Source organism: Ruegeria sp. ANG10, assembly GCF_040705255.1.
Classification (GTDB): domain Bacteria; phylum Pseudomonadota; class Alphaproteobacteria; order Rhodobacterales; family Rhodobacteraceae; genus Ruegeria.
The window spans coordinates 335,613-391,955 of record NZ_JBFCVU010000002.1 but is presented as its reverse complement, the minus strand read 5'-3'; the positions used below and the strand labels follow the sequence as shown (position 1 = coordinate 391,955).

Sequence of the window (56,343 nt, the reverse complement as noted above, 5' to 3'; positions counted from 1 at the left end):
AGGTTCTGGGTAACATTGTGGTCGGCCATTGCAGCCGTATCGCAGCGGGGTCTGTGGTTCTTCAAGAGGTCCCCGCCTGCAAGACCGTGGCAGGCATTCCTGCAAAGATCGTCGGAGAGGCCGGCTGCGATCAGCCCTCGATCTCGATGGATCATATGCTGGGCAAAGACCAGTAATACAGCCTTAGTTCGAGCGGTTTTTCTTTCTGTTCAATCGCTCGAGCCGTTTTTCCTCGCGGCGCTTTTTACGCGCCTCAATACGTTTGGCGCGCTCAGCTTTGCGCTTGGCGACTTCAGCAGGATCCGGGTTATAGGTCGAGTTCTCGCCCGGATAGCCGTTGGGTTTTGCGATCGCAGCAACGGGCAGCGACGTCGCCAACAATGAAACCACCAGAAAGCACTTGGCCGAGTTCACGAGGGTCATGGGGCACCTTTGCATCAGAACTATCAATGCAATCAAGGTGGTCTGTTGCGTGTGTCTGAGCAACTATCGCAGCGATCACGACTGCTCACAACATGGCAGTGATTTGGTAGGCCACGCCAGGGAATGATCCGGCGTGGCCTGTGTTTAAAAGGCTTTACGCCAGCATAACCATGGGGTTTTCAAGGTTATCGACGATGGCTTGCAGCAATTCCGCACCCAACGCGCCGTCAATGACCCGGTGATCCACCGACATGGTGACCGACATGACTGTGGCAACGGTAAGTTCGCCATCGTCGCCGACAACCGGTTTCTTGACGCCCGAGCCCACGGCCAGAATGCCGGCGTGAGGCGGGTTCACAATGGCGTCGAAATTGTCGATGCCGAACATGCCCAGGTTCGAGATGGCAAATGTGCCGCCTTGATATTCGTGCGGTGCCAGTTTGCGTTCGCGGGCACGACCTGCAAGGTCCTTCATCTCGGTCGACAGGGCCGACAGGGATTTGGTATCGGCATCCTGCAGAACCGGAGTGAACAAGCCACCTTCTATGGCGACCGCGACGGCCACATCGGATGGTTTCAGTTGTAAAACCCGATCTTCGGCCCAGACTGCATTACACGCCGGTACCTGTTGCAGCGCGTTGGCGACGGCCTTGATGATGAAGTCGTTCACGCTGAGCTTGACCCCACGGCCTTCCAACTGCTTGTTCAATTGGCTGCGGAACTTGAGCAGTGCGTCCAGCTTGATATCGCGGCGCAAGTAGAAATGCGGGATGGTCTGTTTGGCCTCGGACAGGCGCGCAGCGATGGTCTTGCGCATACCGTCCAGCTTGACCTCTTCGTACTCCCGACCTTCGTACATGCGCGCCACCGCGTCTGCCGAGGGGCCCGCAGGAGCTGCGGCGGGTGCTGCCGCCGCCGCTGCTGTGGGGGCGGCAGCAGACGCAGCAGCCGGAGCCGCCGAGGCGCCCTCGACATCTGCCTTGACGATACGACCATGCGGGCCAGACCCTGCGATCTGCGTCAGGTCCAGACCTTTTTGTGCGGCGATCCGGCGGGCGAGCGGAGACGCAAAGATACGTCCGCCATCCGATTTGGCCGGAGCCGCCGGGGCAGGGGCGGGCGCTTCAGACACCGCTGGCGCGGCGGCTTCGTTGCCCGCAGCGGCTGCGGGGGCAGCCGCGGGGGCTGTGGCAGGCGTGGCCGTGATATCATCGGCGCTTTCGCCATCTTCCAGCAATACAGCAATGGCGGTGTTTACCTTGACCCCTTCGGTGCCTTCGGGGATCAGGATCTTGCCGATGGTGCCTTCGTCGACGGCCTCAAACTCCATCGTGGCCTTGTCGGTTTCGATCTCGGCCAGCAGGTCACCGGACGAGACGGTGTCGCCTTCCTTGACCAGCCATTTGGCAAGCGTGCCTTCCTCCATGGTCGGCGAAAGGGCGGGCATCAGAATTTCTGTAGGCATCTGTGTCGCTCCTTACCGATATGTCACTTGCTTGACGGCGGCGATCACTTCATCGGTGGTCACAAGCGCCAGCTTTTCGAGGTTCGCGGCGTAGGGCATCGGAACGTCCTTGCCGGTGCAATTGATGACGGGCGCGTCGAGGTAGTCGAACGCCTCCTGCATCACCACGGAGGAGATGTAGCTGCCGACCGAACCTTGCGGCCAGCCTTCTTCGACCGTTACCAGTCGGTTGGTTTTCATCACTGAGTTGATGATCGCGCCGGTATCCATCGGGCGGATGGTACGCAGGTCGATCACTTCGGCGCTGATGCCTTCCTCGGCCAGCTTGTCGGCGGCTTCCAGTGCGAACTGCATGCCGATGCCAAAGCTGACGATGGTCACGTCCGAGCCTTCGCGCCAGATACGGGCTTTGCCCAGCGGGATAGCCAAGTCATCCACCTGCGGCATATCGAACGAGCGGCCATAGAGGATTTCGTTTTCCAGGAAGACCACCGGGTTGGGGTCCCGGATTGCCGATTTTAAAAGGCCCTTCGCGTCCGCCGCCGAATAGGGCATCACAACTTTCAGGCCAGGGACCTGCATGTACCAAGCCGCGTAGTCTTGAGAGTGCTGAGCAGCAACGCGCGCAGCGGCACCGTTCGGGCCCCGGAATACGATGGGACAGCCCATCTGGCCGCCTGACATATACAGCGTTTTGGCCGCCGAGTTGATGATCTGATCCATCGCCTGCATGGCGAAGTTGAACGTCATGAATTCAACGATCGGCTTCAGCCCAGCCATGGCGGACCCAACCGCAATACCGGTGAAGCCATGCTCGGTGATTGGCGTGTCGATCACCCGCTTGGAGCCGAATTCATCCAGCAGACCTTGGGAAATCTTGTAGGCACCCTGATACTCGGCAACTTCTTCGCCCATCAGGTAGACATCTTCGTCGCGGCGCATTTCTTCGGCCATGGCGTCGCGCAGGGCTTCGCGGACCGTTTCAGATTTCATTTCAGCGTCGGTTGGCCAATCAGGCGACAGATCGACGACCGGTGCTGCCGGGGCAGCAGATGGAGCGGGGGCCTCAACCGCCGCTGGGGCGGCCTCGGCCAACGCTGCGGCTGCTGGCGCAGCCGCGGGCAGGGCCGAGGCGTCTTCGCCTTCCTCGACCAGAACCGCGATAGGGGTGTTAACCTTGACCCCTTCGGTGCCTTCCGCGATCAGGATCTTGCCGACGATGCCTTCATCGACAGCTTCGAATTCCATTGTTGCCTTGTCGGTTTCAATTTCAGCCATGATGTCGCCGGAAGAAACGGTATCGCCTTCCTTGACCAGCCATTTGGCCAATGTGCCCTCTTCCATCGTGGGCGAGAGTGCGGGCATGAGAATTTCGGTTGCCATGTCTTAATCGTCCTCTCAGGCGTAGATATCTGTCCAGAGCTCATCCAACGACGGCTCGGGGCTTTCTTTCGAGAATTCGGCGGCCTGGTTGACGATCTCTTTGATCTCTTTGTCGATCGCCTTCAGATCATCCTCGGTCGCGTGTTTGCCGGTTAGCAGCAGCTCGCGCACATGTTCGATCGGGTCGCTTTGTTCGCGGACCTTCTGAACCTCTTCGCGGGTGCGGTACTTGGCCGGGTCGGACATCGAGTGGCCGCGGTAGCGGTAAGTCTTGATTTCCAGAATGTAGGGGCCTTTGCCTGCACGGCAGTGCGCGACGGCTTTTTCACCTGCGGCTTTAACCGCCAGAACATCCATGCCGTCGACCATTTCTCCGGGAATTCCGAAGGCTTGACCACGGTGGTAGATGTCAGCAGAAGACGTCGAACGCGCTTGAGCCGTGCCCATAGCGTATTGGTTGTTCTCAATCACGAACACCACTGGCAGTTCCCATAGGGCAGCCATGTTGAACGTCTCATAGACCTGACCTTGGTTCGCCGCGCCATCACCGAAATAGGTAAAGGTCACACCGCCGTTTCCTTTGTACTTGTCTGCAAAGGCCAGGCCTGCACCCAACGGCACCTGCGCACCGACGATACCGTGGCCGCCGTAGAAGTGTCTCTCTTTCGAGAACATGTGCATCGAGCCGCCCTTACCTTTGGACAACCCGCCTTCGCGCCCGGTCAGTTCGGCCATCACGCCGCCCGGTTCCATTCCACAGGCCAGCATGTGGCCGTGGTCGCGGTATGAGGTGATGCGTTTGTCACCTTCCTTGGCTGCGGCCTCAAGGCCCACAACGACGGCTTCCTGCCCGATATACAGGTGGCAGAACCCACCAATCAGACCCATGCCGTAAAGCTGGCCCGCTTTTTCTTCGAATCGGCGGATCAAAAGCATTTCACGGTAGTAGGTTTTAAGCTCTTCCGCAGAAACATTTGGTTTCTTTGTGGTTTTTCGCGCAGCCATCGTGGCGATCTCCCCCTTCCGGACAGATAGTTTAGCGTTAAACTATCTCATAAAGCATTTCCAGCAATCTGGCGAGGGTAAATATGACGCATCGTCATTTCGCGCGGCTTCAGGCCGGGGGAACCTTCGGGCAAGGTTGATTTTCTGAGGAAAATGTCTGTCCGGCTTAACGGATAACAATCTCATCCGAACGGATCATTCCCAGAACAGAACGGGCTTGCTGATCCAGCAGATCGAGGTCCAAATAAGTGTCGGACAAACGACGGGTCAGGTTATCCATCTCGGCGATCTCGGCCTTAAGCTTGGCCAGGTCTTGTGACAGGGCGTCCCGTTCCGCTGCAATCTCGACCCGTCTGAACAGGCCATAGTCGCCCTGCACGGCAGCAAAGGTGAAATACACACCCAGCATGAAAGCCACCATGAAGAATACAACTGCGCCCAAACCGGGCCGATGGGAACGGGACACTCTGTTTACCGCCGTATGAAGTCTGCCTCAAAAACGTGCCCTTTGCGGGCATCTGATCGCACTATGTCACAGGTGATTCGGCTTGTGAATCCCTTCATTCGCACTTTTTCGCGAATGGCTAGATTTCGTCCTTCAGCGCCAAGTTTCCAGCGCCTGATTGCGGGTTAAGGTTTGCTGTTCCATGCAAGCCCAATAGAACATGGGCGCTGCGCTGCCGTCACTTTCCAGTTCCGGGTCGCAGGTTGCGTCGCGCGCCTTCAGCCAGGCACGCTGTTCGTCCAATAAGGCCTGACCGTATCCACGCGCATCGGCCAATGGTTTGACCTCAGCCCAGATGCGGTTCAACTCGCGATCAGCGATTTCCCATTTTTCCTTGGCGCAGAAATTGGCGTCGAGTTGCGTTTGCCCACCACAGCTGGATTGTGCTGCAGAGTAGGTTGGGGTCAATGTTACGATCAGGCAGATTAAGAACCTCATGGCAAAATCTCCAGTTCAACAACGAGAGATTACCATGAGTTCCGAAATGCGACCAATTTTGACCTTACGCCTGACCTTCCAAGGCGGCGACGCCGGGCAGGGTTTTACCTTCCATCCATTCCAGGAACGCGCCGCCAGCAGTCGAGATATACGTGAAATCCTTGGCCGCACCGGACGCATTCAGCGCCGCGACCGTGTCACCACCGCCTGCGACCGAAACCAGCTGTCCCGACCGTGTCAGCGCCGCCGCTTTCAGGGCCGCTGCGTTGGTGGCGGCGTCAAAAGGCTCGATCTCGAATGCGCCCAATGGGCCGTTCCAGATCAAGGTCTGGCTTTTGGCGAAAATCTCCTTAATTGCAGCTACACTGTCAGGACCCGCGTCCAGGATCATGCCGTCCTCGGGGCATTGATCGGCTGGCAGCACCTGATGCGGGGCGTTGGCTTCGAATTTCTTGGCGACCACAACGTCCGAAGGCAGTACGATCTTACAGCCCGAGGTTTCAGCCTTGGTCAAGATCTCTGCTGCGGTGTCGTTCATCGCTGTTTCCGCCAATGATTTGCCAACGCTAACTCCCTCAGCGACCAAAAACGTATTCGCCATACCGCCACCGATCACCAGGTAATCAACCTTGTCGATCAAGTTGCCCAGCAGCTCTAGCTTGGTTGATACCTTTGCCCCCCCAACAACCGCTGTCACAGGGCGCTTGGGCGCACCCAGTGCGCCTTCCAGCGCCTCAAGCTCGGCCTGCATCAAGCGGCCAGCACAGGCAGGCAGTAGCCGGGCGATGGCCTCGGTCGAGCTGTGGGCGCGGTGAGCAGCCGAGAAGGCGTCGTTGCAATAGATGTCGCCCAGTTTGGCCATGCCGGCGGCCAGATCGGTATCGTTCTTGGTTTCAGCGGCGTGAAAGCGGGTATTCTCCAGCAGCAGCACCTGACCGGGCTTCAAGGCTTCGGCGGCTAGATCAGCCTCGGTGCCGACGCAATCTGCGGCGAACAGAACTTCGGTGCCAAAGGCGGCTTCAAGCGTGGGGATCAATTGTTTGAGCGACAGGTTCTCGCGCCGCTCGCCACCAGGGCGCCCGAAATGGGCCAGCAGGATGGGCTTGCCCCCGGCTGCGAGGATATCGCGAACGGTCGGGACGATACGCTGAATACGGGTCGCATCGGTCACAACCCCGTCAACGACCGGCACGTTGATATCGACGCGCACCAGCACGCGTTTGCCGTTCAGGTCCATATCGTCCAGAGTTTTCCAGCCCATCGCTCTATCCTTGCCATTACAACAGATTCAGGCGGTTCTTTTCCTGCATTTTGCCTTCAGGTCAATGCGTCACTTGGCATTCTCGCGCGTGGCGCATAGGTATTTGCGCAAGATAAACGACAGGAGGGCCTCATGGCCGAGATCAAGGATCCCGAAAACACGATCATCATGGAACTGAAAGACGGCAATGTCGTCATCGAACTGCTGCCGGACGTTGCCCCACAGCACAGTGCCCGGATGAAGGAACTGGCGCGTGGTGGTGAGTATGACAACGTGGCCTTTCACCGCGTGATCGACGGTTTCATGGCGCAAACCGGCGACGTACAGCACGGCGACATGGAAGACGGGTTCAACCTGCGTATGGCGGGTACTGGTGGTTCGTCTTTGCCGAACGTCCCGGCAGAGTTCTCAAAGCTACCGCATGACCGTGGCACCCTGGGTGCGGCCCGTTCGCAAAACCCGGACTCGGCCAACTCGCAGTTCTTCATCAACTTCAAAGACAACCATTTCCTGAATGGCCAATACACCGTTTACGGTCGCGTCATCGACGGGATGGAGCATGTAGACGCCATCGTGCGTGGCGAGCCGCCTGCAAGCCCCGACCGCATGATCAGCGTCAAGGTTGCGGCAGATGTATAAGCTGGCCGCCGCTTTTGCCCTGCTGACCAGCCCTGCGTTGGCCACGGGTTTGCAGATCGAGATCGAAGGTGAGGGCGCCAATGGCACCGTCACCGTCGACTTGTTCGATGATATCGCCCCCAAACATGTCGAGCAGATCAGTACCCTGGCTGCCGAAGGCAAGTATGACGGCGTGGTGTTCCACCGAGTCATCGACGGCTTCATGGCGCAGACCGGTGACGTTGAATTCGGCCGTATCGGTGGCGACATGCGTCGCGCCGGTACCGGTGGGTCGGATCGCCCCGATTTGCCTGCCGAGTTTTCGGACTTCAACTATGACCGCGGTGTTATTGGCATGGCGCGCGCACAGGACCCGGACAGCGCGAATTCGCAGTTCTTCATCATGTTCGAACCGGGCCCGTTTCTGAACGGACAGTACACGGTTGTGGGTCAGGTCACTGACGGCATGGACGTGGTGGACGCGATCAAGCGCGGCGAAGGCCCGAACGGCGCCGTGATCGGTCAGCCGGACGTGATGAAAAAAGTTACCGTCACCGAATAATGAAAAAAGCCCCGATGCGCATTAACATCGGGGCTTTTTTAGTCTCAGTCGTCACCCATCATTTGCCAGATCAGCGCCCCGATGGCTGCGCCGATAAGCGGGGCGACCCAGAACAGCCAGAGCTGCGCCAGCGCCGGGCCATCAGCAAACAGGGCCACACCGGTAGAACGCGCCGGGTTGACCGACGTGTTGGTGACTGGAATCGAAATCAGGTGGATCAGGGTCAGGCATAGGCCAATCGCGATCGGAGCGAACCCGTCGGGTGCAAAGTTGGATGTTGCGCCCAGGATAACCACAATGAAGAACGCGGTCATCACGATCTCAATCACCAATGCGGACATCATTGAATAGCCTTCGGGTGACGCTTCGCCGTACCCGTTCGAGGCGAACCCGCCAACACCTTCGAACCCCGGTGCGCCGCTGACGATCAGGTACAAAACGGCCGCAGCGGCAATGGCGCCGATCACCTGCGCGATCCAATAGGGGATCAGTTCTTGCGCCGGGAACCTGCCACCTATCATAAGGCCAAGGCTGACCGCCGGGTTAAAATGCCCGCCCGAGATATGTCCAACCGCGTAGGCCATGGTCAGAACCGTCAGGCCGAAGGCAAAGGAAACGCCCAACCAGCCGATGCCTACGTCAGCAACGCCAGCCGCCAGAACGGCGCTGCCGCACCCGCCCAGTACCAGCCAGAATGTGCCGAAGAACTCGGCCATGAGTTTAGGTGCCATAAAAATCCCTCCTGAAAACACTGGTTTAAGCGTAATTCAAAAATCACAATTTGTGAAATGTCAGGATAAGGGGAAAATTCTCCGACTGTGTTCAGGGATGACTTTTCACGTCCCTGCTGGCTTCATGTCTTTGCGTTGTCCCAACTGGCTGGATCCAGACGAAACAGTTTTGACAGCTGTTTGTAAACATCGGGAACAGCGGCCTTCAGCTGCCGGGGCTGTTCAAAAAACACCTCGACCGAGACGGCAAAGAACTCTTCATGACCCACGGCACCATAGGGATCGATAACCGTATGTTGGCCATGCTCGACAGCGCGAACGTGGGCGTCATAGGCTGTCAGGAACACACGTTCCCATTCCGCAAAGCTCTGACCGTCGCTCAGGATCGGAACGCCGTTGGTGCCCCCAGACAGGTCATCGACCTGATGCGCAAACTCGTGCAGGACGACGTTCTGCCCATCGTGGTCGTTCGCTGCGCCTTGCTTGCTGTGCGACCACGACAGAATGACCGGCCCGCGATCCCAGCTTTCGCCGGTGCGTACGATCTCTTTTTCACTGACGACATAGCCATCTTGCCGCCGCTGACGTGATTTGAAGGCGCTAGGATAGATCAGGATGGTTGTCAGGTGATCGTACCAAAGGTCGCTGTTAACCAACAAAAGGCTGGCTTGCGCAGCAATGGCCAGCTCCATCTCTTCGGTGACTTCAAGCTCGTCGCAGCCGTGGAACTCCACCTGGTCCAGAAAAAGGTTCACCTTGCCGTCCAGCTTGGCTCGCAGATCGGCGGGAAGGCGGCGGATCAGGGGCACCTGCTGTTCGATCAGCCTGCGCTGGTGGTCGGTCAAGGGCGTGGCCAGCAGGGCCTGCCGCGCTTGGGACTTTGACCAGTGGCGGTACAGAAAGAAGCCCGCAATCAACAGAAGGATAGAGAAAAAGATCAACATGTCAGAACCCTATATCGACCACAGCAACCGGCAAGGGCAAAAGAAAAACGCCGCAGGCTGACCCGCGGCGTTTGCTTATTCATATTTAGGGGCAGTGTTACTGCTTGACCTCGGCCGCCGGGTTGGCGCCCGACTTGCCGCTGCGGCCAGGATTCAGCGGGTCGTCCTGACGCTGCACTGAACCTTCGAAATGCGCGCCGCTTTCGATGGCGATGGTCTTGTGGATGATGTCGCCTTCGACACGGGCAGACGAGGTCAGGCGCACCTTCAGGCCACGCACGCGACCTACGATGCGGCCGTTGATCACGACGTCATCGGCGGTGACTTCGCCCTTGATGGTCGCGGTTTCGCCGATGGTCAGCAGGTGTGCGCGGATGTCGCCTTCTACTGTGCCTTCGACCTGGATGTCGCCCGTGGTTTTCAGATTGCCTGTGATGTGCAGATCCGAGGACAGAACCGATGCCGGCGGCTTGGGCTTGGGCGCGGTGCTGGCCTTGGTTTCCGCCGGTGCAGGGGCAGCCGGTGTCGCCGGAGCAGCAGGTTTTGCTGTCTCAGTGGCGTCGGATGCGGGCTCGTTGATTTTGCTCTTAGAAAACATTTCTCGCAGCCTTAATGTAAGTCATTGGATTTCTTGGCACACCGTCGACGCGAACCTCATAGTGCAGATGCGTGCCGGTAGACCGTCCAGTGCTACCCATATCAGCAATATGATCCCCGCGCGAGACCCTTTGGCCAACCTTGACCCGGATCTTGGTATTATGAGCGTAAAGAGTCTCAACCCCGAACGCGTGCTTGATTTTCACCAGCCTGCCGAACCCGGATTGCCAGCCGGCATGGGTGACGATTCCGTCGGCGGTGGCAAAGATGTCGGTTCCGTGGGCACCGGCAAAATCCGCCCCATTGTGCATGCGCCGCCCCCCGGTTTTTGGATCCCGTCGCGTGCCAAAGCCGCTGGTAAAGCGCACCACATCATGCACCGGGCTGGCAAAGGGGGCTTTTTCGGCGGCAATGCGATACAGGTTCAGCTGGTCCATCTGTTGCAGCAACACATTCGCGCGGATTTCGTCGGGGGTCAGGTCCTCTCCGCGCGTGCTAAATGAGATGGGGGTGAGGGGGCCACCCATGCCGCTATAGCCGCGGCGGACTTCTTCGATAATACGGTCGGTGGGCATGCCGGCCTGGCGGAACATTTTGTCCAGAGGCTCAACCGAGATAATCATCGCCTCTTCCAGCTGGCGGAAAATCTCGTCGCTGCGTTCCTGCATCAGACGGATTTCCAACTCAAGATCGTCGCGCTGTGCCAGAGCATCCTGTGCATCGGCGGCGATTTGGTCGCGCTCTTGTGCTGTCCGGACCAGAGCGTCGGTCATGAAATTCATTTGTTCCGGGTCGCCTGCGGCGGTCATATATATGTCGCCGTCATCGGTCTCGACCTGCATGCTGGCCAGCTCGGTGCGGGCCTCTTCGCGCTGTTTCATCGTGGCGCGCAGGGTGGTCTGGATGACCTCGATCCCGGTCTCAAGCTCGCGGCGGCGGTTTTCCGACGCCAGCAGCTCCGATTGCATCGCCGAGATCTGTTCCAGCGCCGCGTTGAACCGGTCTTGCGCGGCCAGCGCTTCTTGCGCGCGGGCATCCCGTTCCGTCGACAGGATGTTCAGACGGTCTTGATAGGTCGCCTGATCCCGCTTGGCTTGCTCGCGGAAGTTACCCGATCCGATGCTGTCCATCAGCAAAATCGCCGTGGCGACTGCGGTCCAGCCAACAAACACCGCAACGCCGGCGACGGCGAATATCTGCGTTTCCGAGCTGAGCCGGATAAACCGCGTGTCGTTGTCAGATTTCAGAAAGACTCGGCGTTCGGGAAAATGCCGCTCGAGCAGTGAGTGTAACTTAATTGCCAGACGTGTTCGCACGCGTCTTCACCTCTCATCCCCAAGATTCGGGACCGGTCGTGAGTGATAGCCGTCCCTTTGGCGAAGTGCATAGAGGGCACGCGTGCTTTGGGCAAGTTTGTAAACTAGTTCACACATGAAACCACGTTATTCCCGCCAATTCTCGGCGAGAAATTGCCGATAACGTCAAGTTGAGTGCGTTTATTGCGCCGAACCGGGCGCGGGTAGGTCCTCGGTCAGGGGCCAGTAAAAATCGGGCGGCAACCCGGCCTCGGCGCGTTTTTCTTCGTTGAAAGGTGGTTTCAACACGCCATGAAAGTACTGTCGAACCAATTGGTGAAACACATCCTTGGGATCGGCATTCTCGCGCCCGCACAGGAAATGAAACCATTTCGAGCCATAAGCCACATGCCCGACTTCTTCGGCATAAATGACTTCCAGCGCAGCGATGGCCTTTTCGTCCTTGGCCTTGCGGAATATGTCGATCATGCCGGGGGTCACGTCCAGCCCGCGTGCCTCAAGCACCATGGGAACCACGGCCAATCGGCCCATCAAATCTTCGGAGGTGTCCTCGGCCGCGCGCCACATCCCGGCATGGGCGGGCAGGGCGCCGTAATGGCTGCCCATGGCCTCAAGGCAATCGCACACCATCTCGAAATGACGCGATTCCTCTTCGGCGCATTTGACCCAGTCGTCATAGAACCCGATCGGCATCGGAACATGACCAAAGCGGGCGATGAGGTCCCAATGTAGATCAACGGCGTTCAACTCGATATGCGCGACAGCGTGCAGCAGGGCGATACGGCCCGCCTCGGTGCCAGGCTTCCGCTTTGGCACCTCACGCGGGGACAGCAGTTCAGGCTGATCCGGGCGCGCGGGTTGCAGCGGTGGCGTGGCGGTGCCGATCTCGATCTCTGGCGCGTCGTCGCTACGCGATGCGAACCACGCGGCGGCATGGCTTTTGGACAGGGCGGTCTTTTTCCGACCATCCGCCGTTGTCAGAACCTCAGTCGCCATCTGGGTCAGCGTTTTGGGCACCGTGTTTCTCCGCTTGATTGCACGCGCGGCTCTTAGACCGGATGGCGCGCGTGGTCGAGGGGCGTTACATCGCCCGTACGGCTTCCAGCACCTCATCCACGTGACCGGGGACTTTGACCTTGCGCCAAACATTGGCGATCTTGCCATCGGCGTCGATGATGAAGGTCGAGCGCTGAATGCCCATCGATTTCTTGCCGTACATATTCTTTTCAATCCATACGCCATAGTCCTCGCAGACCGACGAGCCCTCATCCGACAACAGCGGAGTGGTCAGATTATGCTTGGCAACAAACTTGTCGTGCTTGGCGACACTGTCCCGCGAGATGCCGAAAACGTGAGCGCCCGCATCACCAAAGGCTTGAAGTTGTTCCGAGAAACCGATGGATTCCTTGGTGCAGCCCGGCGTATCATCACGAGGATAGAAGAACAGAACGACGGTGCCGCCGCGCAGGGCTGACAATGTGACCTCGCCGCCTCCGTCGCGGGGTAAAGTGAAATCAGGGGCGATGTCTGAAACGTCGGGCATTGGAAACTCCGCTAAAGTTTTTTAAGGGCTGCCCGACATCATAGGGCGGCGCGGGCGGGTTGGAAGACGTGGATAGAAAATTGGTGCAGCACGAAGATAAAAGTGCGTCGCAGCCCAAGAAAAACCGGCGTCGCCGGTCCCGTCGTCGTATTGCCGCGCATTTTTCCGGTTGGACGGTCCTGTCGCTGGGGTTGTTGGTCTTTGCGGGCTGGTTTTTTCTGATCGGCCAGAATCTTCATGCGCCCGAATGGTTGCGAAAGCAGGTTGAACAGCGCCTTGAACACAGCCTCGGGGGGCTGAAAATCCGGTTTGGCGACGTCAGCTTTATCGTGAACGAGGAATGGCGTCCCCGCCTGCAGCTGAGCGACGTGACGATCAGCGACGCAGCAGGGCAGCAGATTGCGCAGGTTTCGGACCTGCGCACCCGATTGTCCATGCGCGGGCTTTTACGGGGTCAAATCCGCCCGCGCCGCATCATCCTTCGCGATGCACAGATCGCGCTGACCAGGGGCCTGGACGGGGCATTGTCGCTGACCGTCGGCTCGGGCAGCGCCCCTGTGCAGCAAGCACCGGACCTGGCCCAACTGATCGAGCAATCGGACGATGTATTCCTGTCGCCTATCCTGTCCGGGTTGCGTTCAGTCGACTTGGAATCGCTGACGCTGGATTATCAGGATCTGCGTCTTGGGCGGGCCTGGGTGTTCGACGGGGGGCATATCACTGTGACCCGCACCGGGGATGAGATGCATCTGGCCACTGGGTTTTCCGTACTGACCGGGCGCGACTATGCAAGCTCGATCGAGGCGAACTATACCAGTGTTCTGGGTACACCACAGGCGCGGTTCGGCATTTCGATCACCGACCTGCCAGCCGAAGATATCGCCAGCCAAAGTCTTGCCCTGTCGTGGTTACAGGTTCTCAAGGCACCGATCTCTGGGGCGTTGCGCGGCAGCATTGACGACAAGGCGGCGTTGGGGCCGCTGTTTGCAACGCTGAACCTTGGGGCAGGGGCAGTGCAGCCCACGCAGGAAACGCGCCCCATTCCGTTCGAGTCTGCCAGAACCTACTTCACCTACAATCCCACGCGGCAGGAGCTGGACTTCAACGAAGTCTCGGTGGTGTCCGCGTGGGGCGCTTTTCACGCCGAGGGGAAGGCGTTTCTGCGCGGTATCGAAAACGGTGCGCTGGAAAGCCTGACCTCGCAGCTGAGCCTAAGCAACATCAACATCAACCCGGCTAACCTGTTTCCGGAATCGCTGAATCTGGCGCGTGCCGAACTTGATATGAAGATGAAGCTGGCCCCTTTCGAATTGCAGCTGGGCCAGATCATGATCGAAGACTCAAACTATCGGTTGTTTAGCTCAGGCAAACTGATCGGCGAACCGCAGGGCTGGGCGGCGCAGCTGGATGCGCATCTGGACAGCATGAACGGGGATGAGCTGTTGAACTATTGGCCCGAACGTCTTGCGTCAAAGCCGCGGCTTTGGGTCGAGGAAAACCTGTACGAGGGGCAGTTCTCGGACGTTGATTTCGCCTTACGGCTGCGGCCCGGAAACAAGCCCGATATCTTTCTGGATTTCGGGTTCGACGAGGCAAAGATCAGGTTCGCCAAGACCCTGCCGCCGCTTGAGAACGCGCAGGGACAGGCCAGTCTGATCAACCACCGTTTCACCGCCACGGCGGAATCGGGCGTTGTCATCGCGGATGAGGGAGGCGCAGTTGATGCCACGGGCACGTCCTTCATCATCCCTGATACCGAGATCAAGGGGATTTCCCCGTCGATCACCCGCATCACGGCCAAAGGGAGTGCGACGGCTGCGTTATCGCTGCTTGATCGCCCGCCGCTCAGCTTGCTGACCAAAGCGAACCTGCCGGTCGATCTGGTTGAAGGTACTGTAAATCTTGCAGGAACATTGTCCCTGCCGATGAAGAAGGGGTTGAAATTCGAAGACACCGAATTCCACTTTCTTGGTGATATCGACAATGTCAAAAGTGACAAATTGGTTCCTGGCTTTTCGGTCAGCGCCGACCAGCTTGCGCTTGAAGGCAACCAAACCGGAGTTGAGATTTCCGGCGAGGGTTTGTTTGGCGACGTTCCCATCCAAGCTGCGTGGCGACAACCGATCGGTGGAACCGAAGCGCAGCGCAGCGAGTTGACGGGCAAGATCGAATTGTCCCCCCGATTGATGACCGAGCTGAATGCCGGGTTGCCTCAGGGGATGCTGACTGGGCAGGGCACGGCGGATATTGCGCTGGGTATTGGCGCAGGGACACCGCCAAAGCTGACCGCATCGTCCGATTTGAAAGGCGTCGCGCTGGCTATTCCCGAACTGGGCTGGCGCAAGGGGACGGGCACAACCGGCACGATGACACTTGAGGCCACGCTGGGGGACAACCTGCGAGTGGATGAACTCAAGCTGGATGCAGCCGGCTTGCGCACCACCGTGTCGATCTCGTTCAACGACGGAGATTTCGACCGGGTTCAGTTCAGTTCCTTTGATCTGGGCAATTGGCTGGCGGTTCCGGCCGAGTTGGTCAATCGAGGTGGGGCGGTGCCGGATATTCGGGTGCTGGGCGGCGTGATGAACCTGGGCAGCGCAACCTTTGGCAGCAGCAGCAGCGGCGGCGGCTCGGGGACGGGACCCCGGATGGACGTGACATTGGACCGTCTGCAAGTGACCGAGACCATTGCCCTGACCGGGTTCAAGGGCGCGTTTCAAACCACTGGCGGCGTCAACGGCGCCTTCACCGCCAACGTGAACGGGGGCGCGTCTGTGCGCGGGCAGGTCTCTCCACGTGCGGATCGCAGCGCGGTGACGCTGACCTCGGATGATGCGGGGGCGGTTTTGCGATCTGCAGGCATGATCACACAGGCGCGAAGCGGATCCCTGAACGTGCAACTGGAACCGGTTGCGGGGCCCGGAAACTATGACGTGATTGCGAAAATCACCAATACATACATCAAGGATGCCCCGGCCATGGCCGCGCTGCTGAATGCCATCAGCCTTGTTGGTCTGGTCAATGAAATGGCCGGGCAGGGCATCTTTTTCTCGTCCATCGAAAGCCGGATGCGCATCACCCCGACCGAGGTCAAAGTTCTCAGCGGCAGTGCGGTCGGGCCGTCGATGGGATTGTCCTTTGACGGCACCATCAACACGGTTGCTGGAACGCTGAACCTGCGCGGAGCGATCTCTCCGATCTATCTGGTGAATGCCATTGGAAGCGTTTTCACCAAGAAAGGCGAGGGCATCATTGGTTTCAATTATACCCTGACCGGGCCGTTGCGAGATCCGAAAGTGTCGGTCAATCCGCTGTCCGGGTTGGCACCACTGTTCCTGCGCAATCTGTTTAGGACTCCGGCGCCTACTGTATCCGACGGGCCCAACGCACAGCCGATAAAACCGGATGAACCGAAACGAACATTCGGGGCACCCTCATCAGACCGTTGAACTGGGATGTGGGGCACTGTATGGCGCGGCCATGAAACTCAGCGATTTTGATTTCCACCTGCCCGAAGACCTGATTGCCACGCGCCCGGCCAGCCCGCGTTCGTCCGCGCGGTTGTTGGTTGCCAATGGCGATACGGTTTCGGATGCTCATGTGTTCGATCTACCGGATTGGCTGCAACCTGGCGACCGTCTGGTGCTGAATGACACACGCGTCATCCCTGCGCGCCTGAATGGTCGCCGACATCGCAACAGCGCACAGGGGCCGGTTTCGGCGGCAATTGAGGCGACCTTGCTGGACCCGCAGGCCGACGGCACCTGGGCGGCACTGATCAAACCGTTGAAAAAGGTCAAGCTGGGCGAAGAGATCACGTTTTCCGATGACCTCAGCGCCACGCTGGACCGAGTCGAGGACGGGCAGGCATATCTGCGGTTCAACCTGACGGGTGAAGATTTCGACGCCGCACTGGAACAGGCCGGTGCAATGCCACTGCCACCGTACATCGCCGCCAAGCGCCCGGCGGACGAACAGGACAAGACCGATTACCAGACGATCTGGGCGCGCAATTCGGGTGCCGTCGCAGCCCCCACGGCGTCGCTGCATTTCGATCAGGCACTGATGCGGGCGCTTGAAGCCCGCGGCGTCACCATCAGCCATGTCACCTTGCATGTGGGGGCGGGGACCTTCCTGCCGGTCAAAGTCGAAGACGTGACCACACACAAGATGCACGCCGAATGGGGCAAAGTGAGCGCCTCGGTCGTCGAAGAAATCCGCGCCACCAAAGCCGCCGGAGGGCGGGTGATCCCCGTGGGCACCACAGCCCTGCGCCTAATCGAAAGCGCTGCGCGGTCTGGTCAGATCGAGCCGTGGGAGGGCGATACCGATATCTTCATCTATCCCGGATTTGAATTCCACGTCACTGATGCGTTGATGACCAACTTCCATCTGCCGAAATCCACGCTGCTGATGCTGGTTTCGGCACTGATGGGGCAAGACCGGATGCGCGACGTCTATGCGCATGCGATCGATAAGAAATATCGTTTCTTTTCATACGGGGACGCGTCGCTTTTGATCCCATAAGGGGCGCGTTGTCGGGATCGTCTACCTGCAATGTCGTAGACAAGCGCGATCAGAGCCGTTTTTCATATAAAAGCGAATCCATAACTCAGGTCGGCATATTTCGGAGGCCCCAATGATTCAGGTCCTGTCCAGCGCGTGGGCGCTTCTACTTGGTATGGGCTTGCTAATGGTCGGCAACGGCCTGCAAGGCACGATCCTGGGGGTTCGGGGCGAGATCGAGGGGTTTTCGACCCTTGAGATGTCGTTCGTAATGTCGGCCTATTTTATGGGTTTCCTTGGCGGATCACGCCTTGCACCCGAGATGATCCGAAGAGTCGGGCATGTTCGGGTGTTTGCTGCACTGGCCTCCTTCATCTCGGCCGTCATGATCCTTTACCCATTGATGACCAACCCGTTTGTCTGGATTCTGGGGCGCTTCGTAATTGGGTTCTGCTTTTCCGGCGTGTATGTCACCGCCGAAAGCTGGCTAAACAATGCGGCCAGCAATGAAAATCGTGGTCAGGCATTGTCGCTGTATATGATTTTCCAAATGACTGGCATCATCACTGCCCAGGGTCTGGTTGTGCTGGGTGACCCGGCAGGTTTCGATACGTTTGTTGTCGCGTCCATTCTCGTTTCGATATCTTTCGCCCCCATTCTTTTGTCAATTTCGCCAACGCCAGCATTCGATACAACCAAACCGATGACTCTGCGCGAACTTTTCAAAAGCTCGCCGCTGGGCTGTGTTGGTATGTTTCTGCTGGGCGGGGTGTTTTCGGCTCAGTTCGGTATGGCCTCGGTCTATGGTGCCCGCGCGGGCTTGTCGTTGGTTGAAATCTCGACCTTTATCGCTGCGTTCTATATCGGTGCCCTGGTGCTGCAATATCCGTTGGGCTGGATGTCGGACCGCATGGATCGCCGTTTCCTGATTATGCTAGTCGCAGGGGTAGGGGCATGTGCGGCCACGGCAGGCATGTTGTTTGGAGTTACCTTTCCGATCCTGCTGGGCGCGGCTTTTGTGATCGGCGGCATGTCGAACCCGCTGTATTCGCTTTTGATTGCCCATGCGAACGATTTTCTGGATCACGAAGACATGGCCGCTGCATCGGGTGGTTTGCTGTTCATCAACGGTCTTGGCGCGATCGCGGGTCCGTTGATAACGGGTTGGCTGATGGGCGACCGCGTCTTTGGCCCGCAGGGGTTTTTCCTGTTCATCGCCGCATTGCTTGCGACGATGGCTGTTTATGCGCTGTTTCGTATGACACAGCGTGCGGCGATCCCGGTGGATGAGACAGGCACCATGTCCCCGGTCTATCCGACGGCCTCGCCAGTTGCGCTTGAAGTGGCGCAAGAGGTTGCCATTGAAGCCGCCGAAGCCGAGGCCGAAACGCAAGATGTTGCCTAAGACACAAGAATATGTCGCCAATGTTGCAATTTTTTACTGTTACAATCCTGAAAAACATCCTTAAATGACCTTACGTCCCTGGGGAGGGCAACACGACGGAGTTAGGGCAATGGTAGGGCCTGAAGAAGTATTGAGTTATTGGTTAGATGAGATTGGTCCCAAGGGTTGGTATCTACAGGACGATGCCTTGGACGCAGACATTCGCGAACGGTTTTTGACCACCTGGGAAGCCGCGAATGAAGGCAAATTCTCTCTTTGGTTGACGTATCCTAGTGGGTCACTGGCCTACATCATCCTGATGGACCAGTTCCCGCGCAACATGTTCCGCGGCAGCGCAAAAGCATTCGCGTCAGATCGCGCTGCTCTGTCAGCCGCGAAATGTGCAGTGGACAAGGGGTGGGATCTGAAGATCGACGAACCAGCACGGCAGTTCTTTTACCTGCCGATGATGCATTCGGAAAATCTGTGTGATCAGGAACGCTGTGTCCGTTTGATGTGCCAGAATATGAGTGACAGCGATAAAAGCAATCTGCTGCACGCACGGGCACATCGTGAGGTGATCCGCAAGTTTGGGCGTTTCCCTTACCGAAACGAAGCATTGGATCGCCCGATGACCGAACACGAAGCCGCCTATGTTGACATGGGCGGGTATGGTTCGACGGTGCGCGAATTGCAGGCGTCCCTCTAGGATTGCGGCACGCAGCCTCGAATGGCAATAACTCGGTCGGCGACCACGTCGGCCGATTTCTCTATGGCGGAATTGATCAGCTTGTCCGGAGAGTCGGTCAACTCGGCAATGCTGGCTTGCGCGCCTTGCATTCTTTGTTCCAGATTATCCAGCTTTACCAGCGCCGTGGAAATCCGCAGTTTTTCGGCAATATCGGTGACTGAGCCGCTTGATTGCACCTCGGCAAGATCATTACGCAACGCCGCAAGTTCTCCCCGAACGCCGAGAATTTCGTCCTTTAGGGGCGCGATTACCTGGACTTTTTCCGAGAAGACCGTGGTGATGCCCTCTACTGTCGATGCCAGTTTCCAACCCAGAAATAAGCAAAGAGCCACGAGGATGAGCGTCGCGTTGAGCAATGCAAGCAGTAGATCTTTAAGTGTTTTGGCCATGATAAGCCTCTCGAATGATTTACGTTTATGAAATGGCGGGCGAACCCGACATCTATGTTCTAGCCATTGAACGATGCCCGGTATAGGCTGAAATCCGCATAAACTGATACCGGTGATCCCACGTCGTATTTGTCGCGGGAATGGTGTGTTGATGCGTTTCAAAAATTAGTTTAATGGTAAACTAATTTTTCAACCATCCTGCGCCGAGAGGGAAACATGGCTGCACAATCTTTTGATCTGATCGTAATCGGCGCTGGTCCGGGCGGCTATGTGGCTGCCATTCGCGCGGCGCAGCTGGGCCTGAAAACAGCTGTGGTTGAGCGCGAGCATCTGGGCGGCATCTGCCTGAACTGGGGGTGTATACCGACCAAGGCGCTGCTGCGTTCGTCCGAAGTGTTCCATCTGATGGAACGTGCCAAGGATTTTGGCCTGAGCGCTGATAAGGTTGGATATGATCTGGACGCGGTGGTGAAACGGTCCCGTGCTGTGGCAAAGCAACTGACAGGCGGCGTAGGGCATCTGTTGAAAAAGAACAAAGTTACCGTGGTGATGGGCCAGGCGACGATCCCCGCCAAGGGCAAGGTCTCGGTCAAAACCGACAAGGGTACAGAAGAGCTGACCGCCAATAACATCGTACTGGCCACCGGGGCGCGAGCGCGTGAATTGCCGGGACTTGAGGCTGATGGCGATCTGGTCTGGACTTACAAACACGCGCTGCAGCCGCCGCGGATGCCAAAGACACTGCTGGTCATCGGCTCGGGTGCGATTGGCATCGAATTTGCCAGCTTCTACAACACATTGGGCGCTGACACGACCGTTGTCGAAGTGATGGACCGCGTGCTGCCGGTGGAAGATGCCGAGATCAGCGGCCTGGCCAAGAAAGCCTTTACCAAGCAAGGCATGACCATCATGGAAAAAGCGATGGTCAAGCAGCTGGATCGGGCCAAGGGCAAGGTCACCGCGCATATCGAGGTGAATGGTAAGGTCGAAAAGCACGATTTCGATACCGTGATCTCGGCCGTGGGGATCGTCGGGAATGTCGAAGACCTCGGGCTTGAAGCCTTAGGTGTGAAAATCGACCGCACCCATGTTGTAACGGATGAGTTCTGCCGCACCGGAGTTGACGGTCTCTATGCGATTGGTGACATCGCGGGCGCACCGTGGCTGGCGCACAAGGCAAGCCACGAAGGTGTGATGGTCGCCGAACTGATCGCGGGCAAACACGCGCATCCGGTAAAGCCCGAAAGCATCGCCGGCTGCACCTATTGCCAGCCGCAAGTGGCTTCGGTCGGATACTCCGAGGCAAAAGCCAAAGAGCTGGGTTACGACATCAAAGTTGGCCGTTTCCCCTTTATCGGCAACGGCAAGGCCATTGCACTGGGTGAACCCGAAGGTCTGATCAAAACGGTATTTGACGCCAAAACCGGCGAATTACTGGGGGCCCACATGATCGGTGCCGAGGTGACCGAGCTGATTCAGGGCTACGTGGTTGGTCGTCAGTTGGAAACTACGGAAGAAGACCTGATGAACACGGTCTTCCCGCATCCGACATTGTCCGAGATGATGCATGAAAGCGTTCTCGACGCTTATGGAAAGGTCATCCACATGTAATCTGCGGTGGGTGGGGGCTCTGCCCCAGCCGCCCGTGCCGGGCGACTCCCCCGAGATATTTCTAGCCAGATGAAGCGAGGGATCCTTAACTTCATCTGGCCGAAAATACCTCGGAGCGCGAGGCAGAGCCTCGCTTGGAATCATCAGCGCGTCAGCGCGTCCAGAATGCGAGCCCAGGACCGGATGCCTTTGTGAAAGCTTTTCACGTCGTATTTTTCGTTCGGCGAGTGAATTGCATCGTCATCGTTGGCAAAGCCAACCAGCATCGAATCCAGCCCAAGTTCAGTATTGAAGTAACCAACGACGGGGATCGAACCGCCCATCCCGGTGAACACAGCCTCGCGCCCCCATTCATCCGACAGGGCGCTACGGGCGGCTTCGAATTCTGGACGGTCCAGATTCATGACCGAAGCGGGGGACCCTTCCAGATCATTGTCCCAGTCGACCTTGGCGTCGAGTGACAGGCGCTCTTGCACATGTTTGCGGATTTTGGTGCGCAAAGCGTCGGGGTCCATGTCACCGACCAGACGGCAGGTGATCTTGCAGTGCGCCTGTGAGGGGATCACGGTTTTCGAGCCTGCACCATTGTAGCCGCCCCACAGGCCGTTAACCTCAAGCGTAGGGCGCGCCCATTGCTGTTCCAGCGTCGAATACCTCTTTTCGCCATGGGGTTGCGAATAGCCGACCGAACTCAGGTACTCGACCTCGTCAAACCCACAGTTTTGCCACTGGCGTAGTTGCTCGGCGGGCACTTCGTGGACGCCTTCATAGAACCCCTCGACCGCAACACGGCCGGTTTCGTCGTCATAGAACGAGGCGATGATCTTGGACAATTCCCGCAGCGGGTTCAGGCCTGGGCCGCCGTAGTGGCCCGAATGCAGGTCGATACGCGGGCCGGTGATGGTGAATTCATCCTTGAGCATGCCGCGCAGTTGCGACGAGATCGACGGCACGCCCCGAGATACCATTGAGGTGTCGCACACCAGTGCCAGATCAGCTTTCAGCTCGGCCGCGTTTTCCCGCAGGAATGGCACCAGGGACGGCGACCCTGATTCTTCTTCGCCCTCGAAGAAAAAGGTGATGCGGCAGGGTAGGGAGCCATTGACGGCTTTCCAGGCGCGGCAGGCTTCGACAAAGGTCATCAACTGGCCTTTGTCATCCGACGACCCGCGGCCGCGAATGACGGGGCCGTTGTCGGTGTCTTCAATGGCGGGATCGAACGGGTCGCGTTTCCACAGTTCAAGCGGATCAACGGGTTGCACGTCATAGTGCCCGTAAAACAGCACATGCGGTGCGTTGCTGTCTTCGCCGACATGGCCAACGACCATGGGGTGGCCGGTGGTTTCACGTTTTTCCGCTGCGATGCCAATGCTTTGTAGGTCAGCGACCAGCCAGTCGGCGGCCTGATCCACTTGAGCATTGTAGGCCGGGTCGGTTGAGATGGATGGAATGCGCAGCAGCTCCATCAGCCGGTCGATTGAGGTTTGCAGATCAGCGTCGATGCGGTTCAGAACGGCGTCCAGCGACATGGGGTTCTCCTGCTTTCAAGATTTGGCAGAACCTATCAGCGCAATCGGCGCCGTCCAGTGCGCTTTGACGGGAATATGGTATAATATCGGAAACTCCGACTGGCGCCTGCGTCGTTTCCTCGCGCCCGATGGCCGTAACTTTACTTGTCGATGCGAGTGCGAGGGGATATTTGATGCAAATCAAATGTGCGATCCCAATGTTGTCTATACGTACGGGGCACAAGGGAACGCATTGGCGTATAATCGGATTCGTCCGGTGAGGGCGTCAGAAATTTTGTCCGGCTGCAAATGAAATGGGTCGGGCATGTAAGGAGATACCGGTGGACTATACTGCTCAGCTCGATACAGCGATTGCCAAGCTGCATGATGAAGGACGCTACCGGACCTTCATCGACATCGAACGTCGCAATGGCCATTTCCCGCATGCGGTGCGGACCCGCCCAGACGGGTCGCAGCAGAATATCACCGTGTGGTGCGGCAATGACTATCTGGGCATGGGCCAGCACCCGGTCGTTCTGAACGCCATGCGCGAAGCCGTTGACGCCGCCGGTGCCGGTTCGGGCGGGACCCGCAATATCTCGGGCACTACGGTCTACCACAAGAAGCTTGAGGCCGAGCTTGCCGATCTGCATGGCAAAGAGGCCGCGTTGCTGTTCACCAGTGCATATATCGCCAATGACGCGACGCTCAGCACATTGCCGAAACTGTTCCCCGGCCTGATCATCTATTCGGATGAACTGAACCATGCCTCGATGATCGAAGGCGTGCGTCGCAATGGTGGTGCCAAGCGCATCTTCCGTCATAACGATGTGGCGCATCTGCGCGAATTGCTTGAGGCCGACGATCCCAAAGCCCCCAAGCTGATCGCGTTTGAATCGGTCTATTCGATGGACGGCGATTTTGGTCCGATTGAAGAGATTTGTGATCTGGCTGATGAGTTTGGTGCGCTGACCTATATCGACGAGGTCCACGCAGTTGGCATGTACGGCCTGCGCGGAGGCGGCGTGACCGAGCGCGATGGCCTGGCGCATCGCATCGACATTATCAACGGAACCCTTGCCAAAGCCTTTGGCGTAATGGGCGGCTATATCGCTGCCAGCGAGAAAATGTGTGATGCCGTGCGTTCTTATGCACCGGGCTTCATCTTCACCACCTCGTTGCCGCCTGCAGTGGCCGCGGGGGCAGCGGCCTCGGTCGCTTTCTTGAAAACGGCGACTGATCTGCGTGAGCAGCATCAGACACAGGCCAAGATCCTCAAGCTGCGGCTCAAAGGGCTGGGCATGCCTTTGATCGATCACGGTACACATATCGTGCCGGTGATTGTTGGAAATCCTGTCCATACCAAGATCCTCAGCGACCGGCTGCTGGATGATCATGGCATCTATGTTCAGCCGATCAATTTCCCCACTGTCCCGCGCGGAACCGAGCGTCTGCGCTTTACCCCATCTCCGGTGCATGGCCCTGACGAAATGAACCGTTTGGTGCAGGCGATGGACGAACTTTGGTCACATTGTGCGCTAAATCGCGCCGAACTTGCCGGTTAACCTCACGCTAAAGTGTGCAACGCGTTTGCCGCGTGTTAAGCTTAGGCTAACAAAAGTATCGGACGAATCGTTAATGGGATGATTCGCCGTTAGCGCGAAACACGCGCAGGCAGAATGGGGCAGCAGGGATGATTGGGCGCAGATCTCAGCGCGATTCCAAGGACGAAGCCGACGTCAGGCCAAAGGGTTTTGACGATTACGAAGTGCGGCTTGGTGACAGGATGCGCGGCGAACGGGCAACGATGGGCAAGTCCCTGTTGGATGTTCAGCGCGAACTGCGGATCAAAGCCAACTACATTGCTGCCATCGAAGACGCCGATCCTGACGCGTTCGACACACCCGGCTTCATTGCCGGGTATGTGCGTTCTTATGCCCGCTATCTGGGGATGAATCCGGATGAGACTTTTGCCGCCTTCTGTAAGGAAAGCGGGTTTGAGGTTGCGCATGGTATGTCGGCCGAGGCTTCGGTTGTTCGTAAGCCCACGGGCGCGGTTCCGGCGCGCGGTCCGATGGGGCGTGATCCGTTTACCTCTCCCAACACGCCATACATTCCCGGTCGCGAATCCCTTGTCAGCCAGATTGAACCGCGGGCTATCGGCTCGTCACTGGTTCTGGTCGCAGTGATCTGCGGCATTGGCTATGGCGGCTGGTCGGTGCTGAACAAGATCCAGCAGGTACAGGTCAGCCCGGTTGAACAGGCCCCGGTGGTTCTTTCCGATCTCGACCCGCTGGATGCGGCGCGCGACAGTGCCGAAACTGAGGTTGCTGTTGCGGCCACCCCCAGCGCCGAGGCGTTGGACCGTCTGTATCGCCCACAGGCGCTGGACGTTCCTGTTCTGGTCGCCCGTGATGCTCCGATCTCCACCTTGGACCCGCGCACCGTGGGTACCTTCCTGCCACAGGAATTGCCCAAGGTTGAGGTCGCCGAGGTCCACACTGTCGAACGCCCGGCCTTGCCGCAGGTGGTCGAGCAGATTGACACCACCTTGAAAATTGTCGCCGTGAAACCAGCCTGGATGCGGGTCACCGCAGCTGATGGAAGCGTGATCTTCGAAGGCACCCTTGGCACGGTTGAACAAGGTAATGTGTTCGAGGTTCCGCTGACGGAAGAACCGCCGCAACTGCGTGCGGGTGCTTCGGGTTCGGTGTTCTTTTCGATGAACGGCGAACATTACGGACCGGCGGGCGCGCCGGGGACCGTCGCCAAAGGTGTTGTTCTGTCCAAGGACGCGGTTGCCGAAACCTACGCCGTGGCCGATCTGGAGGCTGATCAGAACAGTGCGCTGAAACAATTGGTGGCCGAACTTCAAGCACAGGTTTCAGAAGACCCCGCCGAGTGATCTAGCCATTGCGGTGACCCGGCAGGCGGACTATCTAAAGACGCAACTCAGGCTGTCTTGGACCCGTCCTCATGTCGCTCAATCACGTTCGCCCGTGGCGCAATATCTACCGCCGCAAGTCCCGTCAGATCATGGTCGGGGATGTTGCTGTTGGTGGTGACGCACCCATTGCTGTTCAGACGATGACCAACACGCTGACAACCGATGTCGCGGCGACCGTGGCACAGGTGCAAGCCGCTGCCGAGGCCGGTGCCGATATCGTACGTGTGTCTGTCCCGGATGAGGCGTCATCGAAAGCCCTTAAAGAAATCGTGCGCGAAAGCCCGGTGCCGATCGTGGCTGACATTCATTTCCATTATCGCCGCGGGATTGAGGCCGCCGAGGCCGGTGCCGCCTGTTTGCGGATCAATCCGGGCAATATCGGCGACGAAAAGCGCGTGAAAGAGGTCATCAAGGCGGCGCGTGACCACAATTGCTCGATCCGGATTGGCGTGAACGCGGGCAGTCTGGAAAAACACCTGCTTGAGAAGTACGGCGAACCGTGCCCCGAAGCGATGGTTGAAAGCGGGTTGGAGCATATCCGCATCCTGCAGGACAACGATTTCCACGAATTCAAGATCAGTGTGAAGGCCAGCGACGTATTCCTATCCGCCGCCGCTTATCAGGGCATTGCCGAGGCTACCGACGCCCCCATCCACCTAGGGATCACCGAGGCAGGGGGGCTGGTGTCCGGTACCATCAAATCGGCCATCGGGCTGGGTAACCTGTTGTGGATGGGTATCGGAGACACAATCCGTGTCAGCCTGTCTGCTGATCCGGTTGAAGAAGTGAAGGTGGGTTATGAGATCCTGAAGTCTCTGGGTCTGCGCCATCGCGGTGTGAACATCATCTCGTGCCCGTCCTGCGCGCGGCAGGGGTTCGACGTGATCAAGACGGTTGAGGCGCTTGAGCAACGACTGGAACACATCAAGACCCCGATGAGCCTGTCCATTATCGGCTGCGTGGTCAACGGCCCGGGTGAGGCCTTGATGACCGATGTCGGCTTTACCGGCGGTGGGGCTGGGTCGGGTATGGTCTATCTGGCGGGCAAGGCAAGCCACAAGATGTCCAACGACCAGATGATCGACCACATCGTCGAAGAGGTCGAGAAGAAGGCAGCTGAGCTGGACGCCGCGCAGGAAGCGGCAGAATAACTTAACCTCGGGTGGGCAGAATTAGATCGCTGGCATCTGCTGTGTTGCACAGTGAATCCCGCCGCCAGATTGCCCTAGTACGTCCACGTTCAGGGCAATGACCTCGCGCCCAGGATAGTGGCGGGCAATTGCGTCCTGCGCCAATAGGTCGGTTTCATCATCTCCGAACTCAGGCATGATCACACCATTATTGCACACATAATAGTTCACATAAGACGCGACGAAATCCAGGTCTCTGATGCGCGGTGAATGGGGCTCTGGGATCACCTCGATTTGCAGCCCTTCGGCGGCCAATCGGTCGTGTGTATCCAGTGCAGCCAGATGAAATGGGTCCCGCATGTCGGGCTCATCGGGCAGGTTCATCAAAACGCGCCCCGGCCCCGTGAACCGAGCCAATGAGTCGATATGGTAATCGGTGATATCTTCGCCCCATACCCCGTCGGACCAGATCATGCGCTCTGCTCCGTAGGCGGCCAGCAAGCGCATTTCGATCTGGTCGCGCGATAGGCCGGGATTGCGGTTCTTGTTCACCCACGAGCTTTCATGCGCCATGAGCAGCCCGTGCCCGTCTTGTTCAACCCCTCCAGCCTCGCCTTGTAAACCGCTTGGTAGCAGGGGCAGGTCCAAATGATCCGCTACGCGACCAGCGATACGAGCGTCATGCGTATGGACCTGCTTCTTGCCCCAACCATTGAATTGAATTTGACGGATCGCCAACTGACCGCTGTCATTAACGACGAATACGGGCCCGGAGTCGCGACACCAAAGGTCTTCGGTTGGAATGTCCCAGAGTTCGATTGCTGACGAGAGTTTACGCTTTGCCGATGCATGCTCAGCCGCAGAAGCCAGCATGACCACGGGCTCAAATGCGGATACGGCATTGGCTATGTCGGCGATGGCCTGTTGCGTGTCTTCCAGATGGGCTGCATCCCAATACACCCGTCGGCTGCTAGGCCATTGCATAAAGGTGCGCTGATGGCGGGTTTCCTCGGCGGGTACAAAATAGCCCAAGTCCGGTTGCGATGCAGAGTGATTGGACCAACCCATCAATCCCAGCGCCCCTCCTGTCAGGATCAAATGCCTTCTGTTCATGGCAATCTTATATCGGTCCCCGGACGTTAAAGCACGTTATCGTTTCATGGCCCGGATGTAGTTAGGGTTTTGGACCTTCTGATTGACGCACTGTAGGCTGGCCAGTGCGAAGGCTTGCAGGGTCGAACCCTTAGGGTCAAAGGCATTGGCATTTCGCACCATCCCTGACCCAGTTTCCCCCGCATAGCGGATGACCTTACTTGGCGGATGAGTGCTTGGCGTGCAGATCAAACCATCCAACAACAACAGCAAACAGGTTGTCAGGGGAAAGGCCCGCGGCAATATTCAGCCCTTCTTGAACCTTTACAGCATCTTCATAAGATATCCATTTTCCAGGTATGTCTTCACCAAACACACCCGATGCACTGGTTATAAACTTGTGATCGGGAACCGGTCCGTGCGGTGATGAAGGTGAAATCGTTTGGTGCTCTACATATTTCTGGTTGGAAAACTTGAACCTGTCATACCCGTTCTTGTGCAAAGTCTCGAGCATATCCAGGCTTCCGTTTTCAACCGACACATATTTCGGCAGATTAGGCAGGTTCATAATTTGCGAAAGTGCAACGCTGTCAAGGCCTTCTATGTCGATCTTAACGTAAAGGATTTGCTTGGAAACCGGCCCCAATTCCTCGGAAAGATCAACTGCCGGAACAACGATTTTTTCGGCCCCATCCTTCCGGCTTCCGATCCTCTCATTTACCGAGCTCCAGGCCGAATTGAACTTGTTCACGTAGAAAGTGACCTCATCCGCCGTGCCGTCGGTTACAGCACAATTTCTGATATCGACGCCATCCACGCCTAGGTCTTCGAAATGCTTGGTTACGGCAGCACACAAATCTGGGATGGCCTCGACGGCGATGACGTTGAACCCTCTTTTACGGTAATAGACCGTGTCTTTACCGTCATTCATGCCGATGTCGACGATAATGCTTTTACGGGCTTCGGGATACAAAGGTTTAGCCGAAGTACCGCTTTCCACTGGCAGTGGCTTGGCAAGCGGCTTTTTCTTGCCACGCAGAACACGACCTGCTTCGCGTACGCTTCGCGCCGCGCGGGACAGTCCAGATTTCTTGTTATTGCTCATGCGTGCCTCTGACTTTGGATAAATTACTTTAGCGTGTTCAATGCCCGAGACCAAAATCTCGTTCAACACAAAAATTTGGATTTCAAACCTTGATAGGTTTGCGTGGCAATAGGTTGCTGAACAAGTCCGACCTATTGCCCGGATACTTGCGTCAGAAGCGAGAGTGGGGGGCGGGTGAACCGCCCCTTTACTCAGCCTTGTTCAGCGCGCACGCCTTTGGCGATTTGAAGCATTTGATCCGCGGGCAGGAAACCGCGCAGCATTTCAGTGCCCAAAACAAACGACGGCGTTCCCGAAATCTGCATCCGTTGTGCAAGGGCGCGGGTGCGGGTGATCTCATCGGTCACCTGATCGCTGTCCATCGCCGCGACGATTGCGTCGCTGTCCAGACCCAAACCATCGGAAATGCGGCGCAGAGAAACCTCGGTGGGTTCGCCGCCAAATTCCAGCAGGGCGTCGTGAACTTGCTTGTATGCGTCGTCGCCGGCCACATGTTTGGTCGCCACCGCAAAACGCGAGGACAAGACCGAAGCTTCGCCCAGAATCGGGAATTCCTTGATCACCAAACGGATATTGCCGTCTTCTGCCAGCAGGTCAGCGACTTCGGGCACTGCGCGTCGGCAATAGCCGCAACGATAGTCCATGAACTCGACCAGAGTAATGTCACCTTCTGGATTGCCACCCACCCAGCTATAGCCGTCATTGAACAGCTCATCGGCATTGGCGGCCACTAGTTCTTGGTCAGCGGCGGCCTCGGCAACCGCGTTGCGTTGTTCAAGGATGTTAATCGCCTCGATGATCACCTCGGGGTTCTCCAGCAGGTATTCGCGCACCTGGGCTCCGAATTCTTCCTTTTCCGAGGCGCTGAGCGCGTTCAAATCCAACGCTTGCGCAGGGCCAGTGATCAAGGAAAGCCCCAGTAGGGCGGGTGCTGCATGTCTGAGGATCATTTCCGTTTCCTTTTTGCTTTCTTAGCGCGTTCCGAGGCAATCAGCACATCCTGCGCCCTTTGCCAACCCGGTGAGCCTTCGGGCAACTGCCCAAGTGCCCGTTTTGCGTGAATGCCCGCGTCGGCCAGCCGACCGTGCAAGGCATATCGTTCCGCGGTCACGACCGAAGCCATGCCATTATTGCCGACCTTCGCATATGCGACCCCTAGATCCTGCATTAGTCGGGCGTTTCGGTAGTCTCTTTGACGTGCCTTTACAAGCATTTGCAAGGCGTTCTTTGTCTGACCTTGCGCCAGTAATGCACGCCCGTACCCAGCCAGGATCAATGCGTCATTCGGGGCCATTTCAACAGCTTTGCCATAGGCTTTCACGGCGTCCTGCATTTGCCGGTTTTCCAGTAAAATCTGGCCCTTAAGCTCATAATAGAACGGATCATTTGGGCGAATGGCCAGGGCGCCATCTATGGCGGCGCGGGCGTTGGCCAGATCATGGTTCTGATGATAGGCCGATGCCTCACGCATCAGGCGGACGTCTTGCGCGTTTTCCTCTTTTGCGCGTCGCATGGTCCAAGTCGGGGATCGGAGGAAAGCCGAAAGCTTACCCTTGACCCGCGCGAACCAGTAGTCGGCATTTGGGTCTGATTTGGACCAGTCGCCAGATTGCGCTAGAAACCTCTCGGCCACGCGCAGGCGTTCGCGGCTGGTGGGATGCGACCGCATGTAGGGGTCTTGATTGACGGCATTAAGCAACTCTTGCCCTGCGAATTTTCGATGCAGTTCAACCATCCCGATGGGCGAGATACCGGCCCATCTGAGATAGCTGGCCGCGCTTTGGTCGGCCGAGGATTCTTCGGCGCGGGTATGCCCCAGAAAACTGCGCAGGGCAGCACTTTGGGTTCCTGCGGCAATGCCTACTGCGGCCTCACCACCACCGGCGGCAGCGGCAATTAGGGCCAGCGCAGTCCCCAACCCCGCCTTACGCTGTGCTGCGCGTAGATTTTGCGTCCGGCGGGCCAAATGGCCATTGGCGATGTGCGCGGCTTCGTGTGCGATCACGGCTTGCAGCATTTCGGGGCTTTCGACTGTCAGGATCAGCCCGTAATTCAGGTAAATCGCGCTGTAATCGATGACAAAGGCGTTGAACGTGCGATCATTGACGACAAATATCTTGACCCGATTGGTGTTCAGCCCGGCCGCACGTAGGATCGGAAAGGCCAGTTCGCGCAGCCCATGTTCGATATCGGGGTCTCGGATCAGGCCCTGAGCGTTTGCCGGAACAAGGCTTGCCATCCATGTCACTGCGACCAGCAACAGGGTCGGGATTGACGCCACCCTGGATAAGCGTTCAAAAGCCATGGCTGAAACATGGGAGATTGGCATGAGAAACTCAACCCGGTCCGGGGTCGATCCCTTTATCGTGATGGACGTGATGGAGGCCGCGCGCCGCGCCGAAGAGGCCGGGCGCCACATTATCCATATGGAGGTCGGCCAGCCCGGCACCGGTGCACCCAAGGGGGCTGTTAAGGCTCTGGCGAAGGCCATGGAGCAAGCCCCGTTGGGTTATACGGTCGCGTTGGGATTGCCTGAGCTGCGGCAACGGATCGCACGTCTGTATGGCGATTGGTATAATGTTGATCTGAACCCCGAACGCGTTGTGATTACTCCGGGATCTTCTGGCGGATTTCTACTGGCCTTCACTGCGCTGTTCGACAGCGGCGACCGCGTCGGTATCGGCGCGCCGGGCTATCCGTCTTACCGGCAGATTCTGAAAGCACTGGGTTTGGTGCCGGTTGATCTTCCGACCGCGCCGGAAAACCGCCTGCAACCCGTGCCCACAGATTTCGCAGGGCTTGATCTGCAGGGGCTGATGGTCGCGTCACCTGCCAATCCGACCGGTACCATGCTGAACCATGCGTCAATGGGCGCACTGATCGAGGCGACGCACAGGCAGGGAGCCTCGTTCATCAGTGATGAGATTTACCATGGTCTGGAATATGAGGCCAAAGCCGTCACGGCGCTGGAGTTGACGGATGATTGTTATGTGATCAACTCATTCTCGAAATATTTCTCGATGACCGGTTGGCGTGTTGGCTGGATGGTCGTGCCCGAGGATCAGGTGCGCGTCGTCGAGCGCATCGCCCAGAACATGTTCATCTGTGCCCCCCATGCCAGCCAGTTAGCCGCACTAGCCGCGATGGATTGCGAGGCGGAATTGCAAGCCAATCTAGACGTTTACCGCCGCAATCGCACGTTGATGTTGGACGGTTTGCCCAAGGCCGGGTTCACCAATATCGCGCCACCTGACGGGGCGTTCTACGTTTACGCCGATGTCTCCGACCTGACCGAAGACAGTCGCGCCTTCGCGGCCGAGATTCTGGACAAGGCCGGGGTGGCCGTGACGCCGGGGTTGGATTTTGACCCAGTACGCGGGCATCACACGCTGCGGTTTTCCTATGCGCGATCAACGGCGGATATCGAAGAAGGTCTGATGCGGCTTCAACGGTTCATGGCTGAACGCGGCGCGATCACATCTCCGGCGTAAGCCGTTCACAAATTAGCTTCGGTCCGCTAGTCTGACCGCCAAACGATCTCGGGAAAACTTGAGGCCATGAGCAGGATTTTCTACGCCATTGCGCTGATCTGGGCGCTCAGCAGTGCTGCGCTCGCGCATGATTTCAGCGCGCTTGCGCGGGTTTTGCCCGACGATAGCCGCATAACTCAAGATGGTCGCGCCGGAGTTCGCGTTGAACTTGGCCTCAGTCAGGGCGTTCCTTACCGCGTCTTCACACTGCGTGATCCGTACCGCGTCGTGCTGGACTTTCAGGAGGTCGATTGGACTGGGCTGGACGCCGACACTTTCCTTCAAACCGATCGGATCAGTGACGTGCAATTCGGCGCCTATGTGCCCGGCTGGTCGCGTATGGTGTTGGAACTTGGTGCGCCGCTGGCCGTTGATACCTCTGACCTGAGGGTGGATCAGGTCAATGGAACAGCGCGACTGTCGCTTGGCCTGAGCGGCACCGATTTCGACAGCTTCGCCGCCAGCGCCGGGGCGCCGCGCCAGCCGGGATGGGACCTGCCGGAACCGTCGGTGACGCCTGCCAAACCCGGTCCAAACGGAACACGCCCTTTGCTGGTTATGCTGGACCCAGGCCACGGCGGCATTGATCCGGGGGCCGAGGTCGCGGGAACAAACGAGAAGACCCTGATGCTGACCTTCGCGCGCGAGTTGCGGGAAACACTGCTGCGAGCCGGGGGATATCATGTGGTAATGACCCGCGTGGACGACCATTTTGTTAGCCTGGAACGACGCATAGCTCTGGCGCATCGGGCGGGCGCGGATGTGTTCATCTCGCTGCACGCCGATATCCTGTCCGAGGGTCGTGCGCATGGTGCAGCTGTCTATACACTGTCCGACGATGCCTCGGATGTGGCCAGCCACAAATTGGCTGAACGTCACGATAGGGGCGATCTGATCTCGGGTGTGGACCTGAGTGGTGCCGACGACCAGGTGGCCGACATCCTGCTGGATATCGCGCGGCAAGAGACCAAACCACGCACTGATGCGTTGGCGCGGGCCGTGGCCGACGGGATGACGCAGCAGGGCGGGCCGATGAATAACCGCCCAATTCGCACGGCATCCTTTTCTGTACTAAAGGCGGCGGATATCCCGTCGATTTTGGTCGAGCTTGGGTTTCTGTCCAGCCCCAGAGATCTGAAAAACGTCACGAATCCAGAATGGCGCAAAGGGATGGCGCGCGGAATCCTGAACGGGTTGGAACAATGGCGGCAGGACGATCTGGTCAAACGCGCCCTGATTGGGCAGTGACCCTGCGGCGCAAACCGGCTAATATTGGCCATCGTGTTTTGACCCTGCGCCAGGGCACCACTATATAGGCGGCAGCGCGAGTAAAAGGCAGTAACGTGATCCGTTTCATTCTTTCGTTTTTCGGGGCGATCTTCAGCCTCGTCACCTTGGGTATTTTTATGGCTGCGTTGGTGATCGGCGCGGTGTTCTGGATGTATGGGCGCGACCTGCCCAGCCATGAATCGCTGGCACAGTATAAGCCGCCGACGATCAGCCGGATCTATTCAGGTGAAGGGCAACTGATCGACGAATTCGCGCAGGAACGCCGCCTGTTTACTCCGTCCGAGGAAATCCCCGACCTGGTTAAGCAGGCATTCATCTCGGCCGAGGACAAAAACTTTTACACCCACCAGGGTTATGACCCGCGCGGTATTGTCGCAGCCGGTGTTGAGGCGGTGAAATCTAAAGGTGAAAATGTTCGTGGTGCGTCCACGATCACGCAGCAGGTGATGAAGAACTTCCTGCTGTCCGGCGACCGCCGGGCCGAGCGCAAGATCAAGGAAATCATCCTCGCCACCCGGCTTGAGGATACGCTGGACAAGGAACAGATCCTCGAACTTTATATGAACGAGATCTTTTTGGGCCAGAACTCGTATGGTGTGACGGCTGCGGCGCAGACCTATTTCAACAAGACGTTGCAGGAACTGGCCCCGCATGAGGCGGCCACACTGGCCGCAATGCCCAAAGCGCCGTCCGATTACCATCCGGTTCGCCAGAAAGAACGCCTGCTGGCGCGCCGTGATTACGTGCTGCGCGAAATGCACCAGAATGGCTATATCGATAAGGTGACCTATGAGTCCGAGGTCGATGCACCCCTGCGCTCAGTCCAGAATGGCGATTTTGAAAGTTTCCGTACTGCGCTGCCACCGCGTGACTATTTCACCGACGAAATCCGCCGCCAGCTGAGCGAGGATTTTGGCGAGGGTGAGTTCTTTACTGGCGGCTTTACCGTTCGCGCCTCGGTGGACGAAGAGATGCAGGTTGAAGCGGCCAAGGCCCTGCGTACCGCGCTGCAGAAATACGACCGCTCGCGCGGTAAATGGCGCGGCACGAAAGAAGTGATCGCCGATGAGAAACTGACCGACGAAGCCCAGTGGCGCGAAGCGCTGGCGATCTTGGAAATCCCACGCGACGTGGTGCTGCCGACGCAGTGGTATCCGGCGGTGGTTTTAAATGTGGCCGATCAATCCCTGACGGTCGGTATCGAGAACGGCCCAGCCGACGGCGTTGTGCCGCGTTCCGATATCAAATGGATGCAGGGCGATTTCGCCGCCAATTTCAAACGCGGTGACGTCATCCTGGTCATGGCCGGCGAAGAAGGTCAGTGGTCGGCGCGTCAAATTCCCGAAGTACAGGGCGGATTTGTCGCGATGGACGTGAATTCAGGCCGCGTTCTGGCGATGCAGGGCGGGTTCTCGTATCAGGATACGGTGTTCAACCGCGCTACGCAGGCGCAGCGTCAGCCGGGGTCCAGCTTTAAGCCTTTTGTTTACGCGGCGGCACTGGACAGTGGTTATAGCCCAGCAACAATCGTGGTGGACGCCCCGATCGAGGTGAATACGCCGCAGGGTTTGTGGCGGCCCAAGAACTCGACAAACAAGTTCTATGGTCCGACGCCGCTGCGCACCGGGATCGAGCAGTCGCGGAACCTGATGACGATCCGTCTGGCGCAAGAGGTCACGATGCCCGTTGTGGCGGGCTACGCTGAGCGTTTCGGCGTTTACGATCGGATGGGTGCATTCCTTGCCAACTCGCTGGGGTCCGAGGAAACCACGCTATACAAGATGGTCGCTGCCTATGCGATGTTCGCCAATGGTGGCGAGCGGGTCGAGCCTACCCTGGTCGACCGAATTCAGGACCGGTTCGGCAAGACGATTTACCGACATGACGACCGCCAGTGTGTGGACTGCAACTCTAGCTGGCTTGAGCCGGACGAATCGCCCACGATCGTGACCGATCGGTGGCAGGTTATGGATGCGATCACCGCATATCAGTTGACGTCGATGATGAAGGGCGTGGTGGATCGGGGAACTGCGTCGAGCGTCGTTAATCTGCCGGTGCCCACAGCGGGTAAAACCGGTACGACCAACGAATCCAAAGATGCGTGGTTTATCGGCTTTACGTCCAATATCGTGGCCGGCTGCTATATCGGGTATGACCGCCCGCGCCCGATGGGGCGGGGGGCCTATGGCGGTACAATGTGTGGCCCGGTTTTCCAAAGCTTTATGGAAAAAGCTGTCGAGAAATATGGCGGCGGTCCGTTTGAGGTGCCCGAGGGTGGCCACTTTATCAAAATCGACCGTTTCAGCGGCGCGCGTCTGCCTGCGGATGCGACCGGGGATTATGTCGTGGCCGAATATTTCCGCGATGGCGTCGACGGCTTTATTGACCGCGTGTATGACGGCGGCTTTGCGGTCGGCTCGGACCTGCCGCTTTTCGAAGAGGTCAACACTGGCCGTCAGGTGACCACATCAACCGGGAATACCGTCACGGTTGGCCCCAATGCCAGCCAGGGTGATCTATCGACTGGTGGGCTTTATTGATCTGCCATTGTCAAGAATTGGCCGAGTAAATCAGCTTCACTATCGTTTGTGATCGTGCCTTTCGATCGCCAGAATATCGACAATGCGCATTTAGTGGCGGCCCATTGCGCTAGGCGTTTGGGCTGCACGTACATAGCTTGCGAATACAGCGCAATACACCGAACCATCTGTTCCGGTTGGCGCACAAGCTCGGGCATACCCTTTGGATGGCGTAAGGCATTGGCCAGCTCAAAGGCTGGATCACCTACGTATCCTTTTGGGTCGATGACCTTTAACCCATGCAGGGTTTGAATGACGTTATCATGGTGCAGATCACCATGCAGAGGGATAAGAATGTCCTGACTGTCGAGAAGTGTGCGAGCTAGGCCTATCGCGTCCGTCATGCTGTTTTTTAGGTGTTTCGGACAGTTTGGTGAGAAGGAGCACTGGAATAGCGGTGCAAAGACCGCGTTTAATACACTTAACCCGGTTGGATCGACCGGCGGTTTCGCATGCAAACGACGTGCAGCTCTGGCCAACGCGCTACACGCCCTGTCCACATCTCCGCGCCGCGCGACATCGCCCAGGGATGGACCTTCGAGCCAATCCATCAGAACGGCATTTCCCGCTTCGGCAATAATCTCGACACCACCACGATCTTTCCAACGCTCCAAAAGTTGTGCGGCTGGTGCTTCGTTTCCACGATCTGGTCTGCGGTACAGTTTCAAGATCGCCAGTGCCCCGTCGGGTGTCATGACTTTCCATAGCATAGCCAAGCCGGTGTTTGTGACCGGTTCAAGGATCGTCAGCCCCCAGCTCGGGGGGAACTCGAGCGGTACATTGTTCATTCACACCTCACGCGGCTTGTGGTGCCCCGAACCTCTTGCTATCACGCAGGCCTGATTGAGCAAGTTGGGACAAGACCATGCGCGCCGAAACCCAGAATACCGTGGCGGAAATTGAAAAGTCGCTGGAGCTGCTGGCGCAGCGTATGGACTATGAAACCGCGCCCCACCGCCTTGAGGAATTCAATGCGCGCGTCGAGGACCCCAACCTTTGGGACAACCCCGAAAACGCGCAGAAATTGATGCGCGAACGTCAGTTGCTGGTCGACGCCATCGAAACCTATGAAACCATCAAAACCGATCTGAGCGACAATATCGAATTGATCGAGCTGGGAGAGATGGAGGAGGACGAAGAGGTTGTCACTGACGCCGAAAACGCCATCAAAAGCCTGAAGGCCAAAGCCGCCAAGAAAGAGCTAGAGGCGCTGCTGGATGGCGAGGCTGACGGCAATGATACGTTCCTTGAAATCAACTCGGGCGCGGGTGGTACGGAAAGCTGTGACTGGGCCTCGATGCTGGCGCGGATGTATGTGCGTTGGGCCGAGAAAAAGGGCTATACCGTCGAGCTGCAATCGGAGACCTCGGGTGAAGAGGCGGGGATCAAATCTGCCGCCTACAAGATTTCCGGTCATAACGCCTATGGCTGGTTGAAATCGGAAAGCGGCGTACACCGGCTGGTGCGGATTTCACCTTATGACTCGGCGGCTAAGCGGCATACGTCGTTCAGCTCGGTCTGGGTTTATCCGGTGGTTGACGACAATATTGAGATCGAGGTGAACCCCTCGGACATCCGTATCGACACATACCGGTCCTCGGGCGCGGGCGGTCAGCACGTCAACACCACGGACTCGGCAGTTCGGATCACGCACATCCCAACCGGCATTGTCGTGACCAGTTCCGAGAAGTCGCAGCACCAAAACCGCGATATCGCGATGAAGGCGCTGAAGTCGCGCCTGTATCAGCAGGAACTAGATCGCCGCAACGCTGACATTAACGCCGCGCATGAGGCCAAGGGCGACGCGGGATGGGGTAACCAAATCCGATCCTATGTTCTGCAGCCTTATCAGATGGTGAAGGATCTGCGCACCAACCATGAGACATCAGACACCAAAGGTGTGCTGGACGGTGATCTGGACGGGTTCATGGCAGCCACACTGGCGTTGAACGTGGCGGGTAAAAGCCGGTCCGAGGCGCAGGGCGACTAAGGCGGGCAGGGGGCTCTGCTCCCTTCTCCGCAAGCGGAGCCTCCTCCGAGATATTTTTAGCCAGATGAAGCGGATCCCAGTTTTCTGTGGGAACGGAAAAGATTCATTTAAACAGCGGGTTTAAATGGAGGGATGCCCCGGCTAGGTTGACCTTGCAAAAGGGACGAACCTGGGATGAATCTGAGCCAAGCAACTGCAAGTGACCTCTTGAACGCGCTGACGGACCGGCAGGTGTCGGCGCAAGAGGTGATGCAGCAAACGCTGGAGCGGATAGGCAAGGTCAACGAGGCCGCGAACGCCATTGTGGCTTTGCGCGAGCGGGATGATTTAATGGCCGAGGCCCGCGCTTTAGATGCTGGGCCAATCCGTGGCCCCCTGCATGGGTTGCCGATTGCGGTCAAAGATCTGGTGAACGTGGCGGGGATCGTAACGTCGCAGGGATCTCCGATTTTTCAGGATCACGTTGCGCAAAGGGATGATCTGATTGCCGCGCGGATGCGGGCTGCCGGGGCGATCCTGATCGGCAAGACCAATGTTCCCGAATTCGGGCTGGGGTCCCATACTTTCAATCCGGTCCATGGCGCGACGACGAACCCATATAATCCGGCCCGGACCTGCGGCGGGTCATCCGGCGGCGCGGCGGTGGCATTGGCCACCGGCATGGTGGCGCTTGCGGATGGGTCAGATGCGATGGGCAGCCTGCGCAACCCGGCGGCTTGGAACAATGTTTACGGGTTCCGGCCAAGTTGGGGACGGGTGCCGTCTGAACCGGTAGGTGATGGCTTTCTGCATCAGCTGTCCACGCTTGGCCCGATGGCGCGCAGCCCCGAGGATCTGGGCCTGCTGCTGGATGTTATTTCGGGGCCGGATGCGCGGCAGCCGTTTGGTGAGACCACGCCCAAAGTGTCGCCGGTGCAGGCGGCAGACATGCGCGGCTTGCGGATCGGGTGGCTGGATGACTGGGGAGGGGCCTATCCATTTGAGGATGGCATACGTGCGCAATGTGAAAGTGCTTTGAATGTGTTCACTCAACTGGGGGTCAAGGTCATCCCCGTTGCGCCGCTGTTTGAGGCTGAGCGCCTTTGGAACAGCTGGACAACCCTGCGATCCTGGAGCGTGGCCGCAAGCCTTGTGCCGCTTGCAAATGAACGTGACGTGTTGAAAGACACGGCGCAGTGGGAGTTGGACCGAGGCCAGTCCCTGACAGCGATGCAAGTGCATGAAGCCAGCGTCATCCGGTCCGAGTGGTTTCGATGCGTGGCAGAGTTGATGCGCGACTATGATGCCTTGGTGTTGCCGTCTGCGCAGGTTTGGCCCTTTGAGATTGAGACGCCATACCCAACGGAAATTGCCGGTCGACGGATGGATACCTATCATCGGTGGATGGAGGTCATGGTGCCAGTCAGCCTGATCGGTTTGCCCTGTTTGTCAGCACCGGCGGGTTTCGGAGACAATGAACTGCCGATGGGAATCCAGGTGTTTGGCCCACGCGGATCCGACGCCCGCATCCTGTCGATTGGCGCAGCCTATCACGCCGCCACCATGTGGCCGCAAAAACGACCGGCCCAACCATAGGGTCGGCAAGGGAGGAGGACAGAACATGGACAAGCCATTTGGTGTTCCCGAAATGGGGCCGGTGAATTTGGGGATGTTGCGCGAAGCCCTGCGCCGGGCCTGGGCCGACTTTCGCCGGGCGCCGGTTTTTGGGCTTCTGTTTGCGGGGTTTTACGTGCTGGCCGGTTGGTTCATGGCTTGGATCACGTTGCAGACGGGCACGTCGTACTGGTTGGTTCTGGCTGCTATCGGGTTTCCTTTGCTGGGGCCCTTTGCGGCGGTGGGGATGTATGAAGTCTCGCACCGGCTGGAGCAGGGTGAGTCCTTGGAATTCAAGTCTATTTTCGGAGTGGTGGTTCAGCAGGGGCGCCGTCAGTTGCCCTCGATATGCGCGATCATCGTGGTGATGTTTTTATTCTGGTTCTTTCTAGGCCACATGATCTTTGCCCTGTTCATGGGGTTGTCGACGATGACAAACGTGTCGACCTCGTTAGATGTGTATTTAACCGCCAACGGGTTGACGATGTTGGCTGTGGGAAGCGTCGTGGGGGCTGTGTTCGCGACGGTGCTTTATATGATCACTGTCCTTTCAATCCCGATGCTATTGGACCGAGAGCTGGATTTCGTGACCGCAATGATCGCCAGTTTCAGCTATGTCCGTGATCATTTCAGTGTCATGTTTCTGTGGGGAATCTTCATCGCCATCCTGACTTTCCTGGCCATGATCCCGTGGTTTTTGGGCTTGTTTATCGTGTTGCCGCTGTTGGGGCATGCTAGCTGGCATTTGTATCGGCTGATCACTCAAGCGTCGGGCGAAAACGCTGCGTGACGTCAGCTTGCCGCTTGCTGCAACGAGCGTTCTGCGCGGCGGGCCGTTCGCGCGGCTGCCAGAACGGCCGAGGGGTCTTCGCCCAGATGACGCAATAGAATGCGTCGGGTGGTTGTCTCGCTGGCGGTCGTTCTGGATAAGCAGATTGCCACGCCGCGCCAACGGTCCGAATGGTCCTCGGTCCCGCGTGTCACCAGATAAATACGGCTGTTTTGCGAGGCTCGGCTGGACATCAGGATATAAATCTGGCGGCCCGCACAGGCGGCGATGCCTTGGACTTCACGTTCAGTCGGGGCGGCGCTTGGCATGCCTGGGCGGGGCTCATAACCACGCACTAGCGTACATTGCGGCAACCGGCGCGCGTGAATCAACCTGTGCCGCGAGGGCTTAGGATCATCCAGCTCGGTCTCGGTTGCATAATAGAACCCCGCCGGGAATAGGTTCTCGGTCAGTGTTGTAGGACCCGAGCCCAGAAAATCCGTAAGGGCGGATGCCGCTGGATGCGTCGGAGAGCGGTCGATCTCGTCCAGCGGGCGCAGCAGAATACGGGCGTCCACTTCGAAAAACCGGCAAATCCGGTCCAGTACGTCAGGTCTTGGAAAACTCTCGCCACCAAGGTATCGGTTGAATTGCGTCCGGTTGACGCCCAATTGTCGGCAAAGTTCTGATACTGATGTATATTGCTGCGCAAGTTGCCTGAGATTGGCGCCGAACATCCTGCGCAATTCGTCCGGATTACGGATGTCTTTGGTCATAGGTGTCCCAGGTTCTCGCGACTTGTTTTATAGTACGCAACATGTTCGACCTAACGGTCGACACAACGCACATATCGTACAGATGACACGAACGGGCGCATCCCAACGCCACGTCACACCGAGAGGCTAACGTCCAATCTTACAAACGCAATAGGCTTTATCTTGTTTTGTGTGATCTTTTCGGGCTGTTTTGCACAAAAAACCGGCACTCGGCCAGATTTAGCCTAAAGGCAAACAAATCAAACCGAAGTTTCCCCACCCTTATCGAACGGCCCGACCGGGTGGGGCAAAGTTCATTCGCCGCGCAACAGGGCCGCGACACCGGTGCGGGCCACTTCGACCAGACCCAGCGGGCGCATCAGATCGGCAAAGGCGTCGATCTTGTCCGGTGCGCCGGTGATTTCAAAGATGAACGAGTTCAGCGTGCTGTCGACCACATTGGCGCGGAAGATGTCGGCCAGACGCAACGCCTCGACCCGTTTGTCGCCTGCGCCAACCACTTTGATGATCGCAAGCTCACGCTCGACCGCGTCGCCTTCGACGGTCAAATCATGCACGTCGTGAACGGTGACGATACGACCCAGCTGCGCCTTGATCTGCTCGATCACCTGCGGCGTACCGGTGGTGACGATGGTGATACGGCTCAGATGTCCGGTGTGGTCGACCTCGGCCACGGTCAGGCTTTCGATGTTGTAACCACGGCCCGAGAACAACCCGATCACACGGGCCAAGACACCGGGTTCGTTTTCGACCAGAACCGCAATCGTGTGGCGCTCCTGCACGTCCGAAAAGGTCGGGCGTAGGTTATAGGCCGAATGGCGGGTAGAGCCTTTTTTGATATGTAGGGCAGACATTTACGTCCCTTTCATCATTCTTGTGGTGTTGGGCGCTCCGCCGCGCCCAACAAATTTCGTCAAACCAGAACCGAGCCTTTGGAATCGATCACGCCCTGCGTTTCGGCCTCGCCCAGCAGCATCTCGTTATGGGCCTTGCCCGACGGGATCATGGGGAAGCAGTTCTCGTGCTTTTCCACCAGACAGTCAAAAATCACCGGACCGTCATAGTTGATCATCTCCATGATCGCGTCATCCAAATCGGCGGGGTCAGAACACAGGATACCCTTGGCGCCGAACGCCTCGGCGAGCTTGACGAAATCGGGCAGGGCCTCGGACCACGAATGCGAGTACCGCTCGCCATGCAGCAGTTCCTGCCACTGACGAACCATGCCAAGGCGTTCGTTGTTCAGGATGAACTGTTTCACCGGCAGGCGGTACTGAACGGCCGTGCCCATTTCCTGCATGTTCATCAGCCACGACGCCTCGCCGGCCACGTTGATCACCAGCGCGTCAGGGTGCGCCATCTGCACCCCGACAGAGGCCGGGAAGCCATAGCCCATCGTGCCCAGACCACCCGAAGTCATCCAGCGGTTAGGGTCTTCGAACCCAAGATACTGTGCGGCCCACATCTGATGTTGACCGACCTCGGTCGTAATGTAGCGGTCGTGATTTTTGGTCAGCTCTTCAAGGCGTTGCAGCGCATGTTGCGGTTTGATGGTCTTTTCGCTGTTGGTGAACGCCAGGCAATTCACCTTGCGCCAATCGCTGATCTGCGCCTGCCATTTCTTGACGGCAGCCGCATCGGTTTTGCGCCCGCGCGACTTCCAGACCTTGAGGATATCCTCAAGCACATGCGCCACGTCGCCGACAATCGGGATGTCCACGCGGATCACCTTGTTGATCGATGACGGATCAATGTCGATATGCGCTTTTTTCGAATTCGGCGAGAACGCATCAATCCGCCCGGTGATCCGGTCGTCGAACCGTGCGCCGACATTGATCATCAGGTCGCAGTCATGCATCGCCAGGTTGGCCTCGTACAGGCCGTGCATCCCCAACATGCCCAGCCAGTTTTCACCCGACGCCGGATAAGCGCCCAGACCCATCAGAGTCGAGGTGACTGGAAAGCCCGTCGCATCAACCAATTCGCGCAGCAATTGGCTGGCAGCAGGGCCCGAGTTGATGACACCGCCGCCAGTGTAAAAGACCGGCTTCTTTGCGGTCTCGATTGCCGCAACCAGTTCGGTGATCTCTTCCAGATCGCCTTTCAGAACCGGTTGGTAGTGCGATGTTGACGGTTTTGGCGCGGTATACTCACCCGAGGCAAACTGAACGTCTTTGGGAATATCGACCAGCACCGGCCCGGGGCGGCCCGAGATGGCGACGTGAAATGCCTCATGCATGGTCTCAGACAGCGAATCCGTGTCCTTCACCAGCCAGTTATGCTTGGTGCAAGGGCGGGTGATACCGACTGTGTCGGCCTCTTGAAAGGCGTCCGAGCCGATCATGAAGGTCGGAACCTGCCCGGTCAGAACAACAATCGGGATCGAGTCCAGCAACGCATCGGTCAGGCCGGTCACCGCGTTGGTGGCGCCGGGTCCAGAAGTCACCAGTGCAACGCCGGGTTTGCCGGTTGACCGGGCATAGCCTTCGGCGGCGTGAACCGCGCCCTGTTCGTGGCGCACCAGAACGTGCCGAATGTCGTTTTGCAGAAAGATCTCATCATAGATCGGTAGCACGGCGCCACCGGGGTATCCGAATACCGTGTCCACGCCCTGATCCTTGAGGGCCTGAACTACCATCTTTGCGCCGGTCATCTCACGTGTCATCTGCTTTGCTCCGTTCGCGACATGTGTCTTGCGTTTAGCATAAAAAAAGCCCCCGAGATTTTTCGGAGGCGCATGGGTTCGATTATGGTTTACCGTTACCGGCCCATGCGCGTGTTTCCTACGATTACGACTAGCGCTTTCATCGCCAGAGGCTCCTTTTCAGCTTGGCAGGGACATTATGGGCGGGCGAAAGGGGCGTCAACAGGCAATCGTACCAATTTTGTAACCTGAGATGCAGATTTTGCGACATTTTATTGCGCAGATTGCCGCAGGTTGGGAATTTCCGCGAATTTCAACCTGCTCATGATGGTTTGGGCCGGCAAATGGCAGGTCTGAAAGCGTCAAGGCAATGTCCAAAATTGACATGAGCGACCCGGTTCTGTGCGGCACGCTGGTCTCAATTGAATAAGTATCGGAGGTGGAGAATGTTGCAGGACCTCATAGATCTTGGGCGATATCCAATCGATCGGCCCGGGTCGCGGGGCTATGATCAGACGATTGCAGATGTGCGGAAGGAACTTGATCAAGACGGCTGCGCAGTTCTGCCCGGATTTGTGCATGAGGACGGGTTGGAGTTGCTGGTGCGCGAGGCGGATGAGGTCGCCCCACAAGCGCATCGCTCATTCAATAGAACCAACGCATATTTCACCAAGGATGATCCGCGCTTTGGGATCGGCCATCCGATACGTCGCTTTTATGACCGCTCAAACGCCTTTGTTCCTGCGGATAATTTTCCCACTTCGGGTCCTTTGCGGCGAATTTACGAATATGAATGGTTCATGCCATTTGTCCGGGACGCATTGGATGAGCCCGAGGACCAGTTCTTTCGATATGATGATCCGCTGGCGGACGTGATCATTAACGTGGTCGAGGAAGGGCAGGGCTTTCCCTGGCATTTCGACACCAACAACTACACCGTTACGCTGGCCATTCAGAACGGAGAAGTCGGGGGCACCTTTGAATATGTGCCGAACCTGCGCACGGCCGAGGATGAAAACTTCAAGTCCGTGGCCTCGGTTCTGGACGGAGACAGGGCGCGGGTGCGAGAGCTGGAATTGCAACCGGGGGACCTACAGATTTTCAAGGGGCGGTACGCGCTGCATAGGGTAGCGCCAGTTACGGGTGCGCGCACCCGATATGTTGGGATCTTCTCGTTCGTTGAAGCCGAAGGGATGTGCGGCGGGGTTGAACGCACACGACAACTTTATGGGCGTGTGTTACCGCATCATCATGCGCGAGAAGGGATGCGAAAGGATCAATTGCTGGACTGAAAAATCTGGGGTTAAAATAAAGGGGTTTTCAGCGACCGGAGGGTCCGATGCCTAAGATTTTACAGCTCACGCCATTTGTTCTGTGTTCTTCCCTGCAAAAGCAGATTGATTTCTACTGCGACCGTTTGGGATTTTCTTGCGGGTTTCGGCAGGACAATTACGCCTTTTTGTCATTGGGGCCCGTGGCCATACGGTTATTGGAATGCCCGCCACGCGGTGACGGTCGCCCTTTGGGAGAAGATCAGTCGTTTTACATTGACATCGACGGGATCGACGCATTGTACGACAGTTTGCGACCGGGGCTGGCTGATCTGCCCGAAGGGCGCGTGCGCCCGCCGTTTGATCAGCCCTATCTGCAGCGCGAGTTTCACGTTATCGACGAAGACGGGACGTTGGTATTCTTTGGGCAGGATGTAAGCCCGAGGGGCTAGGGCCTCCCGCCCGTTGTCGATACGCCTGCGGCGCATCTCCTCCGGTTGGGCCGGGCAGCGCTGCGCGCTGCGGGTGTGCTTAGAAACCAGGGCTGGTGCCTTGCAAGACCCCGTGTTCCAGCGCGTATCGGGTCAGACCCGCAGTGGATGAGATACCCAGTTTGCGTTTGATGTTCTTGCGGTGGGTTTCCACCGTGCGCACAGAGATTTCCAAGGTCTGCGCCACTTCTTTGTTGGATTTTCCCTGCGCCAGCTCCAGCAGGATGGTCTGTTCACGGCCGGTCAGCGCCTCACGTGCGCTGTCTTGTTTGGGCTGCAGCGACCCGCTGGCACCGGTGCAAAGGTACTGCTCGCCGCGCATCACCGCGTCGATGGCCTGTTTGATCTCATCCGTCGGTACGTCTTTGAGAACGTAGCCTTTGGCGCCGTGGTTCAGCGCGGTGGAAATATATTCGGGGCTGTCATGCATCGACAGGATCAGAATGCGGGTTTCGGGCAGGCGTTCCAAAATCATCTCGGTGGCGCTGAGCCCACCCAAGCCAGGCATGTTCAGGTCCATCAGGATCACATCGGGGGAAAGATCGGCGACCTGATCGACGGCCTCTTGCCCGGTGCCAAGCGTGCAGACCACCTCAATGCCGGGATAACTTTCAAGGATCGACTGAATCCCTTCGGCCACCATCGGGTGGTCATCCACGATCAGGACCCGGATCGTCTGTGCGCTCATGTACCGGCCTTTCGGTTCGGAGTTGCGTCTTCCTGCGGCGGAAGCAAGTGGCTAAGCGGCAGGGTAACCTCGATCACGGTGCCGCCGTGCGGGCTGCGTGATGACAGAATACGCAGTGATCCGTCAAGCTGTTCGATGCGTTCCTGCATGTTGCGCAGCCCTATCCCAGTACTGACGCCTTCAGCCTCGCGGGGCAGGCCGCGACCATTGTCGGTGATGCGCATGGTGGCACCCTTTTTGTGACCGCGCAGATCAATTGTAACATGCGTTGCATCGGCGTGGCGTTCGATATTGGTCAGGGCTTCTTGTGCGATACGGTAAAGGGCGATCTTGGCGTCCTGATCCAACCGGTTTCGAAACACGACGGTCGAGAATTCGGTCTCAATCCCCGTGCGTTCGCGGAAATCGTCGGTCAGCGCCTTTACTGCGGGGCCAAGGCCCAGATCGTCCAGCACACCAGGGCGCAAATCGCGGCTGATGCGGCGCACCTCGGTGATTGCGGTGCCGAGATGCTCGATCCCCTTGTCCAAAGGAGCATGCGCCCCGTCGTCATCACCGCGTGCAAGCCGCCGTCGGGCATTGTCCAGCGCGTAGCGTACACCGACGAGTATCTGGCTGATCCCGTCATGCAATTCGCGCGCCACTCGGCCCCGCTCTTCCTCTTGCGCGTCGAGAACCCGCTGAGTCAGATCTTTCAGCTTGGCATCCGCCAGCCGTCTTTCCCGGAAATTCAGGAGCATGCCTGAGGCAAAAACGACCAGCACTGCCGCCAATGTAATTCCGCCGATATAATAGAATGTCCGGCGCACGCGGGCCTCGACCTCGGCCCGGGCGGCAGCGATTGAGGCAACGACGTCGTCAATGAACACGCCTGTGCCCACGGCCCACTGCCAACTGGGAAAGCTGGTGACGTAGGTGATCATCTGCGCCTCTTCCCCGGTCGAAGGTTTGGGCCAGAGATAGGAGTGATACCCCGCACCTTGTCGGGCTATCCGGATCAGTTCGTCCACGACAGGTGTGCCTTCGCTGTCAGTCAGGCCGGTCCAGTTCTTGTTGATCAGGTCGGTCTGGCGCGGGCTGACCAGATTAGTACCGTCATAGTCATAGACAAAAAAGAACCCGTCATCGCCGTAGATCATTGCCGACAGGATTTGCGCGACCTGATCCTTGGCCGCCTGATCATCGGGCTGGGCCGATCCGTAGACAAAATAAAATCCATTGCGGGCCTGGGTGACATAGTTGCGCAATTCGGCCTTTTTGGCTTCGATCAGCTGTGCCTCAAGCTGGTCAATCTCGCGTTCGGCCAGTTTGCGGGACTGATGCGCAACAAGGATGGCAATCGCCGCCACGGCCACAATCAGGGGCAGCGTCGCCAGCAGCGACAGCTTTTGCGCGTAGTTCGGTCGAAAGACGTTGCGGAATCTCCCCATGTCTCTGCGATAGGCAAATTTTGCGCAAAAAGCAAAGTCGGACCGTTCAAGGCCGGAAATAGGTAGGTGTCGAGTAAAAAAAACGCGGTGAATCCAGCGGTTTGACCCACCGAATGACCGTTTCTACGTAGTAGTAGGTATTTTCATCTTCAATTGCATAGATATGATCCGCCCCATCGACAACGACCAACTGCCCCAAGAGGCAGATCATGACTTTGGGAGGACTGACTATATGGATCGTCGTTCATTTTTGAAAACCACGGCACTGGGCAGCAGCGCGGCTGCAGCAACCGCGTTGGCGGCACCGGCATACGCGCAGGGCAAGCGAACCCTGACGATGGTGACATCGTGGCCGCGTGGCTTTGCCGTTCTGGATGACGCAGCCAGCTATATGGAGCAGATGGTCGGCGAGATGTCCGACGGTCAGCTGACCATCGACAAGAAGGCCCCGGGTGAACTGGTGGGCGCGCTGGAAGTGTTCGACGCCGTGTCGTCGGGCCAGGCCGACATGTATCACTCGGCCGACTACTACTTTATCGGGCAGCACCCCGGTTACGCATATTTCACCGCTGTGCCCTTTGGTGGCACCGCACAGGAACTGACCAACTGGTACTATCACGGCGGCGGCGAAGAGCTGCACGATGAGCTGGGCCAGATCTTTAACCTCAAAGGCCTGCTAGCCGGTAACTCGGGCTCGCAGTCCGGTGGCTGGTTCCGCAACGAGATCAACTCGGCCGCAGACTTCAACGGTCTGAAGTTCCGTATGCCCGGTCTGGGCGGCAAGGTGCTGGGCAAACTGGGCGCTTCGGTTCAGAACATTCCCGGTGGCGAGCTGTATCAGGCGCTGTCTTCGGGTGCGCTGGACGGTCTGGAGTGGGTCGGCCCGATGGCTGACGAACGCGCCGGCTTCCAGGAAGTTGCCAAGGTTTACTATACTGCGGGCTTCCACGAGCCGGGCTCGGGTCTGGCCGCATCGGTCAACCTGGATGTCTGGAACGACCTGACACCGGCACAGCAGGCAATCCTGCGTTATGCGTCGATGGCCACGACCCACTATCAGCTGGCCGAAACGCTGGCCAACAACGGTGCCGCACTTGCGCGTCTGCAATCGCAGGGCGTGAAAACGCTGCAATTCTCGGACGACGTTTGGGACGCGTTTGGCCAGGCATCCGCCGAGGTCATGGACGAAAACATGAACGACGAGCTGTTTGCCAATATCCGCGGTTCGTTCGAAGAGTCTCTGGCGACATCGGCCTCGTGGATCAACAAGTCGGATGGATACTACGTCCAGCAGCGTGTTCGCGTTCTGGGTGGCTAAGTAGGCGCCGGAAATCTCAGAGGCCTCACGAAAGTGGGGCCTCTTTTCAATACATATTCTCTGAATACCGTGGCCCCTGCTAAGGTGAAGATCACGGAAATTCAGTTGAGTGAGGGACATCATGGACGACAGCAGCTCGGTTGGTTTGACCGACGCTCTTGCCGCAGTCGGCGGCGGGATTGTCTGGGTTCTGCAAAATCTGGCCCAAGCCTTCTACAATATTGGCTACGCACTGACCCACCCAAGCCTCTGGCTGGATTGGTCCGATAAAGAAGCTGTCATGCGCTTCGTCTACTATGGCGGATCGGTTGAGTTCTTCTTTGCCGTTTTTGCAATTTTTCTGGTCATCACGATCATCGGCATGGTCCGCAACAACTTCATGTGGGGGTGTGTGCGCGGGCTGGAGGGGTTCACCAACACGCTGGGCCGGTTCTTTGCCTGGGCCGGTCTGCTGATGGTGTTGCAGCAGATCATCATCGTGATCATGCAGCGGATTTTCACCCGCCCCGACATCGTGATCGCCTTTGGCATTCCGTTGCAATACGACATCAGCTGGTATGCGGAAATGTTGAAGTTTTACAACGCTTTGGTGGTGTCTCTTTGCGTAGGGTACACCTTTGTGCAAGGCGGGCACGTGCGGGTTGATCTGTTCTATGCTCCGGCACGGTTCGGCACCAAAAAGGTGATCGACATGCTGGGCTCGGTGTTCTTCATGATGCCGCTGGCGGTGCTGGTCTGGATGTATGGCTGGTACTTTATGTGGCGGCACCTGATCGTGCCAAAGCCCTCGGCCAGTGACACGCTGGAGCGGTTGTTGCTGAAATCGAAGGCGATGCGCTGGAATGTCGAAACCATCGGCTTCAGCCCCAACGGGTTCACAGCCTACTTCCTGTTCAAGATCATGCTGGTGGCCTTTGCCGGGCTGGTCTTCCTACAGGCCATCGCGTTCCTCTACCGGTCGTATCTTGAATACGTGGAAGGGCCGGACAGTGCCGGAAAATACCTCGACAAAGACAGCCTTGGCGAGGGTGAAGAAGCCTTCGAAGGCGTACATTAAGGACGGAGACCAAGACTATGCTATTCGGACTTGATGGCGTCGAGATAGGCCTCATTATCGTATTCTTCTGCCTTTTCGGAGGCATCCTTTCCGGGTTCCCGGTGGCTTTTGCCATCGGTGGGGCTGGTATCATCTCATTCGGGATCATCGCGGCCTTGGACAGCGCCGGTTTATTGGTGCATCAGGCCATCGACTCGGGCACACAGGCCTATCGGGATCTGGTGAATTCGGGCATCAAGCCTGACACCATATCCGTATTCCGATACCCAGAATTGCCAACCATAGGCGAGCCGGTCTTCCCCTCTGGTTGGGAAACCGCGCTGGACCGCAATGTCTCGTTCATCGTGAACCGCATCAACGAGCGTGTTCTAGCCGGGCAATCCATCGAAACCCTGTTGGCCGTGCTGATGTTCGTCCTGATGGGCATCACGTTGGAGCGTTCAAAGATCGCCAACGACCTGCTGACCACAATGGCGCGTGTCTTTGGCCCGTTGCCGGGTGGTCTGGCCGTGTCGATCGTGGTTGTGGGCGCGTTTCTGGCGGCCTCGACCGGGATTGTGGGCGCGACTGTTGTGACCATGGGGCTGCTGGCACTGCCGACTATGTTGCGGAACAATTATTCTCCAGAACTGGCGACCGGTGTAATCGCGGCTTCGGGGACGTTGGGGCAGATCATTCCGCCCTCTATCGTGATTGTTCTGCTGGGCACGCTGGCTGGTGATCTGTATTCGACCGCGCAGGAAACCCGCGCGGTTGAGGCCGGGTGTACCGACGCGCTGACCTATCTGGGTGAGCCTGCGGTGGTCTCGGTTGGCACGTTGTTCCAGGCGGCACTGCTGCCGGGCATCATGCTGGCCTTGCTCTATGCGCTTTATGCCTTTGGCTATGCGTTGATGAACCCCGAAAAAGCCCCGGCCGTAGAAATGGGCGGCGGTGGCGGTGAACCGATCACCCGGGGTGAAGGTCTGACATGGCTGCTGGGTGCGCCGGTCGCGCTGATCGTAGGGGCCGTTCTGCTGGGCAGCACAGGTGTGATTGGCAGCCAGAACATCACTGTCTCAGCCTTCTCGGATATCGGTGAGGGCGCTTCGCTGCGCACCAACGTGTCTGAGGAATGCAAGGTCTCGATGATCGAATTGCACGGTCAATCCGCCTGGGATCAGGCCGTGGCCGAGCAGCAGGCGCTGGATGAGGCGGGCGGTGTTTCTCAGGCTCAGCGCCTGACCGAAGAAGAGCTGGCCGCTGCGCAGGAGGCCAAGATTGCCGCTACTGCACCGATTGGAACAGGCGTTGCGGTTATCGTTGTGCTGCTGGGTCTGACCTTACTGTTTGGTCGCGGCATTGCGCCGTCGCAATCCACACAACCACTGATCATCGGATCCATCGGCCTGTTGTTGTTGGTACTGGTGGACGTGCTGCTGATTGCGCCGACGACCTCGTCGGGGGTGGCCTTCGTGATCATGGCGATACCGTTTGCGCTGGCGATCTATGGCTGCAAGTTCGCGGCTGAACGCTGTGCCACCAACGATCTGATCCGTGTGGTCTTTCCACCGCTGGTTCTGATCATCGCGGTGCTGGGGTCGATCCTTGGCGGGATTACCAACCCGACACCGGCCGCGGCGTTGGGTGCAGGCGGGGCGATCATGCTGGCGGCTTATCGAAAGCTGCAGGATCAGGGGCGTTCGGGGAAGGTGATCATCTGGTCAACTTTCGCCGTCATCATCTGCATGCTGATGGGCATAAATTTCGATCTGCGCATCAACCAAGGCGATGTCTCGGTTGAAAGCTGGATTGCCTTCATCTTTGCCTACGCGGCTTACCTCTATGCGCTGTTCGGATTGATCTTTGCCTGCTGGGTGCTGTTTACAAGCGGCGTTCTGACCCCGGTTGTGCGCGAAACGGCCAAGGTGACGTCGATGGTCTTTACCATCCTGATCGGCTCGCAGCTGTTGAACCTGGTGGTGATCTCGTTTGGCGGCGAGCATTACATTCAGCAGTTCCTGCGCAGCTTTGACAACGAGTTTACGGTCTTCCTGATCGTAATGTTGGTGCTGTTCATTCTGGGCTTTGTGTTGGATTTCCTCGAGATCATCTACATCGTGATCCCCATCGTGGGCCCGGTGATCTATGGCGGGTCGTTCGATCCGAAATGGGTGACGATCATGGTGGCGGTGAACCTGCAGACTTCGTTCCTCACGCCACCGTTCGGGTTTGCGCTGTTCTACCTGCGGGGGGTTGCGCCGAAAGAGGTGACGACGGGCCATATCTATCGTGGGATTATACCCTTCGTGATCATTCAGGTGGTGGGGATTGGCATCTTGTGGTCCTTCCCGTCGATTGTGACCATTGTGCCGGACCTGATCCCGAATTGATTGGTTACTGTGATCCAACGGAAAAGGGGGCCGATTGGCCCCCTTTGCTTTTTGATTTGTTGAAGGGGCCAGCCCCTTATTGGCCTGCGGCCAATTCAACCCCGAGATATTTTTGGCCAGATGAAGGTGGATCAGGTGAACTGAATCAGGTCCCAACGATTTCCGAATGGATCGCGCCAGACGGCGACCCAACCGTAGGGTTCTTGTCTGGGGTCTTCTTCGAAATGGACGCCTTTTGACAACATTTCGGCGTGATCGCGTTTGAAATCATCCGTTTGCAGGAAGAAGCCAACACGGCCTCCGGTCTGATTGCCCACGGAGGCGATCTGGTTTGGGCCGTCTGCCTGTGCAAGCAACAGTGATCCGGCATCTGATCCCGGAGGGGACACTAGTACCCAGCGTTTGCCATCACCCAGGTCAATGTCTTGCGTCAGGGTGAAGCTGAGTATCTGGGTGTAGAACGCAATTGCTGCATCGTAATCCGGCACCACCAGGGTGACGGCGTGTAGTGCTTGGCGCATGGAAGTTTAGCCCTTGGTCGGGTGGCGGTCGGGCAGTTGGATGCTGGCGACCTGTTCGGCAATCGGCGCGGTTGATAGCGGATGATGCTTGCCGTCTGCCAGTTCAGACGGATTGTTGATACGCTTCCAGTTGCCTTGGATATAGGCTTCGAGTCCTGAAAACCGCGCCTTGTACCCCATCTTGGGGCTGCCTGGTACCCAGTAGCCCAGATAGACGTAGGGCAGGCCCGCCTCGCGCGCGATGTCGATGTGATCGAGGATCATGTACGTCCCCAAAGAGCTTTGCGGCTGTTCGGGATCATAGAAGGAATACACCATGCTGAGCCCGTCATCCAATACGTCGGTCAGGCTGACGGCGATCAGCTCTCCGCTTTCGGGGTCAGCATATTCGACCACGCGGCTGCGAATCGGAGTTTCTTCGATCATTGCGGCGAATTCGAACACATCCATATCGGCCATGCCGCCATCGGCGTGGCGTGTGTCAAGATAGCGGCGGAACAGTTCGTATTGCTCATCAGTTGCCCAGGGCGAGTTTGCACGACGTTGCAGATAAGAGTTGCGTTTGGCCGTGCGTCTCTGACTTTTGCTGGGGCGAAAAGCCGACACATCGATGCGGGCCGACAGACAGGCGGCGCAATCAGTGCAGGATGGGCGGTAAAGCACATTCTGGGATCGGCGAAACCCCTGTTGCGACAGGGAATTATTCAGCTGATCGGCACCTTCGCCCTGCAGGGCGGTGAACAACTTACGCTCCATCCTGCCCTCAAGGTAAGGGCAGGGTTGAGGGGCCGTCACATAGAATTGCGGCGCGATGGGCAGCGTGTGTCGCATGAAGGTTCCGTGTTTCCTGACACAGGATGATAACAACGGTTCCCTGAGCCGCCAAGTGATTCAATTGGCAGAAATTTAAGCCCGCTGGTTGATCATAACCGTGCCAAGGAACGAATCCGTCAGACCCTGACAGCGTGCGCTGGTCAGCATCATAATGACCGAGATGATCTGAACCACGAAAAACGCCATGCTGATGAAATATCCGGCGGTATGAGCCACGGCTTTGCCCATATCCATGCGTGACCCGAATGCGTCGCGCAGTTCAATGCCCATGAAACGCATGCCCAGCGTCGCTGATCCATTGGCGATGGTGACAACGCGGTACACAAAACTGATGACGCCGTAAATCAGGGGCAGAAACAACAGCCCCGCGCCAAATGTCAGGAAAACCGGCACGATGCACAGCAGAGAGATGAAGGCGATATCAAACAGCCACGCGACAAAGCGTTTGGTTGCTACCGACTGGTAGAACTCGGGCTGGGTATCAGGGTCGGGCAGGTGGGTCATGTTGTAATATCCGGATATTGTTCGGAAATTACCCTGTCCCGAATGGCGGGACAGGGCAAGTCTTGATCAGGCGCGCTCGCCGTTTTCGGGCTCGTCGTGGTTTTCGCGGGCGCGTTCGTCTATGAACTGGTCGAATTCAGCCTTGTCCTTGGCGTCGCGCAGGCGGCGCAGGAAGGCTTCGAAATCCTGCTGTTCGCGTTCAAGCCGCGCCAGAGTGTCCGCCTTATAGGCATCAAAGGCGCTGTTGCCCGAGGGTTTCATGGCGCTCATGTGACTGTGCCAGGATTTGCGGCGGCTGCAGGATTTGCTGAACATGCGTTTGCTCCAGATCATGTAGGCCAACAGGGCCAGGCCAACGGGCCAGAAGAAGATGAAACCAAGGACCATGATGGCGATCCAAGCGCCTTTGCCTTTGTCGTCAAGCCAAGTTTCAATGCGATGCAGCCATCCCGGATTTTCAGGGACGGCGGGGTCGGAAAGTGCGGTCATTTAAAGTCTCCGGGGTTGATGTAAATCGTTTTCACATCGTTAAGATGGGAAGCGGAAAGTGGGTTGCAAGGGGTCTATGTAAAAAAGATTTACATTAAACGGCGCGACCAAGTTTGGTTGACGTCACTCAGAGAACCAAGCAGTTTGCAAAAATGTCTGTTGAAGAACGAAAAACCGCCCCGTCACTTGCCGAAATTCTGGATTTGGAAAAGCAAGTCTGGACCGCACTGGTTGAAGGCAATGCCTCGGCCGACCGGGCGTTGCTGAGCGCGGATTTTCTGGGAGTATATCCCACCGGGTTCGCCAATCGGGATGATCATGTCGGGCAATTCGCTGATGCGCCGACGATGGCGCGATACGAATTGAGCGAGACAAAACTGCGGGTTCTGAACGCTGATATTGTGTTGTTGTCCTATCGCGCCGACTATCAGCGCCCCGGCAGCGATGCATGGGAGGCGATGCTGATCTCATCCCTGTGGGAGCGCCGCCATGACGTCTGGGTCAACAGTTTCAGCCAGGACACTCCGTTGGAGGCGCAATGACCGGTCCGCTGACCATCCACCGTGTTCCGCGGGCGTTTGATACGTCGCTGGGTGATGAGGCGCTGAATGCGGTATCTGGTATCACGCCTGAACAAGGGGAGCTGATTACAGGGACGGCGGGTTCGAGCCCATATCTGAAGGGATTGATCGAACACGAACGCGATTGGCTGCCGTCTGCCTTGCAACAACCCGATCAGGCTTTCGCGGATGTGATGGACGCAGCACGGGCCTTGCCGCCTGATCAGTTGAAACCCGGCTTGCGGCAGGCCAAACGGCGCTTGGCGCTGCTGACCGCACTGGCTGATCTGGCCGGTGCGTGGCCGTTAGAGAAGGTGACCGCCGCGCTGACGGATTTCGGCGCGCTGGCTGCGGACGTTGCCGCCAAGGCCGAGATTGCGGCCCTGATCCGGCGGGGCAAGCTGCCGGGGATGACCGAAGACG

The 56,343-nt window shown here is 57.8% G+C and carries 53 protein-coding genes (2 of these 53 running past the window's edge); 24 read left to right on the top strand and 29 right to left on the bottom strand.

The window, feature by feature from the left end:
- Positions 1 to 176, top strand: partial view of a serine O-acetyltransferase gene (gene cysE, locus AB1A64_RS05980; RefSeq protein WP_366550576.1) — the 3' portion only. 634 nt of this gene lie to the left of the window's left edge; 176 of the gene's 810 nt are visible here — the last part of the coding sequence; the start codon falls outside the window, past its left edge; its stop codon occupies positions 174 to 176.
- A gap of 7 nt (positions 177 to 183) precedes the next feature.
- On the opposite strand, the gene AB1A64_RS05975 is transcribed toward cysE, so the two are convergent.
- The 7 genes from AB1A64_RS05975 to AB1A64_RS05945 form a co-directional block, all read right to left on the bottom strand.
- Positions 184 to 423, bottom strand: coding sequence for a hypothetical protein (locus tag AB1A64_RS05975; RefSeq protein WP_170349047.1), 240 nt, complete (start codon positions 421 to 423; stop codon positions 184 to 186).
- Positions 424 to 577: 154 nt separating this feature from the next.
- Positions 578 to 1,888 (bottom strand): pyruvate dehydrogenase complex dihydrolipoamide acetyltransferase, encoded by a 1,311-nt coding sequence (locus AB1A64_RS05970; RefSeq protein WP_366550575.1) that lies wholly within the window; start codon positions 1,886 to 1,888, stop codon positions 578 to 580.
- A gap of 12 nt (positions 1,889 to 1,900) precedes the next feature.
- Positions 1,901 to 3,271, bottom strand: a complete 1,371-nt coding sequence (locus AB1A64_RS05965; protein WP_366550574.1) for a pyruvate dehydrogenase complex E1 component subunit beta — start codon at positions 3,269 to 3,271, stop codon at positions 1,901 to 1,903.
- A gap of 15 nt (positions 3,272 to 3,286) precedes the next feature.
- On the bottom strand, positions 3,287 to 4,276 hold the full coding sequence (pdhA, locus tag AB1A64_RS05960; protein ID WP_366550573.1) for a pyruvate dehydrogenase (acetyl-transferring) E1 component subunit alpha: 990 nt from the start codon (positions 4,274 to 4,276) through the stop codon (positions 3,287 to 3,289).
- A 166-nt stretch (positions 4,277 to 4,442) separates the two neighbouring features.
- Complete coding sequence (locus tag AB1A64_RS05955) at positions 4,443 to 4,742, bottom strand: septum formation initiator family protein (RefSeq protein WP_170349043.1); 300 nt, start codon at positions 4,740 to 4,742, stop codon at positions 4,443 to 4,445.
- A gap of 132 nt (positions 4,743 to 4,874) precedes the next feature.
- Positions 4,875 to 5,219: a lysozyme inhibitor LprI family protein gene (locus AB1A64_RS05950; protein ID WP_366550572.1), complete on the bottom strand. Its 345-nt coding sequence runs from the start codon at positions 5,217 to 5,219 to the stop codon at positions 4,875 to 4,877.
- Between the two features lie 64 nt (positions 5,220 to 5,283).
- The gene (locus AB1A64_RS05945) at positions 5,284 to 6,480 is read right to left on the bottom strand and encodes a phosphoglycerate kinase (protein ID WP_366550571.1); all 1,197 of its coding nucleotides are present in this window, start codon (positions 6,478 to 6,480) and stop codon (positions 5,284 to 5,286) included.
- Positions 6,481 to 6,612: 132 nt separating this feature from the next.
- Between AB1A64_RS05945 and AB1A64_RS05940 the strand changes: the two genes are divergently transcribed.
- Both AB1A64_RS05940 and AB1A64_RS05935 read left to right on the top strand, forming a co-directional pair.
- Positions 6,613 to 7,119 carry a peptidylprolyl isomerase gene (locus AB1A64_RS05940; protein ID WP_366550570.1) on the top strand — a complete coding sequence of 169 codons (507 nt, stop codon included), beginning with the start codon at positions 6,613 to 6,615 and terminating at the stop codon, positions 7,117 to 7,119.
- Positions 7,112 to 7,660: a peptidylprolyl isomerase gene (locus AB1A64_RS05935; RefSeq protein ID WP_366550569.1), complete on the top strand. Its 549-nt coding sequence runs from the start codon at positions 7,112 to 7,114 to the stop codon at positions 7,658 to 7,660. Before AB1A64_RS05940 ends, AB1A64_RS05935 begins: the two co-directional genes overlap by 8 nt.
- Before the next feature lie 44 nt (positions 7,661 to 7,704).
- Here the strand turns inward: AB1A64_RS05935 and aqpZ are convergent, their stop codons facing one another.
- From aqpZ to AB1A64_RS05905, 6 genes are all read right to left on the bottom strand, one after another.
- Complete coding sequence (gene aqpZ / locus AB1A64_RS05930; RefSeq protein WP_170358950.1) at positions 7,705 to 8,391, bottom strand: aquaporin Z; 687 nt, start codon at positions 8,389 to 8,391, stop codon at positions 7,705 to 7,707.
- 122 nt (positions 8,392 to 8,513) lie between these two features.
- Positions 8,514 to 9,335 carry a M90 family metallopeptidase gene (locus AB1A64_RS05925; protein ID WP_366550568.1) on the bottom strand — a complete coding sequence of 274 codons (822 nt, stop codon included), beginning with the start codon at positions 9,333 to 9,335 and terminating at the stop codon, positions 8,514 to 8,516.
- 97 nt (positions 9,336 to 9,432) lie between these two features.
- The gene (locus tag AB1A64_RS05920; protein ID WP_366550567.1) at positions 9,433 to 9,933 is read right to left on the bottom strand and encodes a polymer-forming cytoskeletal protein; all 501 of its coding nucleotides are present in this window, start codon (positions 9,931 to 9,933) and stop codon (positions 9,433 to 9,435) included.
- Positions 9,923 to 11,248 carry a DUF5930 domain-containing protein gene (locus tag AB1A64_RS05915; protein ID WP_170358946.1) on the bottom strand — a complete coding sequence of 442 codons (1,326 nt, stop codon included), beginning with the start codon at positions 11,246 to 11,248 and terminating at the stop codon, positions 9,923 to 9,925. The genes AB1A64_RS05920 and AB1A64_RS05915 overlap by 11 nt, the downstream gene beginning before the upstream one ends.
- Before the next feature lie 180 nt (positions 11,249 to 11,428).
- Positions 11,429 to 12,244 carry a ferritin-like domain-containing protein gene (locus AB1A64_RS05910; protein WP_366550767.1) on the bottom strand — a complete coding sequence of 272 codons (816 nt, stop codon included), beginning with the start codon at positions 12,242 to 12,244 and terminating at the stop codon, positions 11,429 to 11,431.
- Positions 12,245 to 12,329: 85 nt separating this feature from the next.
- Positions 12,330 to 12,791, bottom strand: coding sequence for a peroxiredoxin (locus AB1A64_RS05905; protein WP_366550566.1), 462 nt, complete (start codon positions 12,789 to 12,791; stop codon positions 12,330 to 12,332).
- 68 nt (positions 12,792 to 12,859) lie between these two features.
- On the opposite strand from AB1A64_RS05905, the gene AB1A64_RS05900 reads away from it, so the two are divergent.
- The 4 genes from AB1A64_RS05900 (at position 12,860) to AB1A64_RS05885 (ending at position 19,390) form a co-directional block, all read left to right on the top strand.
- The gene (locus AB1A64_RS05900; RefSeq protein WP_366550565.1) at positions 12,860 to 16,240 is read left to right on the top strand and encodes a DUF3971 domain-containing protein; all 3,381 of its coding nucleotides are present in this window, start codon (positions 12,860 to 12,862) and stop codon (positions 16,238 to 16,240) included.
- Positions 16,241 to 16,271: 31 nt separating this feature from the next.
- Complete coding sequence (gene queA / locus AB1A64_RS05895; RefSeq protein WP_366550766.1) at positions 16,272 to 17,318, top strand: tRNA preQ1(34) S-adenosylmethionine ribosyltransferase-isomerase QueA; 1,047 nt, start codon at positions 16,272 to 16,274, stop codon at positions 17,316 to 17,318.
- Between the two features lie 112 nt (positions 17,319 to 17,430).
- Positions 17,431 to 18,702 carry an MFS transporter gene (locus AB1A64_RS05890; RefSeq protein WP_366550564.1) on the top strand — a complete coding sequence of 424 codons (1,272 nt, stop codon included), beginning with the start codon at positions 17,431 to 17,433 and terminating at the stop codon, positions 18,700 to 18,702.
- A gap of 109 nt (positions 18,703 to 18,811) precedes the next feature.
- A complete protein-coding gene (locus tag AB1A64_RS05885; RefSeq protein ID WP_170358939.1) occupies positions 18,812 to 19,390 on the top strand; it encodes a DUF924 family protein in 579 nt (192 codons plus the stop codon).
- Here AB1A64_RS05885 and AB1A64_RS05880 read toward each other — a convergent pair.
- Positions 19,387 to 19,821 (bottom strand): hypothetical protein, encoded by a 435-nt coding sequence (locus AB1A64_RS05880; RefSeq protein ID WP_366550563.1) that lies wholly within the window; start codon positions 19,819 to 19,821, stop codon positions 19,387 to 19,389. The two genes, AB1A64_RS05885 and AB1A64_RS05880, sit on opposite strands and share 4 nt — an antisense overlap.
- 216 nt (positions 19,822 to 20,037) lie before the next feature.
- Here AB1A64_RS05880 and lpdA point away from each other — a divergent pair, with 216 nt between their 5' ends.
- Positions 20,038 to 21,432, top strand: a complete 1,395-nt coding sequence (gene lpdA / locus AB1A64_RS05875) for a dihydrolipoyl dehydrogenase (RefSeq protein ID WP_366550562.1) — start codon at positions 20,038 to 20,040, stop codon at positions 21,430 to 21,432.
- Between the two features lie 143 nt (positions 21,433 to 21,575).
- On the opposite strand, the gene AB1A64_RS05870 is transcribed toward lpdA, so the two are convergent.
- On the bottom strand, positions 21,576 to 22,961 hold the full coding sequence (locus tag AB1A64_RS05870) for a M20/M25/M40 family metallo-hydrolase (protein WP_366550561.1): 1,386 nt from the start codon (positions 22,959 to 22,961) through the stop codon (positions 21,576 to 21,578).
- A gap of 320 nt (positions 22,962 to 23,281) precedes the next feature.
- Here AB1A64_RS05870 and hemA point away from each other — a divergent pair, with 320 nt between their 5' ends.
- From hemA to ispG, 3 genes are all read left to right on the top strand, one after another.
- Complete coding sequence (hemA, locus tag AB1A64_RS05865) at positions 23,282 to 24,505, top strand: 5-aminolevulinate synthase (RefSeq protein ID WP_366550560.1); 1,224 nt, start codon at positions 23,282 to 23,284, stop codon at positions 24,503 to 24,505.
- Positions 24,506 to 24,633: 128 nt separating this feature from the next.
- Positions 24,634 to 25,845 (top strand): helix-turn-helix domain-containing protein, encoded by a 1,212-nt coding sequence (locus AB1A64_RS05860; protein ID WP_170349025.1) that lies wholly within the window; start codon positions 24,634 to 24,636, stop codon positions 25,843 to 25,845.
- Between the two features lie 71 nt (positions 25,846 to 25,916).
- Positions 25,917 to 27,038: a flavodoxin-dependent (E)-4-hydroxy-3-methylbut-2-enyl-diphosphate synthase gene (gene ispG, locus AB1A64_RS05855; protein ID WP_170358927.1), complete on the top strand. Its 1,122-nt coding sequence runs from the start codon at positions 25,917 to 25,919 to the stop codon at positions 27,036 to 27,038.
- A gap of 21 nt (positions 27,039 to 27,059) precedes the next feature.
- On the opposite strand, the gene AB1A64_RS05850 is transcribed toward ispG, so the two are convergent.
- The 4 genes from AB1A64_RS05850 to AB1A64_RS05835 all read right to left on the bottom strand — a co-directional run bounded on the left by AB1A64_RS05850 (position 27,060) and on the right by AB1A64_RS05835 (position 31,543).
- Positions 27,060 to 28,130 (bottom strand): agmatine deiminase family protein, encoded by a 1,071-nt coding sequence (locus tag AB1A64_RS05850; protein ID WP_366550559.1) that lies wholly within the window; start codon positions 28,128 to 28,130, stop codon positions 27,060 to 27,062.
- A 196-nt stretch (positions 28,131 to 28,326) separates the two neighbouring features.
- On the bottom strand, positions 28,327 to 29,280 hold the full coding sequence (locus AB1A64_RS05845) for an FkbM family methyltransferase (RefSeq protein ID WP_366550558.1): 954 nt from the start codon (positions 29,278 to 29,280) through the stop codon (positions 28,327 to 28,329).
- A gap of 125 nt (positions 29,281 to 29,405) precedes the next feature.
- A complete protein-coding gene (locus AB1A64_RS05840; RefSeq protein WP_366550557.1) occupies positions 29,406 to 30,164 on the bottom strand; it encodes a DsbA family protein in 759 nt (252 codons plus the stop codon).
- On the bottom strand, positions 30,161 to 31,543 hold the full coding sequence (locus AB1A64_RS05835; protein ID WP_366550556.1) for a M48 family metalloprotease: 1,383 nt from the start codon (positions 31,541 to 31,543) through the stop codon (positions 30,161 to 30,163). The genes AB1A64_RS05840 and AB1A64_RS05835 overlap by 4 nt, the downstream gene beginning before the upstream one ends.
- Here AB1A64_RS05835 and AB1A64_RS05830 point away from each other — a divergent pair.
- The 3 genes from AB1A64_RS05830 to AB1A64_RS05820 all read left to right on the top strand — a co-directional run bounded on the left by AB1A64_RS05830 (position 31,542) and on the right by AB1A64_RS05820 (position 36,574).
- The gene (locus tag AB1A64_RS05830) at positions 31,542 to 32,705 is read left to right on the top strand and encodes an aminotransferase class I/II-fold pyridoxal phosphate-dependent enzyme (protein ID WP_366550555.1); all 1,164 of its coding nucleotides are present in this window, start codon (positions 31,542 to 31,544) and stop codon (positions 32,703 to 32,705) included. The two genes, AB1A64_RS05835 and AB1A64_RS05830, sit on opposite strands and share 2 nt — an antisense overlap.
- Positions 32,706 to 32,771: 66 nt before the next feature.
- Positions 32,772 to 33,992 (top strand): N-acetylmuramoyl-L-alanine amidase, encoded by a 1,221-nt coding sequence (locus AB1A64_RS05825; protein WP_366550554.1) that lies wholly within the window; start codon positions 32,772 to 32,774, stop codon positions 33,990 to 33,992.
- 95 nt (positions 33,993 to 34,087) lie between these two features.
- Positions 34,088 to 36,574, top strand: a complete 2,487-nt coding sequence (locus tag AB1A64_RS05820) for a PBP1A family penicillin-binding protein (protein ID WP_366550553.1) — start codon at positions 34,088 to 34,090, stop codon at positions 36,572 to 36,574.
- Here AB1A64_RS05820 and AB1A64_RS05815 read toward each other — a convergent pair.
- Positions 36,568 to 37,401 (bottom strand): aminoglycoside phosphotransferase family protein, encoded by an 834-nt coding sequence (locus AB1A64_RS05815; RefSeq protein WP_366550552.1) that lies wholly within the window; start codon positions 37,399 to 37,401, stop codon positions 36,568 to 36,570. The two genes, AB1A64_RS05820 and AB1A64_RS05815, sit on opposite strands and share 7 nt — an antisense overlap.
- Before the next feature lie 77 nt (positions 37,402 to 37,478).
- On the opposite strand from AB1A64_RS05815, the gene prfB reads away from it, so the two are divergent.
- From prfB to AB1A64_RS05800, 3 genes are all read left to right on the top strand, one after another.
- Positions 37,479 to 38,603, top strand: coding sequence for a peptide chain release factor 2 (gene prfB / locus AB1A64_RS05810; protein ID WP_366550551.1), 1,125 nt, complete (start codon positions 37,479 to 37,481; stop codon positions 38,601 to 38,603).
- A gap of 174 nt (positions 38,604 to 38,777) precedes the next feature.
- Positions 38,778 to 40,178 carry an amidase gene (locus tag AB1A64_RS05805; protein ID WP_366550550.1) on the top strand — a complete coding sequence of 467 codons (1,401 nt, stop codon included), beginning with the start codon at positions 38,778 to 38,780 and terminating at the stop codon, positions 40,176 to 40,178.
- Between the two features lie 25 nt (positions 40,179 to 40,203).
- Positions 40,204 to 40,986: a DUF2189 domain-containing protein gene (locus AB1A64_RS05800; protein WP_366550549.1), complete on the top strand. Its 783-nt coding sequence runs from the start codon at positions 40,204 to 40,206 to the stop codon at positions 40,984 to 40,986.
- A 2-nt stretch (positions 40,987 to 40,988) separates the two neighbouring features.
- Here the strand turns inward: AB1A64_RS05800 and AB1A64_RS05795 are convergent, their stop codons facing one another.
- From AB1A64_RS05795 to AB1A64_RS05785, 3 genes are all read right to left on the bottom strand, one after another.
- Positions 40,989 to 41,741, bottom strand: coding sequence for a helix-turn-helix transcriptional regulator (locus tag AB1A64_RS05795; RefSeq protein WP_366550548.1), 753 nt, complete (start codon positions 41,739 to 41,741; stop codon positions 40,989 to 40,991).
- A gap of 293 nt (positions 41,742 to 42,034) precedes the next feature.
- A complete protein-coding gene (ilvN, locus tag AB1A64_RS05790) occupies positions 42,035 to 42,595 on the bottom strand; it encodes an acetolactate synthase small subunit (protein ID WP_170349013.1) in 561 nt (186 codons plus the stop codon).
- A 59-nt stretch (positions 42,596 to 42,654) separates the two neighbouring features.
- On the bottom strand, positions 42,655 to 44,406 hold the full coding sequence (locus AB1A64_RS05785; RefSeq protein ID WP_366550547.1) for an acetolactate synthase 3 large subunit: 1,752 nt from the start codon (positions 44,404 to 44,406) through the stop codon (positions 42,655 to 42,657).
- Positions 44,407 to 44,831: 425 nt separating this feature from the next.
- On the opposite strand from AB1A64_RS05785, the gene AB1A64_RS05780 reads away from it, so the two are divergent.
- Both AB1A64_RS05780 and AB1A64_RS05775 read left to right on the top strand, forming a co-directional pair.
- Complete coding sequence (locus AB1A64_RS05780) at positions 44,832 to 45,677, top strand: hypothetical protein (protein WP_366550546.1); 846 nt, start codon at positions 44,832 to 44,834, stop codon at positions 45,675 to 45,677.
- A 47-nt stretch (positions 45,678 to 45,724) separates the two neighbouring features.
- A complete protein-coding gene (locus AB1A64_RS05775) occupies positions 45,725 to 46,108 on the top strand; it encodes a VOC family protein (protein WP_366550545.1) in 384 nt (127 codons plus the stop codon).
- Between the two features lie 79 nt (positions 46,109 to 46,187).
- Here AB1A64_RS05775 and AB1A64_RS05770 read toward each other — a convergent pair whose 3' ends face one another.
- Positions 46,188 to 46,835 (bottom strand): response regulator transcription factor, encoded by a 648-nt coding sequence (locus AB1A64_RS05770; RefSeq protein WP_366550544.1) that lies wholly within the window; start codon positions 46,833 to 46,835, stop codon positions 46,188 to 46,190.
- Positions 46,832 to 48,265 carry a cache domain-containing protein gene (locus tag AB1A64_RS05765; RefSeq protein ID WP_366550543.1) on the bottom strand — a complete coding sequence of 478 codons (1,434 nt, stop codon included), beginning with the start codon at positions 48,263 to 48,265 and terminating at the stop codon, positions 46,832 to 46,834. The genes AB1A64_RS05770 and AB1A64_RS05765 overlap by 4 nt, the downstream gene beginning before the upstream one ends.
- A gap of 232 nt (positions 48,266 to 48,497) precedes the next feature.
- Between AB1A64_RS05765 and AB1A64_RS05760 the strand changes: the two genes are divergently transcribed.
- The 3 genes from AB1A64_RS05760 (at position 48,498) to AB1A64_RS05750 (ending at position 53,012) form a co-directional block, all read left to right on the top strand.
- The gene (locus tag AB1A64_RS05760) at positions 48,498 to 49,583 is read left to right on the top strand and encodes a TRAP transporter substrate-binding protein (protein WP_170349008.1); all 1,086 of its coding nucleotides are present in this window, start codon (positions 48,498 to 48,500) and stop codon (positions 49,581 to 49,583) included.
- 121 nt (positions 49,584 to 49,704) lie between these two features.
- Positions 49,705 to 50,640 (top strand): C4-dicarboxylate ABC transporter permease, encoded by a 936-nt coding sequence (locus AB1A64_RS05755; protein ID WP_366550542.1) that lies wholly within the window; start codon positions 49,705 to 49,707, stop codon positions 50,638 to 50,640.
- Positions 50,641 to 50,657: 17 nt separating this feature from the next.
- Entirely contained in the window at positions 50,658 to 53,012 is a 2,355-nt protein-coding gene (locus AB1A64_RS05750; RefSeq protein ID WP_366550541.1) for a TRAP transporter large permease subunit, read from the top strand.
- 131 nt (positions 53,013 to 53,143) lie between these two features.
- On the opposite strand, the gene AB1A64_RS05745 is transcribed toward AB1A64_RS05750, so the two are convergent.
- The 4 genes from AB1A64_RS05745 to AB1A64_RS05730 form a co-directional block, all read right to left on the bottom strand.
- The gene (locus AB1A64_RS05745; protein ID WP_366550540.1) at positions 53,144 to 53,533 is read right to left on the bottom strand and encodes a VOC family protein; all 390 of its coding nucleotides are present in this window, start codon (positions 53,531 to 53,533) and stop codon (positions 53,144 to 53,146) included.
- Between the two features lie 6 nt (positions 53,534 to 53,539).
- Positions 53,540 to 54,364, bottom strand: coding sequence for an arginyltransferase (locus tag AB1A64_RS05740; protein WP_366550539.1), 825 nt, complete (start codon positions 54,362 to 54,364; stop codon positions 53,540 to 53,542).
- 75 nt (positions 54,365 to 54,439) lie between these two features.
- On the bottom strand, positions 54,440 to 54,871 hold the full coding sequence (locus AB1A64_RS05735; protein ID WP_366550538.1) for an RDD family protein: 432 nt from the start codon (positions 54,869 to 54,871) through the stop codon (positions 54,440 to 54,442).
- 66 nt (positions 54,872 to 54,937) lie between these two features.
- Positions 54,938 to 55,360, bottom strand: a complete 423-nt coding sequence (locus tag AB1A64_RS05730; RefSeq protein WP_366550537.1) for a DUF2852 domain-containing protein — start codon at positions 55,358 to 55,360, stop codon at positions 54,938 to 54,940.
- Positions 55,361 to 55,512: 152 nt separating this feature from the next.
- On the opposite strand from AB1A64_RS05730, the gene AB1A64_RS05725 reads away from it, so the two are divergent.
- Positions 55,513 to 55,902: a nuclear transport factor 2 family protein gene (locus AB1A64_RS05725; protein WP_366550536.1), complete on the top strand. Its 390-nt coding sequence runs from the start codon at positions 55,513 to 55,515 to the stop codon at positions 55,900 to 55,902.
- A protein-coding gene (locus AB1A64_RS05720; RefSeq protein ID WP_366550535.1) for a glutamine-synthetase adenylyltransferase crosses the window boundary here: on the top strand, positions 55,899 to 56,343 show its 5' portion. It continues 2,345 nt past the right edge of the window; 445 of the gene's 2,790 nt are visible here — the first part of the coding sequence; it begins with the start codon at positions 55,899 to 55,901; its stop codon lies beyond the right edge, outside the window. The genes AB1A64_RS05725 and AB1A64_RS05720 overlap by 4 nt, the downstream gene beginning before the upstream one ends.

What these genes read in the sequence shown, in the direction of transcription:
- AB1A64_RS05975 (WP_170349047.1), bottom strand. Translation starts at nt 423, where the DNA reads ATGACCCTCGTGAACTCGGCCAAGTGCTTTCTGGTGGTTTCATTGTTG.
- AB1A64_RS05970 (WP_366550575.1), bottom strand. Translation starts at nt 1,888, where the DNA reads ATGCCTACAGAAATTCTGATGCCCGCCCTTTCGCCGACCATGGAGGAA.
- AB1A64_RS05965 (WP_366550574.1), bottom strand. Translation starts at nt 3,271, where the DNA reads ATGGCAACCGAAATTCTCATGCCCGCACTCTCGCCCACGATGGAAGAG.
- pdhA (WP_366550573.1), bottom strand. Translation starts at nt 4,276, where the DNA reads ATGGCTGCGCGAAAAACCACAAAGAAACCAAATGTTTCTGCGGAAGAG.
- AB1A64_RS05950 (WP_366550572.1), bottom strand. Translation starts at nt 5,219, where the DNA reads ATGAGGTTCTTAATCTGCCTGATCGTAACATTGACCCCAACCTACTCT.
- AB1A64_RS05945 (WP_366550571.1), bottom strand. Translation starts at nt 6,480, where the DNA reads ATGGGCTGGAAAACTCTGGACGATATGGACCTGAACGGCAAACGCGTG.
- AB1A64_RS05940 (WP_366550570.1), top strand. Translation starts at nt 6,613, where the DNA reads ATGGCCGAGATCAAGGATCCCGAAAACACGATCATCATGGAACTGAAA.
- AB1A64_RS05935 (WP_366550569.1), top strand. Translation starts at nt 7,112, where the DNA reads ATGTATAAGCTGGCCGCCGCTTTTGCCCTGCTGACCAGCCCTGCGTTG.
- aqpZ (WP_170358950.1), bottom strand. Translation starts at nt 8,391, where the DNA reads ATGGCACCTAAACTCATGGCCGAGTTCTTCGGCACATTCTGGCTGGTA.
- AB1A64_RS05925 (WP_366550568.1), bottom strand. Translation starts at nt 9,335, where the DNA reads ATGTTGATCTTTTTCTCTATCCTTCTGTTGATTGCGGGCTTCTTTCTG.
- AB1A64_RS05920 (WP_366550567.1), bottom strand. Translation starts at nt 9,933, where the DNA reads ATGTTTTCTAAGAGCAAAATCAACGAGCCCGCATCCGACGCCACTGAG.
- AB1A64_RS05910 (WP_366550767.1), bottom strand. Translation starts at nt 12,244, where the DNA reads ATGGCGACTGAGGTTCTGACAACGGCGGATGGTCGGAAAAAGACCGCC.
- AB1A64_RS05905 (WP_366550566.1), bottom strand. Translation starts at nt 12,791, where the DNA reads ATGCCCGACGTTTCAGACATCGCCCCTGATTTCACTTTACCCCGCGAC.
- queA (WP_366550766.1), top strand. Translation starts at nt 16,272, where the DNA reads ATGAAACTCAGCGATTTTGATTTCCACCTGCCCGAAGACCTGATTGCC.
- AB1A64_RS05890 (WP_366550564.1), top strand. Translation starts at nt 17,431, where the DNA reads ATGATTCAGGTCCTGTCCAGCGCGTGGGCGCTTCTACTTGGTATGGGC.
- AB1A64_RS05885 (WP_170358939.1), top strand. Translation starts at nt 18,812, where the DNA reads ATGGTAGGGCCTGAAGAAGTATTGAGTTATTGGTTAGATGAGATTGGT.
- AB1A64_RS05880 (WP_366550563.1), bottom strand. Translation starts at nt 19,821, where the DNA reads ATGGCCAAAACACTTAAAGATCTACTGCTTGCATTGCTCAACGCGACG.
- lpdA (WP_366550562.1), top strand. Translation starts at nt 20,038, where the DNA reads ATGGCTGCACAATCTTTTGATCTGATCGTAATCGGCGCTGGTCCGGGC.
- AB1A64_RS05870 (WP_366550561.1), bottom strand. Translation starts at nt 22,961, where the DNA reads ATGTCGCTGGACGCCGTTCTGAACCGCATCGACGCTGATCTGCAAACC.
- AB1A64_RS05860 (WP_170349025.1), top strand. Translation starts at nt 24,634, where the DNA reads ATGATTGGGCGCAGATCTCAGCGCGATTCCAAGGACGAAGCCGACGTC.
- ispG (WP_170358927.1), top strand. Translation starts at nt 25,917, where the DNA reads ATGTCGCTCAATCACGTTCGCCCGTGGCGCAATATCTACCGCCGCAAG.
- AB1A64_RS05850 (WP_366550559.1), bottom strand. Translation starts at nt 28,130, where the DNA reads ATGAACAGAAGGCATTTGATCCTGACAGGAGGGGCGCTGGGATTGATG.
- AB1A64_RS05840 (WP_366550557.1), bottom strand. Translation starts at nt 30,164, where the DNA reads ATGATCCTCAGACATGCAGCACCCGCCCTACTGGGGCTTTCCTTGATC.
- AB1A64_RS05830 (WP_366550555.1), top strand. Translation starts at nt 31,542, where the DNA reads ATGAGAAACTCAACCCGGTCCGGGGTCGATCCCTTTATCGTGATGGAC.
- AB1A64_RS05835 (WP_366550556.1), bottom strand. Translation starts at nt 31,543, where the DNA reads ATGCCAATCTCCCATGTTTCAGCCATGGCTTTTGAACGCTTATCCAGG.
- AB1A64_RS05825 (WP_366550554.1), top strand. Translation starts at nt 32,772, where the DNA reads ATGAGCAGGATTTTCTACGCCATTGCGCTGATCTGGGCGCTCAGCAGT.
- AB1A64_RS05815 (WP_366550552.1), bottom strand. Translation starts at nt 37,401, where the DNA reads ATGAACAATGTACCGCTCGAGTTCCCCCCGAGCTGGGGGCTGACGATC.
- prfB (WP_366550551.1), top strand. Translation starts at nt 37,479, where the DNA reads ATGCGCGCCGAAACCCAGAATACCGTGGCGGAAATTGAAAAGTCGCTG.
- AB1A64_RS05805 (WP_366550550.1), top strand. Translation starts at nt 38,778, where the DNA reads ATGAATCTGAGCCAAGCAACTGCAAGTGACCTCTTGAACGCGCTGACG.
- AB1A64_RS05800 (WP_366550549.1), top strand. Translation starts at nt 40,204, where the DNA reads ATGGACAAGCCATTTGGTGTTCCCGAAATGGGGCCGGTGAATTTGGGG.
- AB1A64_RS05795 (WP_366550548.1), bottom strand. Translation starts at nt 41,741, where the DNA reads ATGACCAAAGACATCCGTAATCCGGACGAATTGCGCAGGATGTTCGGC.
- ilvN (WP_170349013.1), bottom strand. Translation starts at nt 42,595, where the DNA reads ATGTCTGCCCTACATATCAAAAAAGGCTCTACCCGCCATTCGGCCTAT.
- AB1A64_RS05785 (WP_366550547.1), bottom strand. Translation starts at nt 44,406, where the DNA reads ATGACACGTGAGATGACCGGCGCAAAGATGGTAGTTCAGGCCCTCAAG.
- AB1A64_RS05780 (WP_366550546.1), top strand. Translation starts at nt 44,832, where the DNA reads ATGTTGCAGGACCTCATAGATCTTGGGCGATATCCAATCGATCGGCCC.
- AB1A64_RS05775 (WP_366550545.1), top strand. Translation starts at nt 45,725, where the DNA reads ATGCCTAAGATTTTACAGCTCACGCCATTTGTTCTGTGTTCTTCCCTG.
- AB1A64_RS05770 (WP_366550544.1), bottom strand. Translation starts at nt 46,835, where the DNA reads ATGAGCGCACAGACGATCCGGGTCCTGATCGTGGATGACCACCCGATG.
- AB1A64_RS05765 (WP_366550543.1), bottom strand. Translation starts at nt 48,265, where the DNA reads ATGGGGAGATTCCGCAACGTCTTTCGACCGAACTACGCGCAAAAGCTG.
- AB1A64_RS05760 (WP_170349008.1), top strand. Translation starts at nt 48,498, where the DNA reads ATGGATCGTCGTTCATTTTTGAAAACCACGGCACTGGGCAGCAGCGCG.
- AB1A64_RS05755 (WP_366550542.1), top strand. Translation starts at nt 49,705, where the DNA reads ATGGACGACAGCAGCTCGGTTGGTTTGACCGACGCTCTTGCCGCAGTC.
- AB1A64_RS05750 (WP_366550541.1), top strand. Translation starts at nt 50,658, where the DNA reads ATGCTATTCGGACTTGATGGCGTCGAGATAGGCCTCATTATCGTATTC.
- AB1A64_RS05745 (WP_366550540.1), bottom strand. Translation starts at nt 53,533, where the DNA reads ATGCGCCAAGCACTACACGCCGTCACCCTGGTGGTGCCGGATTACGAT.
- AB1A64_RS05740 (WP_366550539.1), bottom strand. Translation starts at nt 54,364, where the DNA reads ATGCGACACACGCTGCCCATCGCGCCGCAATTCTATGTGACGGCCCCT.
- AB1A64_RS05735 (WP_366550538.1), bottom strand. Translation starts at nt 54,871, where the DNA reads ATGACCCACCTGCCCGACCCTGATACCCAGCCCGAGTTCTACCAGTCG.
- AB1A64_RS05730 (WP_366550537.1), bottom strand. Translation starts at nt 55,360, where the DNA reads ATGACCGCACTTTCCGACCCCGCCGTCCCTGAAAATCCGGGATGGCTG.
- AB1A64_RS05725 (WP_366550536.1), top strand. Translation starts at nt 55,513, where the DNA reads ATGTCTGTTGAAGAACGAAAAACCGCCCCGTCACTTGCCGAAATTCTG.